Genomic DNA, 56,083 nt, shown 5'->3' on the forward strand with positions numbered 1-56,083 from the left:
AGCGGTCGAGCGACTCCGTGCCCGCCCAGTGGACCGCGCTCACCTCGGCGGAGGGCGTCGGTGTCTCGTCCGTCTGGGCCGCGAAGACGTGCATCCGCACGAGCCGACCGTCGGGCTCCCCGTGCGCCTGCGTGACCACCGTGAACAACGGAGTCACCCGCGCCGGATCGATCTCGACCGCGACCTCCTCGCGCGCTTCCCGGACGGCGGCCTCGGCCGGCGTCTCACCCGCGTCGATCTTCCCGCCCGGCATGTAGAGGACGTCGCGACCGCGGGCCGTCACCATCAGCACCCGCCGTCCGCGGATGATCGCGACCGCGGACACGAGGATGTCGGGGAGCGGGCTGTTCGAGCCCTCGGGTGCGCCGCTCACTGCTCGACCGGGTTCCCGGTGTCGAGGGCGGGCCGCACCCGATCGGCGAACCCGTCGACGGCGAGCTCCACGGCGTCCTTGAGCTCGTCCGTGCTGAGGATCACGAAGTGACCCGGCACCGGGAGGAGCACGTTCGTCGCTCCGGGCAGCACGCTGCTGGAGGGCACGTGCGGGTCGAAGGTGCTGTAGATCGAGACGATGTCGGCGTTGACGTCGTGCGGGGCGCCGAGCGCGACGATGGTCTCGTCTGTCGGGAGGAACGCGCGGAGGCTCGGGTCGACGACGTACTTCGCGAGCACCGATCCGGAGAACGGCGAGCAGATCGCGACGACCCCGAGCAGGCCCAGCCGCTCGCGTTCGGTGAGGAGCAGCTCCTTCCCGACGAGCCCTCCCTTACTGTGCGCGACGATGACGCACCCGGCGGCGGGCTTCGGCAACCGCCCGAGCGCACGGGCGAAGCGGGCCGCCGTGTCGCGGATGGGTTTGCGGTTGTACCCGAGGCCGCGGGCGATGCGGATGCGGTAGCCGTCGGCGTTCAGGCGGTCGGCGACGGGCTTCAGGAACGCCCACGTCTCGTACACGCCGGGGATGAGGACGACGACGGGGCGGCTCGCCTCGCCGCGGGCGTACTCCCTCGGGATGCGGCCGCTGAAGAAGGCCCGCGTGTGCCAGACGACGGAGTGGACCCAATCGACGGCGACGATCCCGGCGATGGTCAGCGCGCCGGGTCGCTCGGCCACCGGCGGGGTGTCGGCGAGCGTGACGTCCTCGGCTTCCGCCACCGACTCCTCGTCCATCCGCACCCCCTCGTCCATCTTGCCACCGCCCCGGTGCACGCTGCGCGATCCCAGTGAACACGCGGGATCGCCGGTTACCCTGTGTTGACAAGGCGACGGCACGCTGCAAGCATGAGTCCGTTCGTCGAACCCCTATGCGCGAGGTGCACCTTCATGACTGATCCGAACTCCGGCCAGCCGAACGACCCATACGGTCAGAGCCAGAACCCCCAGCAGCCGGCCTACGGCGAATCGCAGGTTCCGCCGGCTCCGCAGTACGGCGAACAGGCTCCGCAGTACGGCCAGCCCTCGCCCTACGGTGAGCAGCAGGGCCAGCAGGCTCCCCAGTACGGCGAGCAGCCGAAGTACGGTCAGCCGCAGGCGCCCTATGGCGAGCAGCAGAACCCCTACGGTCAGCCGCAGGCGCCCTACGGTCAGCAGCAGAACCCCTACGGCCAGCCCGCCGCTCCGTACGGACAGCCCCAGGCGCCGTACGGCTATGCGCAGCCGACCGGCCCGAAGACGAACGTCATGGCGATCATCTCGCTCATCGCCCCGTTCGTCGGGTTCGGCGTCGTCGGCCTCGTGCTCGGCATCATCGCGCTCGGTCAGATCAAGCGCACCGGCGAGCAGGGCCGTGGCCTCGCCCTCGCCGGCACCATCGTGAGTGGCGTGTCGGTGCTCGTCGGCGTCATCCTCATCATCTTCTACGTCCTGCTCATTGCGGGCGCGATCGGTACCGCGAGCAGCTACAACTACGACTACTGATCCGCAGCCCGCTCGACAGGCGGATCACGACGGGCATCGGCATCGCGCCGGTGCCCGTTCGTCGTTCCGGGCGCGCACCGCGACAAGCTCGGTGACCGGACGGCTTCGGCCCCTGAGTGGCCCCCCGCCGGTCCCTGAGCCTGTCGAAGGGCACACGAGGAACGTTCCTGGCCGGGTGTGGTGTGTTCGCGCGCACTTCGACAGGCTCGGTGGCCGGGTTCGGATCGGTGACCGGGGTTCCTCTCGGTGACCGGGGTCGGCCCGGTGATCGGGGTTCGGCTCGGAGACCGGAGCGGTCCGAGGCGAGAGCCCCGCCGCCGCCAGGGAGCCTAGGAGGCGGAAGCGGCCGCGTCGGTGTCGGCGACCGGTGCGACGACCGCGGGCGCCTGCGGGACGTCGATGCCGAAGAGTGTCTGCAGTGCCGTCGTGTACGCGGCCTGCTCGCCGTTGCGGGCGAGGTTCCGGGCCCGCACCGTCGGTTCGTGCAGCAGCACTCCGGCGAGGTGGCGCAGTGCGCGGGCGGTCGAGCCGTCGTCGTCGCCGCGAGCGGCCGCACGGGCGACTTCGGCCTCGACGAGTGCGTGCACGTGGCTGCGGAGTGCGACGACGGCGGGCTCGAGGCTACGCTCCTCGCCGACCGCGGCGAACTTCTGCGCGGCGCGGCTGACGATGGAGCGCGCGACCTCGGTGGCCTGGAGCTCCTCGAGCGGCGCGTGGATACGGATGGTCTCGAGGTCGAGCAGGACGACACCGGAAACGGTGGAGACGTCGGGGTCGACGTTGCGCGGCAGGCCGAGGTCGATGACGAGCTGAGCCGAGGCGTGGGGCACCGGGCATTCGGCGGCAGCTTCGGTGATGACGTCGTGGACGAGTGCGGAGACCCCGGTGGGCTCGGGTGCGGCTGGCGCGTCGGCCGGGGTGACCAGGGAGAGCGTCGGTGCGTCCGTGACAGCCTCGGCGCGTGCACGGTGGTCGGCGGCGACGGCCGTGCGACCCGCGCGGAGCAGCTCGGCGTCGACCACGTGGCCCTCGGCGGTGGTGCAGGTGACGATGATGTCGACCTCACCGGTGGTGCGGGCGAGGTCGTCGTGTCCGATCCAGCCGATCTCGTGCGAGCGCGCGAACTTCTCGGCGCGGCCGGACGGCGAGTACACGAGGACGTCGGTGACACCGCGGTCGCGGAGGGCGGCGAGGCTCGCGCCGGCGTACGCACCGGTGCCGACGAGCAGGACGCGCTGCGTGGCCCAGTCGTCGATGCGGCTCTCCGCGAGGTCGAGGGCGAGCCGCACGATGGAGCGGCCCGCTCGCCCGAGCGGCGTACGGTTCTTGATGCCGCGGGAGGTCTGGGACGCGCGCTGGAACAGGCGCTCGAGCTCGGAGCTGGTGGTGCCACCGGCGCGAGCAGCCTCGAGGGAGCGGCGCACCTGACCGGCGATCTCGCCCTCGCCGACGACGACGGACTCGAGTCCAGCCGACACGGCGAAGAGGTGCTCGGCTGCCGCGGTGCCGACGCTGAGGTCGAACACCTCGCGCAGCTGCTCGGCGGGGATGCCCGTGGTCTCGCTGACGGCCTCCGCAGCGGCCTCGAAGGCGACGGACGCGGCGGCGGTGACGGGCTCGTCGAGGTCGATGTAGGCCTCGAACCGGTTGCAGGTGGCCACGACGACGGCACCCGAGACGCACTCGTGGTGCTCGACCAGGCGCGCAGCAACGCCCTCGGCACCGACTGAGAGTCGTTCGAGGAGGTCGAAGGTGGCGTTCTTATGGCTCGCCGTCACACACATGAGCACCCGATGAGTCTACCCGAGCACGCACGTCGGCCTCTCCTGGAAGCCACCCAGGTCACCCTCACCCGGCCGCGCGCGAGACCCTCCTGCGCAGGGTGGAGATGGGAGGATGGAGGGGTGAGTCTCCCACCCGAACACCCGCTCGTCACCGGCGTGACCCAGTCGTCGCCGCTCATCACCGCGTACCGCGGCACCCGTCCCGAGCGGACGCCCGTCTGGTTCATGCGGCAGGCCGGCCGGTCGCTGCCCGAGTACCGCGAGTTGCGGATCGGGACGGCCATGCTCGACGCCTGCCTCGACCCGGCGATGGCGAGCGAGATCACCCTCCAGCCCATCCGACGGCACGGGACGGACGCGGCCATCTTCTTCAGCGACATCGTGGTGCCGCTGAAGCAGGCCGGGGTCGCGGTCGAGATCGTGCCGGGCCGCGGTCCGGTCATGGGGTCGGCGGTCCGGACGGCCGCCGAGGTCGACGCGCTCGTCGCACTCGACCCGACCGTCCTCGACGACACGCTGGCACCCATCCGCGAGGGCGTCGCGCTCACCGTGGCCGGGCTCGCGGGGATCGGCGACGGCCGCACGCCGCTCATCGGCTTCGCGGGTGCGCCGTTCACGCTCGCCGCCTATCTCGTCGAGGGCGGACCGTCGAAGGACCACCTCGCCGCCCGCACCCTCATGCACGCCGACCCGGAGTCGTGGGCGAAGCTCATGGCCTGGTGCGCGGACGTCACCGGTCGCTTCCTCCGCGCCCAGGTGCTCGCCGGGGCGTCGGCTGCGCAGCTCTTCGACTCGTGGGCGGGGGCACTCTCCCTCGAGGACTACGAGCGTCACGTCGCCCCGGCCTCCCGGGCCGCGCTCGCGCACGTCGCCGACCTCCCCGTCCCGAAGGTGCACTTCGGTGTCGGGACCGGCGAGTTGCTCGGTGCGATGCACCGGGTCGGCGCCGACGTGGTCGGGATCGACTACCGGCTGGCGCTCGACGAGGGCATCCGACGTCTCGGTGGCGGCGTCCCCGTGCAGGGCAACATCGACCCGGCACTGCTCGCCGCCCCATGGCCGGTCCTCGAGGCGCACGTCCTCGACATCCTCCAGCGGGGGACGGCGGCGCCGGCGCACGTCCTCAACCTCGGCCACGGGGTCCCGCCCGAGACCGACCCGGACGTCCTGACCCGCATCGTCGCCCTCGCCCACGATTGGCAGCCCGCATGAGTCTCGAGCCGAAGCGTCTCGTCGTCATCGGCGGTGGTGTGGCCGGACTCGTCGGCGCGGTCGACTGCGCCAAGGTCGGCATCTCGGTGACGGTCGTCGACGCGCAGGAGTCGTTCGGTGGCGCGCTCGCGGCCGCCGAGGTCGCAGGTCTCCGCGTCGACGTCGGCGCCGAGAGCTTCGCGACGCGCGGTGGCTCGGTCGCCGAGCTCATCGAGCAGCTGGGCCTGACCGGCCGCGTCGTGCGTCCCAACCGGGCCGGGGCCTGGTTGCACGTCGCCAAGCCCGGACAGCCGCAGCGGAGTGTCCCGCTCCCGAAGGCCGGGCTGCTGGGCATCCCGACGAACCCCCTCGCCGACGACGTCCGTCGGGTCATCGGCTGGAAGGGTGCCCTGCGCGCCTACCTCGACCGCATCCGCCCGCCGCTCACGATCGGCACCGAGCACAACCTCGGTGCGCTCGTCCGGAAGCGCATGGGCGCGGCCGTCCACGACCTGCTCGTCGCTCCGGTCACCTCGGGCGTCTACTCGGCCGCTCCGGACGACCTCGACGTCGACCGCGCGGCTCCCGGGCTGAACGCCGCGCTGACGCGCACCGGGGCGCTGTCCCTCGCCGTCGCCGCCCTCCGGGAGAACGCGCCGGCGGGAGCCGCGGTCGGCGGCCTCGACGGTGGCATGACCGTCCTCGTCGACGGCTTGACCGCGGAGCTCGAGCGGTGGGGGTCGACGCTCATCACCGGCGTCGCCGTCACGGCGATCTCCCGGAACCCCTTCGACATCGACGTGGACGGACCAGGTGTCGGCCTCGGAGACGCCGGCCTCCCGCGGATGAGCGAGCGTCCCGCGGCCGCGGGCGCGTCGAAGGCCCCCTGGTACGTCGCCCTCACCGACGGCCGGGCGCTCGAGGCCGATCTCGTCCTCATCGCGACGCCCGAGCAGCCGGCCCGCAACCTGCTGGCCGACGTCGGACCGGCACTCCGCGACCTCCCCGCCGCCGGCGACGACGCGGGCGACCCGGTCCTGCCGGCGCCGATCGAGCTCGTGACGATCGTGCTCGACGAACCGGCACTCGACGCCGCACCGCGCGGTTCCGGGTTGCTCGTCGCACCCGGCTCGACGCTCCACGCCAAGGCGCTCACCCACGCGACCGCGAAGTGGGCCTGGCTCGCCGACCGCGCGAGGGAGCACGGCGACCATCGACACGTCATCCGCCTGTCCTTCGGCCGTCAGGGCGAGGCCGACGCGACGAGCGCGTTGACCGACGGGGAGCTGCTCTCGACGGCGTTGCACGACGCGTCCGCGATGCTCGGCGTCCAGCTCGACCCGGGCAGCGTCCGCGGCTTCCACCGCATCTCCTGGACGGGGACGCAGCCGACCGCCGCCCGCGGCCAGCGTGAACGCTCGACGGCCATCCGGGAAGCGGTGGCCGAGGTGCCCGACCTCGCGGTCACGGGTGCCTGGTTGTCGGGCACCGGGCTCGCCTCGGTGGTCCCCGACGCCCACGAGGCGGCGGCACGACTCCGGCATCAGGCGCTGCAGCGGTAGACGCGTCCATATGCCCGACCCGGCATCTTTTCCTGTCAACCCCCGACCGGATGGTGGCGTGGGAGTGACACCCGACTACGCTGGTCCCGTTGGATGCAGCATCACAGCACCACTCGAACAGACGGAGGCGCCATGAAGGGCAAGGTCATGTTCGTCGTCGGTGGGCTCACGGGCTACGTGCTCGGTACCCGCGCCGGACGCGAACGCTACGAGCAGATCAAGACGCAGTGGGTCAAGCTGTGGAACGCGAAGCCGGTCCGCGCGCAGCGCGGCAAGGTCGAGGACTTCGCCAAGGCACGCATCAGCGAGGTCCCCGCGGCTCTGTGGAGCGGCGTCAGCGCCGTCGCGAAGGTCGTCAGCCAGCAGGGCTCGACGCCCGGCGAGAAGCTCGACAAAGCAATCTCGAAGACCGAGGACACCGTCCAGGACGTGTCCGAGACGGTTGAGGACGCACGCACGGCCTCCGGCACCTCGACGTCGTCGGCCTCGAAGCCCGCAGTGCGCAAGCCTGCCGCGCCCAAGACGACGGCTCCGAAGCCCAAGAGCGGCGAGTAGCACCGACGATGCCGTTCATGAGTGACCGCAACCGGTCGGAGCCGCGCTACGACAAGCGCGACGAGTCCCTCCTGACCCTCGTCGGCCAGCTGCCGGGGGTCGTCTCGAACCTGGTCAAGGCCGAGATCGCCAACCTCAAGACGCAGCTCGCCCACAAGGGCAAGTACGCGGGCATCGGAGCGGCGTTCGTCGCCGGTGCCGCGGTGTTCCTCTTCTTCGCGGTCGGCGTGCTCGTCGCCGTGCTGATCCTCGCGCTCGCCCTCGTCATGCCCTCGTGGTTGGCGGCGCTGTGCGTCTTCGTGCTCTTCGTCCTCGTCGCGGCGGTCCTCGTGCTGATCGCGCTGCGGTATTTCAAGAAGATCAACGAGGACCCGAGCCCGATGGACAACGTGAAGGAAGACATCAAGGCAGTGAAGGGACTCGGCGAGTATGACCGTTGACCAGTTCCCGGGGGCGACGCCCTCGCCCGAGCAGGCTCGCGCCGAGCTCGTCGCCACGCTGAACGCGATCGAGGACAAGCTCAACGTCCCGAAGCAGGTGCACCGCGCCAAGCGTCGTGCCATCGTCCGCATCGCGACCGTCAAGGTCGAACGCCCGGCGGTCTTCTACGCCGGTGTCGCGGGCCTCGCCGGTGCGGCCGGGCTGGCCGTGTGGGGTCTCGTCCGCGCCATCGCGCGCTGACGCGTCCCGCCGCCGGTCAGTCGCTCGGGGTGGCCAGGCGCGTCATCGGGACGTGCACGATGTCGTCCTCCACGTAGTCGGGGCCGCTGATCTCGAACCCGAACTGGCCGTACCAGTCGGCGAGGCGTTTCTGGGCGCCCATGCGGAGTTCCCGGTGCCCGTGGTCGGCGACGGCGCGGCGGATCAGTTCCGCGGCGAGACCTCGCCCGCGGGCGGTGAACGCGGTGGCGACCCGTCCGATCTCCGAGTGTTCGGCCTCGGTCAGGATCCGGATCGTCGCGAGCACCTCGTCGCCCTCCTGCGCCCAGGCGATGAGGGTGCCGTCCTCGATGTCGCGTCCGTCGAGATCGGCGAAGAGCGCCGTCTGCTCGACGACGAAGACGTCGACTCGGATCTTCAGCACGCGGTAGAGCGTGACCGGATCCATCTCGGCCGCTCTGGCGACGTGGTACTCGACGGGAGGCTGCTCGCTGGTCATCACCCGACTGTATCGGCGGTGAGGCTGGGCTCGGTGTCAATCGTGACCTGCCCCTTTTGCCCAATCGACCGAACTGGGTGAGGATAGGACTATGACTCACCCGGCCTCTGCCGAGGCATCGCACCACCCGACCGACTCAGCCACCCCGACTGGCCCCTCAGGATTCACCCTCTGGGCCGTCCTGCGCCGCGAGCCGGCGAGTGCGCTGCCGCTCGGCGAAGAGCATGTCTCCGAACTCGAAGCATCCATCGCGCTCGTCGAAGCCCAGGGCGTGACCTTGCGCGGCATCTACGACGTGTCCGGCCTCCGCGCCGACGCCGACCTCATGCTGTGGCTCCACGGTGACACCGCCGAGGGTCTGCAGGCCGGCCTCCGCGAGCTGCGCCGCACCGCCATCCTCGGCTCGCTGGCGCCCACCTGGAACGCCATGGGCGTCCACCGCGACGCCGAGTTCAACCGTCAGCACGTCCCCGGGTTCCTCCGCGGCATCGAGCCGAAGGGCTGGCTGTGCCTGTACCCCTTCGTGCGCAGCTACGAGTGGTACCTCCTGCCGGAGGAGGAGCGTCGCAAGATGCTCGCCGAGCACGGCCGTCAGGGTGCAGCGTTCACGGGTGTGCTCGCCAACACCGTCGCCTCCTTCGCCCTCGGCGACTACGAGTGGCTCCTGCCGCTCGAAGCCGACGACGTCGTCGAGCTCGTCGACCTCATGCGCGACCTGCGCAACACCGAAGCGCGCCGCCACGTGCGCGAAGAGGTGCCGTTCTTCACGGGCCGCCGCATCACGCCCGCCGAGGCATTGGAGGTGGTGCGCTGATGGCAGCCATGAACCTGGGGAGCACCGGAGCCGAGGCGCCCGAGCGCATCGTCCGCGGCGCGACCGACGCTGCAGCGTCCGGTCCCGAGCACGTCTCCGAACCGACGGACTACGACGCCATCCTCCTCGCCGGCTTCGGCGGGCCCGAGGGCCAGGACGACGTCATCCCGTTCCTCCGCAACGTCACGCGCGGGCGAGGGATCCCCGAGGAGCGTCTCGAAGAGGTCGCGCACCACTACCGCCACTTCGGTGGCGTCAGCCCCATCAACGACCAGAACCGTGCGCTCAAGGCGGCCCTCGAGCTCGAACTCGCCTCCCGCGGCATCGACCTCCCGGTCCTCTGGGGCAACCGCAACTGGGACCCGTACCTGCGCGACGCGGTGGCCGAGGCGCACGAGCGCGGCTTCACGAAGCTCATCGCGATCGCCACGAGCGCCTACTCCTCGTACTCGAGCTGCCGGCAGTACCGCGAGGACTTCGCGATCGCCGTCGACGAGACGAACCTCGAGGGCGAGATCCAGATCGACAAGGTGCGTCAGTTCTTCGACCACCCCGGCTTCGTGACTCCGTTCATCGACGGCGTCCGCGAGGCGATCGCCGAGTACCTGCGCGAGCAGCCCGAGCTCTCCGCCGAGACGGAGATCGAGGTGCTCTTCGCGACGCACTCGATCCCCACCGGCGACGCCGCGCGCTCCGGCCCCGACTTCCGCGGCTTCGGCGACCACGGTGCCTACGAGGCCCAGCACCTCGCGGTGGCCGAAGTCGTCATGGCGAACGCCATCGACCAGCTCCGTGAGGCCGGTGTCCTCGGCGGCGCGGTCGGCAGCGGCATCTCGGTGCCCTGGCAGCTCGTCTACCAGTCCCGGTCGGGTCCGCCCAGCATGCCGTGGCTCGAGCCCGACATCAACGACGCGATCGCCGAGCTGCCCGCCGCCGGCCGCAAGGCGATCGTCATCGTGCCGCTCGGCTTCGTGAGCGACCACATGGAGGTCATGTGGGACCTCGACAACGAGGCCATGGAGACGGCCGGCGAGCACGGCCTGGCCTCCGTCCGCGTCCCGACGCCGGGCACCGCAGCCGCCTACGTCAAGGGACTCGTCGACCTCGTCCTCGAGCGCCGCGACGGCACGCCCGTCGAGGAGCGACCCCACATGACCGACCTCGGCCCGTGGTACGACGTCTGCCGCCCCGGGTGCTGCGAGAACGCCCGGCTGGGCTTCAAACCGGCGTTCTCGGGGATCGCCCCATGACCCTTCGCATCGGAACCCGCGGCAGTGCCCTGGCGCTGGCGCAGACCGGTCATGTGGCCGACGCCCTCACGGCGGCCACCGGCGAGGACGTCGAGATCGTCACCGTCACGACGCAGGGCGACACGAGTCGCGAGTCGCTCTCGACCATCGGCGGGACGGGTGTGTTCGTCAACGCCCTCCGCGACGCCCTGCTCGACGGCGCCTGCGATCTCGTCGTGCACTCGTTGAAGGACCTGCCGACGGCTCCGGCCGAGGGCTTCACGATCGCCGCCATGCCGATGCGCGAGGACCCACGCGACGCCCTGTGCGCCTCGAACGACCGCTCGCTCGACGACCTGCCGCAGGGTGCCAGGATCGGCACCGGCTCACCGCGTCGGATCGCACAGCTGAAGCGCATCCGGCCCGACCTCGAGGTCGTCGACATCCGCGGCAACATCGACACCCGCCTGCGCCGCATCGACGACGACCTCGACGCCGTCGTCCTCGCGGCCGCCGGTCTCACACGGCTCGGACGGCTCGACGCCGTCACCGGCCTCTTCGACCTCGACACCTGGCCGACCGCGCCGGGGCAGGGGGCGCTCGCGATCGAGTGCCTCGACGACGACGAATCGTCCATCGCCGGTTCCATCGCGTTGCTCGACCACGCGCCGAGCCGCTGGCAGGCCACAGCGGAACGGGCCGTGCTCCGCCGACTCGAAGCCGGTTGCTCCGCGCCCGTCGGCGCCGCAGCGTGGCTCGACGACGAGGACCTCGTGCTGCAGGCCGCCGTCTACTCGCTCGACGGCACCGAGATGATCCACCGGGAGAGCCGTGCGGAGGGGTTCTCCGGCGACGGACATGGGAGGGAGCTGCTGCAGGCCGCCGACGCGCTCGGCGTCACGCTCGCGGACGAGCTCATCGAGGCCGGCGCAGCCGACCTCGCCCCGCTGGGAGGCGCTGCGTGAAGGACTGGACGAAGTCGAACACCGTTCCCACCGCCACCAAGCCGCTCGGCGGGTGGCGTGTCCTCGTACCGCGCGGCGGTCCGTGGGGCGACTCGGTCGCCGGGACGGTCCGCGGCAAGGGCGGGACGCCCGTCGTCGCCCCGATGATCAACTTCGCCAGCACCGACGACCCGGAGACGCTCGGGACCGCGCTCGCGGCGCTCGAGGCCGGCGAGTTCGACTGGCTGACCGTGACGAGCGCGACCACGGTCGACGTGCTGTCCTCGCAGCGGATCCGGATCCCCGAGACGACGAGGGTCGCCGCCGTCGGCGAGACGACCGCTGCCGCCCTCACCGCCGTCGGCTACAGCGTCGACCTCGTGCCGGCGAAGGACAACTCCGCCAAGGGGATGGTGCAGGAGCTCACAGCCCTCGAGCCGCACCCGAAGCGCATCCTCACCCTCCGCTCGGCCATCGCCAAGCCCCTCCTCACGGAGGGCCTGATCGCCGCCGGACACGACGTCCAGTCCGTTGTGGCCTACCGCACGGTGGGTGTGCCGGTGGCCGAGAAGATCGTCGCCGACGTCGCCAGCGGTCGAGTACGTGCCATCCTCGTCACCTCGGGCAGCGTGGCGGAGCAGGTCCGTTCACAGTTCCCCGAGATCCCTGAGAGCACCGTCATCGCCGCGATCGGGCCCCGCACGGCTCGTGACGCCCGAGGCTACGGGCTCCGGGTCGACGTCGTGGCGGAGCAGCAGACGGTCGACTCGCTGATCGAGGCGATCGTGTCCGTGGCGCTCAGCCAGAACGGCGACGAGGACGCCGGCGACGGAAACAGCTGACCGGCTTCACGCCCTGCGCGAACCGGGAGGGCGCGTCGGCAGCGGCGCGTAGGCTGGACGGGTGAGCATTCCCGAGACCCGTCCCCGTCGTCTCCGGCAGCAGCCGGCCATCCGTCGCCTCGTCAGCGAGACGCGACTCGACCCGGCGGAGCTGGTGCTCCCCATGTTCGTGCGGGAGGGCGTCTCCGAGCCGGTCGAGATCTCCTCGATGCCGGGTGTCCGGCAGCACACCGTCGACAGCGCCAAGCGTGCCGCGGCCGAGGCCGCCGCCGCCGGCATCGGTGGGGTCATGCTCTTCGGCGTCCCGGCCGAGCGTGATGCCGTGGGTTCCGGCGCGACCGACCCCGACGGCATCCTCAACGTCGCGACTCGCGCGCTCACCGCCGAGGTGGGCGACGCCCTGGTGGTGCAGACCGACCTCTGCCTCGACGAGTTCACCGATCACGGACACTGCGGTGTCCTCGACGACCGCGGGCGTGTCGACAACGACCGCACGCTCGACCGGTACCGCGACATGGCGCTGGCCCAGGCCGAGTCGGGCTCGGCGCTCCTCGGGCTCTCGGGCATGATGGACGGCCAGGTCGCCGCTGTGCGCGAGACGCTCGACGCCGCCGGGTTCGACGACACGATCATCCTCGCCTACTCGGCGAAGTTCGCATCCGCGCTCTACGGGCCGTTCCGCGAGGCCGTCGACTCGCAGCTGCAGGGCGACCGCCGCACCTACCAGCTCGACCCCGCCAACCGTCGTGAGGGCCTGCGCGAGGCACTCATCGACGAGGCAGAGGGCGCCGACATCGTCATGGTGAAGCCCGCGGGGAGCTTCCTCGACGTCCTGGCCGACGTGGCCGACACGGTGTCGATCCCGGTCTGGGCGTACCAGGTGTCCGGCGAGTACGCGATGATCGAGGCCGCCGCCCGGCAGGGCTGGATCGACCGCCGACGCGCGATCGAGGAGTCGGTGCTCTCCATCAAGCGTGCCGGAGCCGAGGCCGTCCTGAGCTACTGGGCCGTCGAACTCGCCGGTTGGTTGGATGAGGCGCGCGGCCTGCGTGCAGGAGGAACCCGATGAACGACGCAGCATTCGTCAGAGCCCAGCGGTCGATCCCCGGTGGGGTGAACTCGCCCGTCCGTGCCTTCCGCTCCGTCGGCGGCACGCCGCGGTTCATGGTGTCCGCGACCGGCCCCTACATCACCGACTCCGAGGGCGTGCAGTACGTCGACCTCGTGAGCGCGTGGGGCCCCGCGCTCCTCGGGCACGCGCACCCGCAGGTCGTCGAGGCCGTGCAGGCCGCTGCGGCCCGCGGCCTCTCCTTCGGTGCGTCCACCCCGGCCGAGACCGAGCTCGCGGAGCTCGTGAAGGAGCGCGTTCAGGCGTCCGGCGTCGCGCCGATCGAGAAGCTGCGCATGGTCTCCACCGGCACCGAGGCGACCATGACGGCGATCCGCCTCGCGCGCGGTGCCACCGGTCGCCGTCTCATCGTGAAGTTCGCGGGGCACTACCACGGCCACTCCGACGGCCTGCTCGCCGAAGCGGGATCGGGCGTCGCGACCCTCGCCTTGCCGGGGTCCGCCGGGGTCACCGCCGAGACGGCCGCCCAGACGATCGTCGTCCCGTACAACGACCGGGCGGCACTCCGCGAGGTCTTCGCCGAGCGCGGCCAGGACATCGCCGCGATCATCATGGAGGCGGCCTCCGCCAACATGGGCGTCGTCCCGCCTGCTCCCGGGTTCAACGCGAGCGTCGTCAAGCTCGCGCACGAATACGGTTCGCTGGTCATCATCGACGAGGTGCTCACCGGGTTCCGCGTCTCCTCCGCCGGCTGGTGGGGGCTCGACAACCGCGGACTCGCCGCCGTCGCACCCGGCACCGAGCCCGTCCCGGGTGCCGAGGCCTGGGAGGCCGGCAACCACGCCGTCGCGAACTCGACCGGTGCCATCAGCATCCCGGTCGGCGTGTACCAGCCCGACCTCTTCACCTTCGGCAAGGTCATCGGTGGTGGCATGCCCCTCGCCGCGCTGGGTGGGCGCGCCGAGCTCATGGACCTGCTCGCACCGACCGGCCCGGTCTACCAGGCCGGGACACTCTCAGGGAACCCGGTGGCCCTCGCCGCCGGCATCGAGACGCTGCGCCTCGCCGACCAGGACGTCTACCGTCGGGTCGACGCGGCGGCCGCGATCGTGTCCGAGGCGACCTCGAACGCGCTCACGGAGGCCGGGGTCGCGCACACCGTGCAACGCGCCGGGAACCTCTTCTCCTTCGCCTTCAGCGAGACGGCACCGACCGACTACACCGCGGTCCTGCGCCAGGACGCCTTCCGCTACCCGGCCTTCTTCCACCGCATGCTCGACGCGGGGGTGTCGCTCCCACCGAGCGTGTACGAGGCCTGGTTCGTCTCCGCGGCGCACGACGACGAGGCGATCGGCCGTATCGTCGACGCCCTGCCCGCGGCGGCCCGCGCGGCTGCGGCGGCCATTCGCTGAGTCGCACGGTCGCCCCGCCGCCGACGTCGGACGCTGCACAGGGCATGCGTTACCGCTTTGTGAACTTCCGGCAACGCGAACGTCGGTGGGGGTTGGCAGACTAGAGGCATGGCCTCCTTGCGTCTGCACCCCGACCGACTGGAGATCGAGCTGTCCGCGTACGACAAAGCGCTCTCGCTGCGTCGGAGCAACGTCGTCGTGCCACGGTCGAGCATCCGTTCCGCCACCATCACCGACGACCCGTGGATCTGGGTCCGGGGCATCCGGGCGCCCGGCACCGCGATCCCGTTGACCCTCGCCATCGGCCAGTGGAAGTTCCACGGTGGCAAGGACTTCCTCGTCATCAAGGGCACGAAGCCGTCGGTCGTCATCGACCTCGAGGACACCGAGTACTCGCGGCTCATCATCACCACCCGCCGGAGCGCAGAGCTCATCGCGGCCCTCGACCTGCACTGAAGCGAGCTGCCGGACACACGGCGGTGTCGCTCGGATGCTGATCGTGTGCGCGGACGTAGCGCCCGCGCATCTTGGCGCTGATCAGGGCCGTTCGCAACCATTTCCCTCGAACAGGGCACAAAACGGCATCTGGCCGGTATCCTGGGGCCGCTCGAACCTCCGTAGATCCGCCTGTTCGAAAGGACCACAGCCATGTCGACTCCTCCTCCCGGTGAATACCCCGGCCAGCCGCCGCAGGCTCCCCAGGCACCGCAGCCCCCGAAGGACCAGTACGGCTCGGCTCCCGCATACTCCGGTGGATCCGCTCCGTCCGGCGACGCGACGGCCGGGAAGACGCTCGGCATCGTCGGCCTGATCCTCGCGTTCCTCGCCCCGCCGATCGGACTCATCCTGAGCATCGTCGCCCTGGTGCAGTCCAAGAACGCGGGTGTCAAGAACACGCTGGCGAAGGTCGGCCTGATCCTGTCGATCGTCTTCATCGTGCTCGGGATCATCATCACGATCGCCGCCGTCGCGATCGGTGCTGCGGCGTTCAACGAGGCGTGCGCCTCCCTCGGCAGCGGTGTCCACACTGACGGCACGACCACCATCACCTGCCCGTAAGACCGTGACACCCGGGCGATTGGGGAGTTGTCCCCATCGCCTGTCGGGTACCTAACCCACTACTGTTGGCACGCGCCCACGGCGCATCTACCATCCTCGAGAGGAACCATCATGACCAACGCACCCCAGTACAACGCCCCGCAGCAGCCTGGCGGCGCCCTGCCCGCCGACTACCCGGGCAAGACGCTCGGCCTCGTCGGCCTCATCCTCGCGATCGTCGTGCCGCTCGTCGGCCTGATCATCAGCCTCGTCGCGCAGAAGCAGTCGAAGGACGCCGGCTACCCGAACCAGCTCGCCAAGATCGGTGTCATCATCGGCATCATCCTCGTCGTGCTCGGCATCATCGGCGGCATCTTCTACGCCGTCGCGCTCGGCTCGGTCATGTCGACCGCCGGCTACTGAGTCTCAGCAGTCCCGTCGGCAGCGGCCGGTCGCCTTCGGGCACCGGCCGCTGTCGCGTTCCCGCGTTCACAATTCAGGAGCACGCCGGTGTGTCGGCAGCGTGCGGTGTGACCAGTGGTGCGACATGCCGGGTCCGTCCTGAGTTGTGAACACCGGGAAGGCTCACGTGCGGCTGTTCGCAATTCAGGAGCGTGTCGGCGTGTCGGCCGTAAGCGACGCGACTTGGGGCGCGACATGCCAGGGCCGTCCTGAGTTGTGAACGCGGGATCAGGCGCGGACGTCGACGACGATCCGGCCGTGGACCGAGCCTGCGAGGACCCGTTCCGCCGCATCCGTCGCCTCGGCGAGGGAGACCGTCTCGGTCAGGGTGTCGAGCACGTCGAGGTCGAGCGCGGTGGTCACGCGCTCCCAGGCGGCCTGCCGCAGGGGGAGCGGCGCCTCGACGGAGTTCACACCCGCGAGCGTGACCCCGCGGAGGATGAACGGCATGACCGACGTCGGGAGGTCGGACCCGCCCGCGAGACCACAGGCGGCGACCGTCCCGCCGTACTCGACCTGCGACAGGACCGTCGCGAGCGTCTGACCGCCGACCGAGTCGACGGCTCCCGCCCAGCGCTGGCTGCCGAGTGGGCGGCCGGCCTCGGCGAACTCGGCGCGGTCGACGATCGACGTCGCTCCGAGCTGCCGCAGGGCATCACCCAGCTCGTCGACCCGCCCGGTCGAGGCGGCGACCTCGAAGCCGGCGGCGGCCAGCAGCGCGATCGCGATGCTCCCGACGCCACCACCCGCGCCCGTGACGAGCACGGGAAGACCGCCGACGCGGACGGCGCCGGAGGTCGCGCTGCCGTGCTCCAGTGCGAGCACGGCCAGGGCCGCGGTGTATCCGGCGGTGCCGATCGCGGCGGCCTGTGCGCTGGAGACGTGGTCGGGGACGCGGACGAGCGCGTCGGACCGCGCCTTCGCGCGCTCGGAGAGCCCGCCGTACCGGGTCTCGCTCAGGCCGTCGCCGAACAGGGCCACGCGGTCGCCGGCCGTCCAGGCGGGATCGCTCGATTCGGCAACGACACCGACGAGGTCGATGCCCGCGACCATCGGGAACGTGCGGACGACGCCCGGCTTCCCGGTGAGGACCAGGGCGTCCTTGTAGTTGATGCTCGAGTACTCGACGTCGACGGTGACGGCGGCGTCGGGCAACGCGGCGTCGGGGAGATCACGGAGGTCGACCGTCCGGGTGGGCTTGCCACCCTCATGCTCGACCTGCTCGACGAGGTATGCGCGGCCCATGGTGCTCCTGTCTCCGGTGCGGTGACCGGTCGGTGGCTGTCCGTCGAGCCTACGCCTCCCCGCCGAGGGGCTGCCGGCTCGAGCCATCGCGCACACCGTGCCTAGGTGACGTCGCGGCGCCAGGTCGTGGCGTAGCCGATGAGTGCGACGACGACCCCGATGCCGAGGAGGACGAGTCCGCCCTGCCACCAGGTCAGCGCGTCCTGCTGAGCGGACATCATCGAGTAGAAGCTCGGTCCGACGAGGGCGTCCGTCGCAGCACCCGGCAGGAACCGGCCGATGGAGGCGGTGACCTCCGAGAAGGAGGAGGCGAGGCGCAGCAGCGGCTCGACGAACTGCGTGAAGGCCAGCACGACGATGATCGCGCCCACCTGGCTCGGCAGGACCGCACCGAGGCCGACGCCGATCGCGCCCCACAGGGCCATCGCGAGCACCGCACGGCCGATGAGCGCCCAGGTGTCGGGATCCGTCAGCAGGGGATCGATGCCGCTGATCGCCAGGGCGCCGCCGCCGAGACCGACGGATGCCGCCAGCGCGATCACGCCGTACAGCGCGCCGACTCCGGTCAGCGCCAGGACCTTGCCGACGAGGACGTGGCCGCGGTTCGGGTTCGCGAGGAACGTGGGCGTCAGGCTCTGATGCCGGAACTCGCCGGTCGTGGCGAGCGCACCGAGCAGGACGGGGAAGACGTACCCGATGCTCGTCGCGAAGCCGTAGATGAGACCGGGTTGGGTGAGCATCTCGCTCGTCGCCTGCGCCCCGGCGCCGCTGGACTCGGCCGCGCCCGGGATGTTGGCGAAGAGGAGCGCCGCGCCGGCCGCGGCGAACCCGACGTACACGAACAGGATGAGTGCGAGCCCCCACCACACGCGGGTGGTGGACACCTTGAGGAACTCGGAGCGGATGGCTGCCAGAAGTGAGGTCATGCGTGGTCCTCCCCGCCGCTGACGAGCGCGAGGAACGAATCCTCGAGCCCCGATCGATGCCGCGACAACGCACTGAGCGGAATGCCGGCGGCGAGCGCGACCCGGCCGATGTCGATCGCCTCCACGTCATGCACGACGAGCCCTGAGCGGGCCTGGTCGTAGGTGTACCCCGCGGCGGTCAGCGCGGTGGCGAGCCGCTCGTGCTCCGGGGAGTTCACGACGACGCGGAGGGTGTCGGCGGCGTCGAGGCTTGCGAGCGTGCCGACGTGCGCGAGTCGCCCCTTCGCGATGATCACGACCTCGTCGACGGACTGCTGCACCTCGCTGAGCAGGTGCGAGCTGATGAGGACGGTCCGACCTTCGGCCGCGAGCGCGGTGAGGAAGCCGCGGATCCACTTGATCCCCTCGGGGTCGAGCCCGTTGATCGGTTCGTCGAGGACGAGCACGCCGGGGTCGCCGAGGAGGGCGGTCGCGAGGCCGAGCCGTTGTCGCATGCCGAGCGAGTACCCGGCGACGCGTCGATCCGCGACCTCGAGCAGCCCGACCTGCGCGAGCACGACGTCCACCCGGCTCGCCGGCAGCCGCGCTGCCGAGGCGTGCACGCGCAGGTGGTTGCGGGCGGTGCGGCCGGGGACGAAGCTCGCCGCCTCGAGAGCCGCTCCGACGGTCGCTGCTGGGACCGGCAGCTTGGCGTACGGAACCCCGCCGAACGTCGCGCTCCCGGACGTCGGTTGCACGAGACCGAGCAGCATGCGCAGGGTCGTCGTCTTCCCGGCGCCGTTCGGGCCGAGGAAACCGGTGACCTTGCCCGGTTCCACGTGGAACGTCAGGTCGTCGACCGCCTGCACCGCCCCGAAGGATTTCGAGAGTCCGTCGAACTCGATCGTCACGCCAGCGGTCATCCGGTGCCTCCCCAGGGGCGCGGCCGGATCCGCGCCTCGTCCTGCAACGCTATCGGGGCCGACACCGGTTGCGCATCGGCCGTTCGGGGGAGATCCAGAGAAGAGACCTGTGGCCCCGTCTCAGGAGATGCCGGGCGTGGCGGGCCGGCATCGGGGCGACGCGCCGCACCTCTCCTGAGACAGGGACGGTGGAGCCGAGGACGAGGCCGGCGGCTACAGCCCGAGCGAGTCGAGCGACGCGCGGACGGCGGCGGCCGAGTCGGCGAACTGCTGTTCCTCGCGCGGTGACATCGCGACCTCGACCACCGAGCGGACGCCCGAGCGGTCGACGATGCTCGGCACCGACAGGGCGACGCCGCTGACGCCGTGATACCCGTCGAGCACGGTGCTCACCGGCAGGATCGCGTGCTCGTCGCCGAGGATGGCCTCGACGATGCGTGCCCCGGAGAGGCCGATCGCGTAGTTGGTCGCGCCCTTGCCCTCGATGACGCGATAGGCGGCCGTCCGGACGTCGGTCGCGATCTCGTCCAGCTGCTGCTCCGTGAAGCGCGAGCCGTCGGGCAGCTCCCAGTCGAGGATCGGGACGGGGCCGATGGTCGCCTGCGACCACAGCGGCAGTTCGCTGTCGCCGTGCTCACCGACGATGACCGCGTGCACCGCCGAGGTCGCGACACCCGCACGCTCGGCGAGCAACCACCGCAGCCGGGAGGTGTCGAGGACGGTGCCGGAGGAGAAGACGCGTTCGCGCGGCAGTCCCGTGATCTGCTGGGCGGCGACGGTGAGGACGTCGCACGGGTTCGTGACGAGCATGTAGACGGCGTCCGGTGCATGCTCGACGAGTTTCGGGAGCAGCTGCTCGAGGATGCGGATGTTCGTGCCCGCGAGGTCGAGTCGGGTCTGGCCGGGTTCCTGCTTCGCGCCGGCCGTGATCACGACGACGTCCGCATCGGCGACGACCGAGATGTCGTCACCGCCCGTGATGCTGCTCGACCCGGTGAACTGCGTCCCGTGGGCGAGGTCGAGCACCTCGGCCGAGGCCCGCTTGCCGTCGATGTCGTACAGCGCCACCCGCCGGGCGCTGCCGCGGATGAGCGAGGCGTAGGCGAGGGACGAACCGACGCTCCCCGCCCCGATGATGGCCAGTTTCGACTTCGTGCGAGCACCCATGGCTCCATCTTGGCAGGGGCGGATGTGCGCGGTCAGGGCGCGGCACGACGGGTGTCGGGTTGTCTCGATGTCGAGGTATCCGCCCTTCGACAGACTCAGGGACCGAGTCGTCCCCTTCAACGCTTCGACAAGCTCAGTGACCGGACCGCCGCCACCATCGGTCACTGAACCACCCCCTCCGGTCACTGAGCTTGTCGAAGTGCCTCCGCCAACCACCGGTTCCGCGACTCGATGAGCCGTCGCAGGTGCCGGGTGAGCGCGACGTGCTCGGCCACGACGCCGAGCGGACCGAACGGCGCCGCGAACGTGACGTCGTCGAGCATGATGGTCCGTGCCGTCCCCATCGTGCGCTCCAGCGGTTCGAAGAGGTGGACGTGGCGGAACGTCCGGAACGGACCGGACACCTGCTCATCGGTGAACCGGTGGGGTTCCTCGAAGGCGGTGATCCGACTCGTCATCGTCCACGGCACGCCGAAGTGCCGCGCCCGCCAGGTGACCGACTCGCCCAGCCCGATCAGGCCGGAGGTCACGCCGCCGACCGCCCGTTCTCCGGTGTCCGCCATCGAGCCGAGGTGGGCGTCGATCGACCGCGAGAGGTCGAAGACCTGCTGCATCGTCCCGGCGAGCTCGGTGCGGAGGCGGAAGTGGGCGGTCATGACGGTGGCGGCTCAGGCGGGCTGGCCGGTGCGCGCGTCGGTGGAGGCGTCAGCCCCAGCGTGCACGGCGCATCGCGGGCCGCCATCGGGCCCGTCCGCGTGCGCCTCGCACACGACCAACTGCGTCTTGCAGGAGGGGTCGGCGCAGTTCTGCAGGTGCTTCGTCGACGCGTCGCAGACGACGCAGTGCCCGATGACGGCCGCGTGATCACTGAACTCGAGCGAGCCCCGCTTGTCGAAGACGTACAGGGAGCCCTCCCACAGGCCGTCGTCGCCGAACTGCTCGCCGTACCGGACGATACCGCCGTCGAGCTGGTACACCTCGCCGAACCCTCGCGATCGCATGAGTCCCGAGAGCACCTCACAGCGGATGCCGCCCGTGCAGTAGGTGACGACCGGCTTGTCCTTGAGGTGGTCGTACTTCCCGCTGTCGAGTTCGGCGACGAAGTCCCTGGTGGTCGCGACGTCGGGGACGACCGCGCCGGCGAACCGTCCGATCTCGGCCTCGAACGCGTTCCGGCCGTCGAAGAACACGACGTCATCACCGCGCTCCGCGACGAGCTCGTGCAGTTCCGTCGGCTGCAGGTGCACCCCGCCGCCGGTGACGCCGTGTTCGTCCACCACGAGCTCACCGGGCGCGCCGAAGGACACGATCTCCTCGCGCACCTTCACGCTGAGCTTCGGGAAGTCGCTGCTCCGGCGCCAGGGCGCGGGCCGGTGCCTGGCCGTACGCACGGGGTCGTCCTCGTCGAAGCCGGAGCCGTCGCTCCACTTCACGTCGAGATCGCGGAACGCGGGGTGCTCCTTCGTCTTCCGGACGTAGAGCTTGCAGGCGTCGAGCTCGCCGCCGACGGTGCCGTTGATGCCGTCCTTCGAGATGAGGATGCGGCCACGGAGACCGAGCGACTCGCAGAGGTCGCGCTGCCACAGCCGGATCGCCTCCGGGTCCGCCAGAGGAGCGAACGCGTAGTACAGGAGGATCTTCGGGTCGGCCACCGCTCAATCGTACGTGGCGCCGACCGCGGATCGTCGGGCCGGTCCAGCGGACACGGACGTTCCGGTCCCTCGCTTGTCGAAGGGCCACAACCGCCGCCGTCCGCGCAGGCGCCAGGCCTAGGGTGGACGCAGACCTCGAAGGAGATGGCTATGCGCACTGCAGTGATCGTCGACGCGATCCGGACACCGTCCGGCCGGGGCAAACCGGGCGGTGCGCTGAACGCCGTGCACCCGACGGACCTCCTCGCCGGCACGATCCGTGCGCTCGTGGAGCGGACCGGCATCGATCCCGCGGTGGTCGAGGACGTCTACGCAGGCTGCGTCACCCAGTCCGGCGAGCAGGGACAGAACATCGCGCGGAACGCGGCGCTCGCCGCAGGCCTCCCGCAGGAGACCCCCGGCACCACCATCGACCGGCAGTGCGGCTCCAGCCAGCAGGCCACCACCTTCGCCGCGCAGAGCGTCATGTCGGCGGGCAACGACGTCATCATCGCCTGCGGTGTCGAGTCGATGAGTCGAGCGCCGATGGGGTCCAACGTGCAGGGCGCAGACCCGTTCGGGTCCGCCCTCCGCGCTCGCTTCCCCGAGGGCCTCGTCGGCCAGGGCGTCTCCGCCGAACTCATCGCCGCCCGCTGGAACCTCAGCCGCGACGAACTCGACGCCTTCGCCGCCCGCTCCCACGAGCGCGCCGCAGCGACCTGGGCGTCCGGCGGCTTCGATGGCGAGGTCGTCGCCGTCACCCTCCCGGACGGCTCCGTCGTCACGACCGATGAGACGGTCCGAGCGGGAACGACCCCCGAGGCGCTCGCCGGACTCCCCGCCGTCTTCCGCGACGAGCGGCTCGCGGCGCGCTTCCCCGAGATCGCCTGGCGGATCACCCCGGGGAACGCCTCGCCACTCACCGACGGCGCGTCCGCAGCGCTCATCATGAGCGAGGTCCGGGCGCTCGAGCTGGGGCTCACGCCGCGTGCGCGTTTCGTCTCCTTCGCCGCGGTCGGGAGTGACCCGATCGAGATGCTCACCGGGATCCTCCCCGCCACCCGCCGCATCCTCGAGCGCAGCGGGCTCGACATCGACGACATCGACGCCTTCGAGGTCAACGAGGCGTTCGCCTCCGTCCCGCTCGCGTGGCAACGCGAGTTCGGGGTCGACGACGACCGGCTCAACCCGCGCGGCGGCGCGATCGCCCTCGGCCACCCGCTCGGCGCCTCCGGGACGAAGCTCCTCGCCACGCTCCTCGGCCAGCTCGAGGCGACCGGCGGCCGCTACGGTCTGCAGACGATGTGCGAGGGCGGCGGCATGGCCAACGCGACGATCATCGAGCGCCTCTGATGGGCGACCACCACGTGAAGGGAACCACCACATGGATGTGACCGGCAGTTCGGCGATCGTCACCGGCGGTGCCTCGGGACTCGGATTCGCGACCGCGACGCGACTGGCGGGCGCCGGTGCGCGCGTCGTGCTCGTCGACCTCCCCGGGTCACCCGGGGCGGAGCGGGCCGAGGAGCTCGGCGGGTTCGCGACCTTCGTGCCCGCCGACGTCACCGACGGCGAGCAGGTGCAGGCGGCGGTCGAAGCGGCGGTGTCGCGTGGCCCCCTGCGGGTCGTCGTGAACTGCGCCGGCATCGCGCCACCGGCGAAGGTGCTCGGCCGCGACGGCCCGGCGGACCTCGGGGCCTTCGAACGCGTCCTGCGCGTCAACGTCCTCGGCACCTTCAATGTCATCCGGCTCACCGCCGACGCGATGCAGCACAATGATCCGGACGGCGACCCAGTCGACGGCGCCGGGGACCGCGGCGTCATCGTCAACACCGCGTCCGTCGCCGCCTTCGACGGACAGATCGGCCAGCCCGCCTACGCCGCGTCCAAGGGTGCGGTGCATTCGATGACGCTGCCGATCGCCCGCGAGCTGGCGCGCTTCGGGATCCGGGTCGTGACGATCGCGCCCGGCATCATGGAGACGCCCATGCTCGCCGGGCTGCCCGAGGCGGCGCAGGAATCGCTCGGGCACCAGGTGCCCTACCCGGCCCGCCTCGGCCGTCCCGACGAGTACGCCGCGCTCGCGCTGCACATCGTCGAGAACGGCTACCTCAACGGTGAGACGATCCGCCTCGACGGCGCGATCCGGATGGCGCCGAAATGACCGGCGCTCCGATGCCGACGAACCCATCCACCGACCAGGGAGTCACTCCGTGACCAGCGACGACACCATCCTCTTCGAGGTGAGCGACGGCCTCGCGCACCTCACGCTCAACCGGCCCGCGAGCCTCAACGCGATCGACGACCGAGCGGCCAGACGGTGGCGCGACCTCGCCCTCGAGATCGCGGAGCGCGACGACGTCCGGGCGGTCCTGTTCGACGCCAACGGACCGGCGTTCTGTGCGGGCGGTGACGTCCTCGCGATGTCGCGGATGGGTGACGGCAGCCCAGGGTCGACTGGCGCCTTCGTCACCGAGCTCGCCGACATCATCCACGAGGGCCACCGGACTCTGCAGTCGGTCGCGAAGCCGATCGTCGCCGCCGTCCAAGGGGCTGTCGCGGGCGGCGGACTGGGGTTCATGCTCGTCGCCGACGTGATCGTCGCGTCCGACCGGGCGAAGTTCGTCAGCAAGTACGCCGACATCGGCCTCACGCCCGACTGCGGCGTGAGCACCCTGTTGCCCGAGGCGGTCGGGATGCGTCGGGCGCTCGAGCTCACCCTCGGCCCGCGGATGCTGAGCGCCGACGAGGCACTCGACTGGGGGCTCGTGACCGAAGTGGTCCCCGCCGAGCAGCTCGACGCCCGCGCCCGCGAGGTGGCCGCGTTCTGGTTGGCGGGAGCCACGGCCGCGTTCGGTCAGGCGAGGCGGCTGCTGCGCGAGAGCGTCGGCCGCGGCTACCAGGACGCCCTCGACGACGAAGCCCGCACGATCGGCGTGGCGATCGAGACGCCCGAGTCGGTCGCGCGCGTCGCAGCGTTCGCCGCCGCGTCGGCGAAGCGCGCCGCCGCGTCGACCACCACCACCCCGAAGGAGCCCACCGCATGACCACCCTCGCCGGCAAGACCATCCTCATGTCGGGCGGCAGCCGCGGCATCGGCCTCGCGATCGCCCTGCGTGCCGCCCGCGACGGCGCGAACGTCGCGATCCTCGCCAAGACCGACACCCCCGACCCGCGCCTCGAGGGGACGATCCACACCGCGGCGGACGCGATCCGCGAGGCCGGTGGGCGGGCGCTCCCGATCCTCGGCGACGTCCGGAACGACGACGACATCACCCGGGCCGTGTTCGAGACGGCCGGTGAGTTCGGCGGCATCGACATCGTCGTCAACAACGCGAGCGTCATCAGCCTCGCGCGCACCCTCGACCTCGACGCGAAGCGGTACGACCTCATGCAGGACGTGAACGTGCGCGGGACCTTCATGCTGTCGCGGGCGGCCATCCCGATGCTCAAGGACGCCGAGAACCCGCACATCCTCTCGCTGTCACCGCCGCTCAACCTCGACCCGAAGTGGCTCGGCGCCCACACCGGCTACACGCTCGCGAAGTACGGGATGTCGATGGTGACGCTCGGTCTCGCGGCCGAATTCGGGCGCGACGGCATCGCCGCGAACACGCTCTGGCCGAAGACGACGATCAAGACGGCGGCCGTCGGCAACATCCTCGGCGGTGAAGCGCTCCTGGCGAAGAGCCGCACCCCGGAGATCTACGCCGACGCGGCCTACGAGGTCCTGACGGCGCCGTCGCGTGAGCTCACGGGTCGGTCGCTCATCGTGGAGGACGTCCTCGCCGAGGCCGGGGTCACCGACCTCGCCAAGTACTCGCCGGGCGTCGACGAGTCGGAGCTCTATCCCGACATCTTCCTGTAGCGGCGGCTGGACCTGTCCGCTGACGGCAGAACGTGTGCTCCCCGGGCCTGGCCGACCCGCGCCTACAGTGAGAGCACGCGGTCACCGAGCCCGCGCCCGCAGCCGGAAGGAGTCGCCATGTTGTACCGCGAAGCCCTCGGCGCGGCCCTGCGCACGCGTCGGCTCGAACAGGGGCGCACCCTGCAGGACGTCGCGACCGCCGCAGCCGTCTCGACGCCGTACCTGTCGGAGATCGAACGCGGCCGGAAGGACGCCTCCTCCGAGGTGGTCGTGACCATCGCCGATGCCCTCCGCACCCGCCTCGACGCGCTCATGTTCGACATCGCCGAGCGCTTCGAGACCGCGGCGGCTCCGATCGTCGTCGAGCTGTCGCCAGCCGAGGACGCGCTCGCCGACGCGACGATCACCCCGTTGCGCCCGACGGCCGATCCGCAGCTGCTCGCCGCCTGACCCCGACCGTCGGCGACCGTCCGGACACGGTGCTTCGGCCCGCCAGGTGACGGCCAGCCGCTCGCTCGGCCCGCCGCTCGCTCCGTCAGCCGCGGGCGAGTGCCTCGAAGGTCCCGTGGAGGATCGGCTCTGCCGTCTCCCACGTCGTGGCCTCGTCCCAATCGCCGAGGTCGGTGACCTCGGCGTGGCGACCGGCCTGGTGCTTCGGCTCGGGATCGCCCGGGAGCCGCAGGCGCTGGGTGAACCCTCCGGTCGTCCGGTCGAAGTCGAGCACGTGGAAGGCGACGTTCCGGTTCCAGTCCTCGGAGGGCCACGAGATGAAGTTCACGCGCACCCGCTCAGCGGACAGCGGCCCCTCGGCCACGTAACTGCCGGGGTGGTCCTCGCCCGGCGACAGGATGCGGTACGCACCGTTCGAGCAGTAGAGCAGCAGGGCCGGCACGAACGGCTTCTCCGCGAACAGTTCGGTGTAGTGGAGCGCCTCGGCTCGGACCACGTCGCCGAACAGGTGCGGGGTCTGCGGTGCCCCAGGGGTGTGCATCGGCACGGTCGTCTCCTTCGGTTCGTCAGGGGTCGGTACGCGTGTCACTCTGGCCGCGGCCGCCGTATGCGCGGTGTACGCGGGCTGGGTGGATGCGGAGAACGAGGCTGGTATTCCACGGCGCCAGGAGGACGGCGCGACAACAGGACCGTTCCGCGTGAAATGTCCTGTTCCCGGGCGGTTCTCCTGCTGCGGCGCGACGGACCCGCGGGCGTAGGCTGGAGGATGCGACGCCCCGCAGCACACTCGGACGGGCCGCACCCGAAAGGAACACCCGTGATCCAGCACCACCTGCGCGTCCACCGCAGCGACGAGAACCTCGCCCGCGAAGGACAGCTCGCCTGGCAGCTCGCCCGCGTCGCGACCGATCCGGTGGAGGTGACCCCCGAGGTCGTCGACATGATCATCAACCGGGTGATCGACAACGCCGCCGTCGCAGCCGCCTCGCTCACGCGCCGGCCCGTCTCCTCGGCTCGCGCCCAGGCGCTCAGTCACCCCGTCAGCACGGGCGGCGACGGTGCCACGGTGTTCGGGCCCGACCTCGCCCGCCGCGTCTCACCGGAATGGGCGGCCTGGGCCAACGGCGTCGCCGTACGGGAGCTCGACTTCCACGACACCTTCCTCGCCGCCGAGTACTCGCACCCGGGCGACAACATCCCGCCCATCGTCGCGGTGGCGCAGCACGTCGGCTGCACGGGCGCCGACCTGGTCCGCGGGATCGCGACCGGCTACGAGATCCAGATCGACCTCGCGAAGGCGATCAGCCTGCACCGACACAAGATCGACCACGTCGCACACCTCGGCCCGAGCGCCGCGGCCGGCATCGGCACGATGCTCGGCCTCGATCAGGCCACCATCCACCAGGCGATCGGCCAGGCGCTCCACACCACGACGGCCACCCGCCAGTCGCGCAAGGGCGAGATCTCCACGTGGAAGGCGCACGCTCCCGCGTTCGCCGGCAAGATGGCGGTCGAGGCCGTCGACCGGGCGATGCGCGGCGAGACCAGCCCGTCGCCGATCTACGAGGGAGAGGACGGCGTGGTCGCCTGGCTGCTCGACGGCCCCGACGCCTCCTACGACGTCCCGTTGCCCGGCGCCGGTGAACCGAAGCTCGCGATCCTCGACTCCTTCACGAAGGAGCACTCGGCCGAGTACCAGGCGCAGGCATGGATCGACCTCGCCCGCAAGCTGCACCATGAGCACCCGGAAGTCCTCCTGCCCGGAGTCGTGGACCGCATCGTCCTCCACACCTCGCACCACACGCACTACGTCATCGGCTCCGGCGCGAACGACCCGCAGAAGTACGACCCGACGGCGTCTCGCGAGACGCTCGACCACTCCATCCCCTACATCGTCGCGGTGGCGCTGCAGGACGGCGCGTGGCACCACGTCGACTCCTACCGTCCCGAACGCGCCACCCGCGCCGACACCGTCGAGCTGTGGCACCGGATCTCGACGGCGGAGGACGCGGAGTGGACGCGCCGCTACCACTCGCTGGACCCGGCCGAACAGGCGTTCGGCGGGCGCATCGAGATCACGCTCACGGACGGATCGACCATCGTCGACGAGATCGCCGTCGCCGACGCCCACCCGCTCGGCGCCCGGCCGTTCGCGCGCGCCGACTACGTCCACAAGTTCCGCACGCTCGCCGCCGACGTCCTCGACCCGGAGGAGATCGAGCGTTTCCTCGCGCTCGCCGAACGCCTCCCGGAGCTCGACGCCGACGAGGTCAAGCAGCTGAGCATCCAGGCCGCCTCCGGGGTCCTCGCCTCGGCACCCCACCCGACCGGCCTGTTCTGATGCCGGCCGACCTCCAGAAGGGACTGCGCTGATGCTGTACAGCGAGACCACGCCGGCGGAGAAGCGCCGGCTGTTCCGGGAGCGGCTCGCCACTAGTGAGCTGCTGCGCTTCCCGGGCGCGTTCAACCCGCTCTCGGCGAGGCTCATCGAGCAGAAGGGCTTCGACGGCGTCTACATCTCCGGCGCGGTGCTCTCCGCCGATCTCGGGCTGCCCGACATCGGACTGACGACCCTCACCGAGGTCGCCGGTCGCGCCAAGCAGATCGCCCGGATGACCGAGCTGCCCGCGATCGTCGACGCCGACACCGGCTTCGGCGAGCCGATGAACGTCGCGCGCACCGTCCAGGAGATCGAGGACGCCGGGCTCGCCGGGCTCCACATCGAAGACCAGGTCAACCCGAAGCGCTGCGGCCACCTCGACGGCAAGCAGGTCGTCGACACCTCCACCGCGCTCGGCCGGATCCGTGCCGCCGTCGACGCCCGGCGCGATGCGAACCTGCTCATCATGGCGCGCACCGACATCGCCGCCGTCGACGGGCTCGACGCCGCGATCGAACGGGCCAAGCAGCTCGTCGACGCCGGAGCCGACGCGATCTTCCCCGAGGCGATGCGGTCGCTCGAGGAGTTCGCCGCCGTCCGCGACGCGGTCGACGTGCCGATCCTCGCCAACATGACGGAGTTCGGCAAGAGCGAGCTGTTCACGAGTCAGCAGCTCGCCGATGTGGGCGTGAACATCGTCATCTGGCCGGTGTCGCTCCTCCGCATCGCGATGGGCGCCGCGGGTCGCGCGCTCGACACGCTGAACGACGAGGGCTCGCTCACGAGCAAGCTCGGTGAGATGCAGCACCGCGCCGATCTCTACGAACTGATCGACTACGAGGGCTACAACCGCTTCGACACCTCGGTCTTCAACTTCACCATCGACCGGTAGGCGTCCCTCACCGGTGAACACCACCTGGGTCTCCGCTCCCCGAGCTTGTCGAGGGGCGAGCCGGGTGCCAGGCTCGACCAAGACACTTCGACAGGCTCAGTGACCGGAGCCGCCGCAAAGGAGCAACGCATGACCGAAGCGACCAGCGACATCAAGAAGGGTCTCGCCGGCGTCGTCGTCGACGTGACGGGCGTCTCGAAGGTGAACCCGGAGACGAACTCCCTGCTCTACCGCGGGTATCCGGTCCAGGAGCTCGCCGAGCACTGCAGCTTCGAGCAGGTCGCGTACCTGCTCTGGAACGGCGAACTGCCCACGGACGCCGAACTCACCGAGTTCACGGCGTTGGAGCGGGGCCAGCGTGCGCTCGACGACAACGTCAAGGCGGCCATCGACCTCCTGCCGACGACGAGCCACCCGATGGACGCCCTCCGGACGGCCGTCAGCGTGATCGGCGCGAACGACCCGACCGCCGAGACGAACACCCCTGAGGCCAACGCGGTGAAGGCCGCGAGCCTGTACGCGAAGCTGCCCGCGATCGTCGCCTACGACCAGCGCCGCCGCCACGGCCTCGAGCTCATCCCACCGCGCGACGACCTCGGATACAGCGCCAACTTCCTCTTCATGACCTTCGGCGAGGAGGCCGATCCGGTCGTCGTCGACGCCTTCGACGTCTCGATGATCCTCTACGCGGAGCACTCCTTCAACGCGTCGACGTTCACCGCCCGGGTCATCACCTCGACCCTCAGCGACCTGTACTCGGCGGTCACCGGCGCGATCGGCGCACTCAAGGGCGCCCTGCACGGTGGCGCGAACGAGGCCGTCATGCACGTCTTCGACGAGATCGGGACCGCTGACCGGGCAAGTGCGTGGCTCGACGCGGCGCTCGCCGAGAAGCGCAAGATCATGGGCTTCGGACACCGGGTCTACAAGAACGGCGACTCGCGCGTGCCGACGATGCTCAAGGCGCTCGAGCGGCTCGCCGAGCACTACGGCAAGCCCGAGATCCTCGAGTTGTACACGACGCTCGAAGCGGACATGGTCGCGCGGAAGAACATCAAGCCGAACCTCGACTACCCCTCGGGCCCGGCGTACAACCTGATCGGGTTCGACACGGCCACGTTCACGCCGCTGTTCGTCGCCGCTCGCATCGTCGGGTGGACGGCACACATCGCCGAGCAGCTGGCGTCGAACGCGCTCATCCGCCCGCTGTCCGAATACGTCGGGCCCGACGAGCGGCACGTGCCGACCGACTGAGCGGCGAGTTCTCCACAGATTCGGCGGCGCCACCCACGGCGATATTCCAGATGAGTAGTCTCGGTCCTCGTGACTGCTCTGATCCGCTCTCCGCGCTCCCTGCTCCTGCGATCCACACTGTCGGCCCTGGCCGCCGCGACCATCCTGCTCACCGCGGTGGGGCTCCCGGTTCCGGCGTCCGCCGCTCCGCACGTCCGGTCCATCGCCGACCCACAGGAGCACGACGACGGACCCGGTGACGCGGTCGGGACCACGGACGTCCCCGGTGCGTCGGACGCCGTGGGCCCCGCGGTCGGCGCGTCGCGAGTGATCGGGAAGCTCGTCCTGCAGAACCGGTCCAACGGGTCTTCGGCCTACGTCGGGCTCTCCGCGCCGGAGTCGGGTCGCAACGTGCAACGGCTGTACTCGTCCTCGGCGGGCGGAGCGGCGTCGCTCGCGGGAACGTATTCCCTCCCTGCCGTCGGTGCGGCCGGGCCGATCACCGGCACGGGAACCTCCTCGACGCTCTGCCTGACGCCCGCGGGCGACGGCTACCGGGCGCTCGTCGCAGCCCGGACCTGCACCGGTTCCCCGTCGCAGGACTTCGAGTGGCGGTACGTCTCGAACAAGTGGGTCTCCGGCTACGCCCTGTACCCGGTGTCGAGTCCGTACTCCTTGGGCGGGACCGACACCGACGCCTTCGTCGAACTCACGATGGACGCGCTCACCGACGTCGTCGTGGAGTCCCAGCTGGCCCCGATCGAGCCGTTCGAATTGCGTACCCCGACGATCGGGGAGACGGTGGACACGCCGACTCCCACGTTCAGCGGTATCGGGCAGCCCGGATCAGCCGTCTCGATCCGCACGGACGCACAGGTCCTGCTCGCGAGCACGAGCGTCCCCCTGAACTCCACGTCCTGGTCGGTTCCGTCGATCCAGCTCCAGCCCGGCCGCTACACGGGAACTGCGACGCAGCGCGGAACCGGGCCGGATGTCCAGGTGCGCTTCGACTTCACTGTCCCGGCACCGCTCGCACCGGGCGCCTCGATCCCCACGCCGACGCTCTTCCCCGGTCGGTCCGTGGAGGTGGAGGCGACGTTCAACGCCGATGCCGGTGGACAGCGCATCGACGTCTACCACCCGGCGGACACACGGATCACCGCGGTCGACGATCCGGCCTTCACGCTCGACGCGTTGGGCATGGGGGGCGTCCTGCCGGTCGGCACGAGCACGTTGAAGTTCACGCTGCGGGCGAACGACGACGCCCCCGTCGGCGAGGCCACCGGCGGCAGAGTGACCTACGGCCCCTCACGCATCACGATCGCCGACTTCACGGCGAACATCCTCAGGGCTCCGGACGAACCGATCGCCCCCTTGGTGGTCGAGTCACCGAGGCGCGGTGAGACGATCAGTGAGTCGACCCCCGTCTTCCGCGGGACCGGCGAGCCGGGATCGCGCATCGAGATCCGCGGTGCCTGGGGCGATGTCCTCGGCGCGGTGGAGCGGGTCGAAGCGAGCGGTGCGTGGACGATCACCTGGAACAAGAGCCTGCGCCCGAGTCAGTATGCCGGTGGCACCGTGAAGCAGTTCGTGAACGGTGTCCCGACGCACACCTTCGTCTACGACTTCACGCTCGTGCTGCCGAAGCTCGTCGTGACGTCGCCGAAGGTCGGCGACACCATCACGGGCACCCGTCCGGTGTTCACCGGTACGGCGAACCCGGGGGCGCGGGTGCGGATCACCGGCGCCTGGGGTACCGACCTCGGCTCCGCGATCGCCGATGCACGGACCGGCGAGTGGACCATCACGTGGCCGCAGGACTATCAGCCGGCGCGATATTTCGGAGGCACGGTGACGGAGACGGTCGGCGGGAAGGTCATCGGCACGACCGGGTACGACTTCACCCTCGCTCGCTGACCGCATCGCCCTGCCCTGCCGTCGACTTGATCTGAATACCGAAGGAACCCCATGCCCAAGCAGCTCACGCTCATCGCCGTCGCGGGTCTCGCCGTCCTCGGCCTCGTCGGATGCACCGACACGGACCCGACGTCGACCACGGGCGGGTCGTCGTCGGTCACGACCGACGCCGCCACCGGACCCGAGTACACGATCCCCGACGTCACCGGTGAGTGCGTCGACGGCACGGCGACCATCGTCGACGACAGCTCGAACGTGACCATCGACGGCGACTGCGAGAACGTCGTCGTGGAGGCCTCCAACAGCATCGTGACCGTGACGGGTGCGGTCGTGAACCTCTCGTTCAACAGCTCCATCACGCTCGTGATCGCCCCGTCAGTCGAGAACGTGACCTTCGTCGAGGGCGCCAACGGTAACAAGGTCCAGACCCCGGCAACGCCCGTCGTCACCGACGGCGGCGAGGGCAACACCGTCGCTGCCGAGTAGTTCGCGGGCACTGCTGCTTGTGTCAGGAATCGCCTGTCGGGCCGTCTCGGGGTGACCTCGTTGTCGGGGTCGGACAACGACGTCGCACGTGGTGGGGCTGTCGGGATACGGTCGCATCCGTGCACCTCATCTTCCGCACCATCGCCATGTTCCTGCAGTCCCGCCGTCGAGCCCGCCGCGGCGAGCGCCTCGACACCTGGGACGTCGGTCGGATCCGGTTGCGCGTGCTGCCGACCGATCTCGACGTCCTCGGCCACATGAACAACGGTGTGTACCTGTCGATCTTCGACCTGGGCCGGTTCGACCTCCTGATCCGGAACGGACTCTGGGACCGCTTCAAGCAGCTGGGCTGGTATCCGGTGGTGTCGAGCGAGAGCATCACCTTCCGGAAGTCGCTGCAGCCCTGGCAGCGATTCAGCGTCGAGACCCGCGTGACGGGCTACGACGACAAGGGCGTGTTCATCGAGCACCGGGTGGTCGTCGACGGGGAGATCTACACGCAGGCCCTCGTCCGAGGTCGGTTCCTCAAGCGCTCGGGTGGCGTGGTGGCTCTGGCAGAGCTCGTCGAGCTCACCGGCCCGGCTCCAGCCGACCTCCCCGCGTGGCAGGCGCAGTGGGCTCGCGACGTGGCGCTCCCGCCGACGAAGGCACCGGCGCCCAGCGACTGGTGACCGGAACCGGTCGGTCGACATACTGGATTAAGCGACTGGAATACTTGTAGGCTGACCGCGTTCGTTCGCGAACGTTCACCGGTACGTACCGTCGGCTCGTCTGCGTCGGCCTGGGCGTGCCCTTGCGAAAGGTCGCCTCACGCCTATGAAGCTCCCCACCCCCGTCTCCATCCTGAGCCTGGTCGGCATCACGGCGGGACTGCTCAGCGGCCCAGCCGCCTCCGCCTCCGAGACGTCGTCCGACGTCGCGTCCGGCGCGTCCTCGATCCAGGGTCGGTTCGTCGGCCAGACGTTCCCCTCCGGCTCGGGATCCTTCTTCGCGGTCGGTGCCGCGGCAGACCTGCTGAACCCGGTCCGCGCGACGACGCACGCCACGCTCGGCGAGGCCTTGGCCGCTTCCGAGCGCTGGACCTTCCCGGCGGCCGACGCCTCCGGACCGATCACGACCGCGGCCGGGGGTGTCACGCGATGCCTCCAGCCCGACCCGTCGCAGGCCTACAAGTACGTCTATCCGGCCGTCTGCGACGGCTCCACGGCACAGCAGTGGACGTGGGAGTCCTTCGAGAACGGCCGCGTCGGCGGGTTCGGGCTCGTCTCGAGCGGCGGTGCCGGCGGGTTCCTCCGTCAGTTCGACGGCCGTCTCGCCGTCGGCGGGTACGGTGTCACGGCGGATGCGGACCGGATATCGCCCGAGGGCGTCGACCCGGTCCCGGTGCTGGAACCGGTGAGCCTCGACACGCCGGCACCCGGTTCGGTCGTCCGCGACCCTCGCCCGACCTTCAGCGGGCACGGTTCGCCCGATGCGGTCATCGAGGTGCTCGATGCCGAGCGCAGACTCCTCGCCTCGACGACCGTCGACCCGCACGGATCCTGGTCGGCCGAACCGATCCGCGACCTCGCCCCCGGGACGACGTCCGGTATCGTCCGCCAACTGTCCGACGACTCGACGGTGAACTGGTCGGTCACGTATCGTGCCGTCGCCGCAGTGACGGTGCAGACGCCCCCGCTCGACGCCACGCTCGACGACCCGCGACCGGTGTTCTCCGGGCTCGGAGAGCCGCAGGCCCGGGTGACCGTCGTCGACGACCTCTCGGGTGCGGTCCTCGCCGACGTCGAGGTCGACGGGACCGGTGCGTGGACGCAGCAGTCACTCCGCACCCTCGAACGACGCGCCTACACCGCGACCGCCACTCAGGTGTTCGACGGACGACCCAGCACGGCGCCTCTCCGTTTCACGGTCGACGAACCGGCGCCCGAGCCGGGGCCGATCGAGGACGTCAGCCTCCGGTCGCCCGCCATCGGCGAGGTCGTCGAGACGCCGAGACCGGTGTTCACCGGTCGTGGTGAGCCCGGCGCGACCATCAGGGTCATCGGGGCCTGGAACACCGAGATCGGATCCGCGCAGGTGCGCGACGACCACACCTGGACCGCCGAGCTGAACAAGACGCTGAATCCGGGACGCTACCAGGGCGGGTCAGTGCGTCAGGAGATCGACGGCGTCGAGCAGTCGAGGGCGCCCTACGACTTCACCGTGCGGAGCGGGTCGACGGTCGCGCCGTTGCTCGTGGAGACCCCGACGATCGGGGGCTTGGTCTCCTCATCCGTTCCCGTCTTCAGCGGCAAGGCCCAGCCCGGCGCGAGGCTCGAGATCTGGAGCGGGTGGGGTGATCTCGTCGGGAAGACCGATGCCGTCGCGGCGAGCGGGAACTGGTCGATCACCTGGAACAAGTCGCTCCTGCCTGCTCGGTACGCGGGTGGATCGGTCCGTCAGATCGTCGGCGGTGTCGAGACGCATCGCTCCGGGTACGACTTCACGATCGCGTCGGCGCTGACGGTGACCTCTCCGAAGATCGGCGACACCCTCACCGGCACGCGGCCGGTCTTCACCGGCACGGCGACGCCCAACGCGGAGATCGAGATCATCGGTCTCTGGGGCACGCGCCTCGGGACGGCGACGGCGGACGGTTCGGGAGAGTGGATCGTCACCTGGAATCGTGACTACCTTCCCGGCCGGTACCAGGGCGGGCGCGTGGAGCAGCGCGTGGGCGGGACCTTCGTCGATCAATCGGGCTATGACTTCCGCCTCGTGCGGTAGCCGCTCGGGCAGGTCGGCAGCGGGCGAGGGGCCGTCGGTCTCCTGGCCCGCTGCCGACGGCGTCGGATGTCGGTGGTCACCACGTAGGGTGACCACCATGGTCGCCTCCGCATCGTTCGTCGCTCCTCCGCCGTCACCGGTGCAGGATGTCAGACGACCGTCCGCGCCGACGCCACGCGCCGCCGAACTCCTGCGGACGGTCTACCGTCCGAGCGGCCCACTCGACGTCCACAGCACCCTGCGCCTCATCGCCCGCGGAGGCGACGGACCCTGTTACCGCCGCACGCCTGGCGGGGTCTGGCTGACGGCGCGGACACCGCACGGTGGCGCAACGCTGTACGTCTCGACCGTCCGCGACGGTGAGGTCGAGGCCGCCGCCTGGGGCCCGGGCGCCGAGTGGATGGTCGCCGGTGTGCCGGAGCTCCTCGGGTGCGACGACGACTGGTCTGAACTCGACGTGAGCCGGAGTCCGCTGCTCACCGAGGTGTCCCGGCGGAACCCGGGGCTCCGTTTGAGTCGCAATCGCCTCGTGTTCGAGATGCTCGTGCCGTCGATCCTCGAGCAGAAGGTCACCGCGCTCGAAGCGTGGCGTGCGTGGCGCCTGCTCGTGCGCCGTCACGGCGATGCCGCCCCCGGTCCGGCACCGGAGGGCATGGTCGTCGCGCCGTCCGCCGAGACCTGGCGGATGATCCCGAGCTGGGAGTGGCACACCGCGGGAGTGGGGCCGCAGCGCTCGGAGACGGTCGTGCGGTCGTCGCGACTGGCGTCCGCGATCGAGCGGACGATTGACGAACACCCCGATGCCGCATCGCGACGCCTGCAGAGTCTGCCCGGCATCGGCGTCTGGACAGCCGCCGAGGTGACGCTCCGGGCGCACGGTGACCCCGACGCCGTGAGTGTCGGCGACTACCACCTCGCGGCCTCGGTGGGGCAGGCGCTCACCGGCTCACCTGTGGACGACGACGGCATGCTCGAGCTGCTCGCTCCGTGGGCTGGTCATCGGCAGCGGGTGCTACGGCTCATCGGTCGGAGTGGCATCCACAAGCCGCGTCGCGGCCCGAAGATCACCATCCAGGACCACCGCAACCACTGAGTGCGGCAGCACCCGCTGAGGCGTGCGGGTCAGGCGTCGAGGAGGGCCATCGCGGCGTTGTGCCCACCGAGCCCGCTGACCGCGCCACCGCGTCGGGCCCCGGCACCGCAGAGCAGGACCCGTGGGTGCGCCGTGGCGACACCCCACCGCTCGGCCGCCGTCGTCCGAGGGGCGTCGTCCTCGAGGAACGGCCACGACAGCGGGCCGTGGAAGATGTTCCCGCCCGGCATAGCCAGAGAGCGCTCGAGGTCGAGCGTCGTCCGTGTCTCGATGCAGGGCCGCCCCTCGGCGTCGAGCAGCAGCAAGTCCTCGATGGGCTCCGCGATCACCGAGTCCAGCGATCGCAGCACCGCGGCCTGCAGTGCGTCTCGGAAGGCGTCGTGACCGCCGGCGACCGCGTCCGCAAGGACTGCGAGCCGATGCGGCACATGAAGTCCGAACACGGTGAGCGTCTGCGCCCCCGATGCCTGCAGCTCCGGCGAGAGGATGCTCGGGTCGCTCAGGGTGTGGCAGTAGATCTCGCACGGCAGCGGGTCGGGGATCCGGCCGGCCGCCGCCTCGAGGTAGGCGTGCTCCAGCTGCGCCCAGCCCTCGTTGATGTGGAAGGTGCCGCCGAACGCCGCAGCCGGGTCGACGGTCGGGTCGAGGAGCTTGGGGAGCCTCCGCAGCAACAGGTTCACCTTCACCTGGGCGCCCTCGGGATGCGGGACGCCGTCCTCCGGTGCTGGCGCCGTGCCGAGGATCGCGTCGGTGTCACTCCACTGCACCGGCATCCCCCGCGCTGCCGACCACGCGGCGTACGCGGCCGCGACCGCCTGTTGCTCCGCCGCCGGATCGAGGAGGCGCTCCAGCACCGCCGGAGCCGCACCCGACAGGATCCACTCGCCGCGGACGACGACCCCGGGGCGAGGTCGGAACCGGTCCAGCGTCGACATCGGTTCGGTCACCTCGAGCTCCGCCTCCGCGGCGAGGTCCACGTAGGCGACGAGCCCGTGCTCCGGTTGGACGGACGTCACCTCGGCGAGCGTCCGGATGTCGGCGCCGGCCTCCTCGGCGGCTCGGCGCAGTGCGTCCGTCACCGCGCCCATGCCGCCGACCGGGACGTCCCAGTCGCCCGTCCCGCCGCCGATCAGGTGGTAGAGGAAGCAGATGTTCTGCTGCAGGGTCGGATCGTCCGCTTGGGCGAAGGTGCCGATGAGGGCATCCGTGAAGACGACGCCGCGGACGAGATCGGAACGCGCGGCGTCCTCGATGGCACGGCCGATCGGTGCGTCGAACACCGCCGACCAGATCGATGCGACCTCGGCCGCAGGCACGCCGAGGTCAGCGGCCGCGGCGATCACGGCGTCTCGTGCCTCCGAACGACTCCGGAGCGGCTCGAGCACCGTCGGCCAGAGCGCCGAGGCCAGGTGACCGATCCGACGGTGCAGTTCGGCGATGCCCGCGGCGTCCTCCCGATGCCCGATCGACGCGAATGACGCGACCGTGGCGTCGTCGTCGTGGTTGTCGATCAGGAGCCCGGTGCCCGGGTTTGCGGGGTCGGGCGTGTACGACGAGAAGCGGCGACGGACGAGCCGCACGTCGAGCCCGAGGTCGTCGATGATCTGCTGGGGCAGCAGGCTGACGAGGTACGAGTACCGGGACAGTCGGGCGTCGACGCCGGGGAACGGACGTTCCGAGACGGCTGCTCCACCCGTATGGTCGAGGCGTTCGAGGAGGAGGACGCGCTTGCCCGCGCGTCCGAGGTAGGCGGCGGCGGTGAGGCCGTTGTGCCCGCCGCCGACGATGACGGCGTCGTACTGCTCGACGGAATGCATGACCACACCCTATTCGCAGGCGCACTTCGACAGGCTCAGCGACCGGGGGAGACTGCTCAGCGACGGGGTGCGCCGGTCCCTGAGCTTGTCGAAGGGCGGTGACCGGGCGGGGCGCCCAGCCGCCAGGCGTGTACTCGCGAGCCTCAGCTGGGATCGGCGGATCGGAGCATAGGCTGAGCAGCATGGCGAACGTTGCGAACGAGGGTCCCACCGAACCGGTCGGACTCGCGGATCGTGCGGTCGCCCTCGCGTCGAAATGGGTCGACGAAGGGGCGGAAGCTCCGACGGATCCCGCCGCCGAGCGGCTCGCCGGCGTGCTGCGCGATCCCAACGGTCTCGAATTCACCGTCGGGTTCGTCGACGGCGTCATGCGCCCGGAGGACCCGCTCGTCGCCGGGAACGCCCTCGCCGCCCTCGCTGGCCGGACGCCGCGGTTCCTGCCCTGGTACGAGCAGGCCGCCGTCCGCACGGGTGGTCTGGTCGGTCCGGTCCTGCCCTGGGTCGTCGTCCCTGCCGCACGCCGCGTCCTTCGGGGCATGGTCGGGCACCTCATCGTCGACAGCCGTCCTCGTGAGCTCGGCAACGCGATCGCGAAGCTGCGCGCCGACGGCTCACGGCTCAACCTGAACCTCCTCGGGGAGGCCGTCCTCGGTGAGGGCGAGGCTGCCAAACGGCTCGCCGGCACCCGCGAGCTCCTGCAGCGCCCCGACGTCGACTACGTGTCCATCAAGGTCTCGTCGATCGCCAGCCAACTCTCCATGTGGTCGTTCGAGCAGGTCGTCGACCGCATCGTCCGTCGCCTCGTGCCGCTGTACGAGGAGGGGCTCGCGACCGGCACCTTCATCAACCTCGACATGGAGGAGTACCGCGACCTCGACCTCACCATCGCGGTCTTCACCCGACTCCTCGACCAGCCGCAGCTGTTGCAGTACCACGCCGGTATCGTCATCCAGGCCTACCTGCCCGACGCGCTCGAGGCGATGATGCAGCTCACCGCCTGGTCGAAGCAGCGCATGGCAGCCGGTGGCGCGCCGATCAAGGTACGACTCGTGAAGGGCGCGAACCTCGCGATGGAGCGGGTCGACGCGGCGATCCACGGCTGGCCGCTCGCGACGACGGCGTCGAAGCGCGAGACCGACACCAACTACAAGCGCGTGCTCGACTGGGCGCTCACACCGGCGCACACGGACGTCGTACGGGTCGGGGTCGCCGGGCACAACCTCTTCGACATCGCCTACGCGTGGCTCCTCGCGGGCGACCGCGGTGTGCGTGAGCGTGTGGACTTCGAGATGCTGCTGGGGATGGCGACCGGTCAGGTCGAGGCCATCAAGCGGGACGTCGGGACGGTGCTGCTGTACACGCCCGTCGTGAACCCGAAGGAGTTCGACGTCGCGATCTCCTACCTCGTCCGCCGTCTGGAGGAGAACGCCAGCGAGGAGAACTTCATGTCGGCGCTGTTCGAGCTCGCCGAGAAGCCGACCCTGTTCGCGCGCGAGCGACGTCGGTTCCTCGCCTCGGTCGACGCCCTCGGCGAGACCGCCGGGCAGGTGCCGACCCCCAACCGGACGCAGGACCGCGCCGCGGAAGCCCCGGAGACGTCGCTGCACGACAACGACGGCGACGACCGCTTCCGCGATCCCGCGCAGGCGCCGGACGCCGGACTCACGCAGCAGGTCCTCGGGCTGGAACGCGGATCGAGTGGCGGCGAAGACCGCTTCCACGCCGACCCGTCCTCCGCGTACGTCGAGACGGCGGTCTTCTCACGTTCGGAGCGTGGTGGTGTCGTCGACGGTGCGCCCGGCTTCGAGAACACCGCCGACACCGATCCTTCGCTCGCGGCGAACCGGGCGTGGGGTGCGTCGATCCTGGCGCGCGTCCCGCAGTCGACCCTCGGTGGTGTAGCCGTCGCGGCCGCGGCCATCGACGACCCTCGCGTCCTCGAACGCACGATCACGATGGTCCGCGCCGCCGGTGAGCGATGGGGGGCGCGCCCCGTCACCGAACGGGCCGCCGTCCTGCACGCTGCAGCTCGGGTCCTCGCCGCCCGTCGGGCGGACCTCATCGAGGTCATGGCGAGCGAGACCGGCAAGACGATCGCCGAGGCCGATCCCGAGGTGAGCGAGGCCGTCGACTTCGCGCACTACTACGCGGCCAACGCGCCCCTGCTCGAGAGCGTGCACGGCGCGAGCTTCGTCCCCTCCGCGCTCACGGTCGTGACACCGCCCTGGAACTTCCCCGTCGCGATCCCGGCCGGAGGCGTCCTCGCGGCGCTCGCCGCCGGCAGCGGTGTGATCATCAAGCCCGCTCCACAGGCGAAGCGGTGCGCAGCCGTGGTCGTCGAGGCGCTCTGGGACGCCGGGGTGCCGCGCGACCTTCTCGTGCTCGCCGATGTGGCGGAGGGCGACCTCGGTCGTCGGCTCGTCTCCCACCCCGCCGTCGACCGGGTGATCCTGACCGGCTCCTTCGAGACGGCGCAGCTGTTCCGCGGGTGGCGCGCCGACCTGCCGCTGCTCGCGGAGACGAGCGGCAAGAACGCGATCATCGTCACGCCGAGCGCCGATCTCGACCTCGCCGTCGCCGACATCGTGACGAGCGCCTTCGGGCACGCCGGGCAGAAGTGCTCCGCCGCGTCGCTCGTGATCCTCGTCGGCTCGGTGGCACGATCCGACCGCTTCCTGCGGCAGCTCGAGGACGCCGTCCGCTCGCTCCGGGTCGGCTGGCCGTCCGATGCGCGGACGCAGATGGGGCCGATCGTCGAGCCGGCGGGGGAGAAGCTCCTCGCCGGGCTGACCGAGCTGCGCCTCGGCGAGAAGTGGCTCGTCGAGCCGAAGCTGCTCGACGACTCCTCGGTCAACTTCGGCCAGCCGAGCGAGCGCCTCTGGTCGCCGGGGGTCCGTACCGGTGTCCAGCCGGGCTCGCCCTTCCACCTCACCGAGTACTTCGGACCGGTCCTCGGTGTCATGCAGGCCGCGAACCTCACCGAGGCGATCGCCCTGCAGAACGCGACGCCCTATGGATTGACGGCCGGCCTGCACACCCTCGACCCGGTCGATCTCGGAGAATGGCTCGACACCGTCGAAGCAGGAAACCTCTACGTCAACCGAGGCATCACCGGCGCGATCGTCCAGCGCCAGCCCTTCGGCGGGTGGAAGCGCTCGTCGGTCGGGACCGGCACGAAGGCCGGCGGCCCCAACTACCTGTTCGGGCTCGGCGAGTGGCGACCGGATCCGGGCTCGGCGAGCCGCAGCCTGCACCTCCGTGGGCTCGACACCCGCATCGTGAAGCTCATCGAGGCGGCCCAGCCGTCGCTCACCTACGAAGCCTTCGACGTGCTGCGGCGCTCGGCGCTCAGTGACGCGATCGCGTGGGGGAACGAGTTCGGCGAGGTCAAGGACGTCTCGCAGCTCGGCGTGGAACGGAATCTCCTGCGATACCGGCCGGCCCCGGTCGCGGTGCGGGTGGCGTCCGGGGCCGATCTGGGCGATGCGCTGCGGGTGCTCATCGCCGCGGTGCGGTCGCGGTCACGGTTCACCGTCAGTCTCGGTGGGCGGTTGCCGCGCGAGGTCCGTGACTGGCTGTCGGAGCTGAGCATCCCCGTCTCGCTCGAGACCGACGAGCAGTGGCTGACCCGGATGGCGGCCCGCGGGTCGATCGACACGGGCGAGCTGGGCCAGGAGCCGCCGGTCGCGACCCGGGTACGGATCGTCGGTCCGCGTCCCGAGACGGTCGCGGAAGCGGAACCCGGAACGGAGGCCTCCGAGCCTGAGCCGCTCACGAAGCGACTCGCAGAGGCGCTCGGCGGCGACCCCGAGATCGCGATCTGGGGAGGGCCGGTCACGCAGGCCGGACGGGTGGAGCTGCTGCCGTTCCTGCGCGAACAGGCGATCTCGATCACGGCGCACCGCTTCGGCAACCCCGACCCCTGGTCCCAGGGCGTCATCTGAGCCTGGCCACGGTCTCGGAGTCCTCTCCCCGGTCTCGGAGTCCTTTCCCCGGTCCCTGAGCTTGTCGAAGGGCGAGGCGACGTCAGGCGCGGAGCGCGGCCTCCACGAGGGCGACGGCGTCCTCCGGCGAGACGCCGAGGTCCCGGATGCGGTCCGCGTACGCCGCCGCTGCCAGCTGCGCCTGCCGGTCGATCGCGTCGCCGTGTGCAGACACGAATGTCCCCGCACGCCCCCTGGTCTCGATGACCCCGTCGGTCTCGAGGAGCCGGTACGCCTTCGCGACGGTGTTCGGCGCGATCCCCAGCTCGTCCGCCAGCCCGCGCACCGTCGGGAGTTTCGCCCCGGTCGCCAGTCGTCCGTCACGGACGGCCTCGACCACCTGCATCCGCAGCTGCTCGAACACGCTGGTCCCGGCCTGAATCGTCCACTCCATCCGCCCATCTTGCCCGCGAACTGTCACGAATGGCGACTTCGGACGCGCCGCACTGTGCGTTGGTGACAGTTCGCGGGCCGGGGGAGGGGTCAGTCGATGTGGCGGTGGATGAGGCGGGTGAGGACGATCGCGCTGCGGGTGTGGTCGACGTTGGGGGCGATCCGCACCTTCTCCAGGGCGTCCTCGAGGGCGGGGATGTTGCGGGCCCGCATGTGCACGATGGCGTCGGCACTGCCGGTGACGGTGCCGGCGTCGACGACCTCCGGGACGCCCGAGAGGATCCGCAGCAGCTCGTTGGGGGACACGGTGCCGCGGCAGAAGAGTTCGACGTAGGCTTCTGTCTGCATGCCGTCGACCGTGGGGTCGACCTGGATCGTGAACGACTGGATGACTCCGTCGGCGACGAGGCGGTCGACGCGTCGCTTCACCGCTGAGGCCGACAAGCCCACGACCGTGCCGATGTCGCCGTAGCCGGCGCGTGAGTTCTGTCGGAGCAGGTCGATGATGCCGCGGTCGAGGTTGTCCATGAGACTCAGTGTAAGCGCAATCATTGCGTGAAAAACTGCCACTTCGCAGCATTCCTGCGCCAAACTCCGTGAAAACGCTGCGAATCGCATGCGATGATGAATGTGGCGTGCCCCCGGGCCCCTGGACCTCGTCCGCCGACCCTCGCTCGTTTGGAGGCCGACGTGTCGTCGACGCTCAATCACCCCACCCCCGCCACGCAGGACGCCGCGACCGGCACCCGCGTCGCGAACCGTCGCCGGTACCTCATGTGCCGGCCGGACCGCTTCACCGTCAGCTACCGGATCAACCCCTGGATGAACCCGGACGACCCGACCGACACCTCGCTCGCGGTGTCGCAGTGGGAGCAGCTGCACCAGGCCTACCTCGATCTCGGCCACCGGATCGACCTCATCGATCCGATCGACGGCCTCCCCGACATGGTGTTCGCGGCGAACGGCGGCTTCACGCTCGACGGCATCGCCTACGGGGCGAAGTTCACCTACGAGGAGCGCATCCCCGAGGGGGCGGCCTACATGGACTGGTTCGAGGCGAACGGCTTCCGCGTCGAGCGGCCGGAGTTCGTGAACGAGGGTGAGGGCGACATCATGCTCGTCGGCGACACCATCCTCGCCGGGACCGGGTTCCGCACCGATCCCCGCAGCCACGACGAGGTGCGTCGGATCTTCGACCGCGAGGTCGTGACCCTCAACCTCGTGAACCCGAGTTTCTACCACCTCGACACCGCGATCGCCGTGCTCGACCCGGTGGCTCCCGCCGACGGCTCACCCGCGAACATCGCCTACCTGCCGACCGCGTTCGACGAGGCGAGCAACCGCATCCTCGAGCAGCGCTACCCCGACGCGATCCACGTGAGCACCGAGGATGCTGCGGTCCTCGGCCTCAACTCGATCTCGAACGGTCGCGAGGTCGTCATCGCCGCCAGGGCCGTCGGGTTCGAGCGTCAACTGCGCGAGCGCGGGTACACGCCGATCGGTGTCGACCTGTCCGAGCTGCTCCTCGGTGGCGGTGGCGTGAAGTGTTGCACGCTCGAGCTGCGTGGGTAACCCTTCGACGAGCTCAGGGACCGGACCGGAGCGGCCCGGTCTCAGGCACCCTGGTCGGTGTCGAGGGGTTGCGGGTGCCAGTGGGGCGGCGTATACCTGCACTGACCGCTTGAACCTGAGGAAGGGCACCCATGGACGCCGGAGAACGACGTGACCACGAACGCGCGAACGCAGGGCGCTCCGGCACCCTGAGCGATGCGACGGGGTTCTGGGTCGTGATCGCCTTCGCCCTGTTCGGCGGCGGGATGTGGGCGTTCGGCGAGGCGTTCCGTACGGACGTCCTGCAGGCCGTCTGGTTCATGGGCGGCATCCTCATGATCGCGCTCGCCATCTTCATCCCGGCGCACTTCGCCAGCAACAACTGACCCCCAGCCGGACGTTCGCCGACCGTTCCCTGAGCGTCCGGCCGTCCGGTCGGAGGCCGCCGATACGGTCCTGTTCAGCGCGCTACGCTGGCTGAGCAGACACGAGGACGGCACATGGATTCCACGGTGGTCATCATTCCCACCTACAACGAACGCGAGAACCTGGAGAGGATCGTCGCGCGCGTCCGCGTCGCTGCACCATCCGTCGAGGTGCTCGTGGTCGACGACAACTCACCCGACGGCACCGGAGCGATCGCCGACCGGCTCGCCGCCGAGGACGATGCGGTACACGTGCTGCACCGCACCGGGAAGGAAGGGCTCGGCGCCGCCTACAAGGCCGGCTTCGCCTGGGCACTCGGGCGCGGATTCGGCAACGTGGTCGAGATGGACGCCGACGGATCCCACGCCCCCGAGCAGTTGCCGGCGCTCCTCGCGGCCACCGCGGAGGCGGACGTCGTCCTCGGGTCGCGCTGGGTCCCGGGCGGCACCGTCGTCAACTGGCCCAAGCATCGTGAGGCCATCTCGCGGGTCGGCAGTGCCTACGCCCGGTTCGCGCTCCGGCTCCCCGCCCGCGACGTGACCGGCGGCTACCGCGTGTTCAGTGCTGACGCACTGCGTCGGCTGCAGCTCGACGAGGTCCACAGCCACGGCTACGGCTTCCAGGTCGACATGCTCTGGCATGCGAATCGCGCCGGTCTGCGGATCGTCGAGGTGCCGATCACCTTCACCGAGCGGACGCTCGGGGCCTCCAAGATGACGAGCGGGATCGTCGTCGAAGCCATGCTCCGCGTCACCTGGTGGGGTGTCTGCGAACTGACGGACCGCATCACCGGGCGTCGTCCTGCAGCATCGCGGGCGGCCGCCGGCTCCTGAGCCGCAGTGGCGCCCGTCTCGGCGGGCGCCCCGTCAGCTGCGGCGCGGACCCGAGGAGATGACCGGTGCCGAGCCGATGAGGTCCTCGTCGTCGACCGCGTCGACGAGGAACGCGGCGACGTCGCAGCGAGGGATCCGGAGCGAGCTCGGCCAGCTTCCCGGCGGTGACGACACGACCGGGCGTCGGGCGTCGCTGGCGGAGAGCACGGTCGGATACACGATGGTCCAGTCGAGCTCCGAGCGACGGAGGAACGCGTCCGCCTGCTCGTGATCGGCGTAGACGGTGCCGAGTCGGAGGAAGTGCGTCGCCCAGCGGAGGCCGGCGGGGACGCTCTGGACCGACTCGCCGGCACCGAGCGCGGAGAGGAGGACGACTCGACGCAGGCCGCGCGAGCGCATCACGTCCGTCACGACCCGCACGGCGTTCGAGATGAGATCGGGAGGGCTCACCTGGCGGGCCCACGGCCAGTCGGACGAGCCGATGTTGCTGAGCGCGATGATCACGGCCTGCGCGCCACGCATGGCCTCCTCGACGTCCTCAGTCCGCAGGGGAGACCCCTGGACGATCGTCAGGCGGTCGCCGGGGACGACGGCAGCGGGGTCGCGGACGAGGGCGGTGACCGAGTGGCCGCGGCGGAGAGCCTCGCCGATGATGAGCCGCCCGGTGCGGCCGCTCCCACCGATCACGAGGAGCTGTGCCACCGTCGCCTCCAGATCGTCGAACACCGGCCCGACGGTGCAGGTGCTGCGACCGTCGGGACGGTTCCATGGTTCCCGAAGGAGCGACGGAGGGCATCGGGGACAACCCGTGGAGTGCGGCGGTGACCGGGTCCGGCCGGACGATCAGGCCTTCGCGGCCGCCGGCTTCCGGGCCGGAGCCTTCCGAGCCGCCGGTGCCGCGGGCTTCGCCGCTGCCGGACGACCGGCGCTCAGTGACGACTGTTCCGGCATCGGCTGCAGCGTCGTGAACCGCGACAGCTGGGTCACGTGGTGCGGCTGCAGCTCCTCCAGCGACGCGACACCGAGGAGCTTCATCGTGCGCACGATCTCGCCCGAGAGGATCTGGATCGCGCGGTCGACGCCCTCGCGCCCACCGGCCATGAGTCCGTACAGGTAGGCACGGCCGATGAAGGTGAAGCGCGCACCGAGGGCTACGGACGCCACGATGTCGGCGCCGTTCATAATGCCGGTGTCGAGGTGCACCTCGGCGTCCTTGCCCACCTCGCGGACGACGCTCGGCAGGAGGTGGAACGGGATCGGTGCGCGGTCGAGCTGACGGCCGCCGTGGTTGGAGAGCTGGACGGCGTCCGCACCGAGGTCGACGGCGAGCTTCGCATCGGCGACCGACTGGACGCCCTTGACGATGAGCTTGCCCTTCCACTGCTCGCGGATGTACTTGACCTCGTCAGGACCGACGGTCGGGTCGAACATCGTGTCGATGAGCGCCGCGACGGTTCCCGACCAGCGGTCGAGGCTCGCGAAGGCCAACGGCTCCGTGGTGAGGAAGTTGATCCACCATGCCGGGCGGGGGAGCGCGTCGACGATGGTCTTCGGGGTGAGCGACGGCGGGATCGTCATGCCGTTGCGGACGTCGCGCAGGCGGGCGCCGCCGACGGGGGTGTCGACCGTCACGACGAGGGTGTCGTAGCCGGCCGCTGCCGCGCGGTCGACGAGCGCCATCGACCGTTCGCGCTCGCTCCACATGTAGAGCTGGAACCAATTGCGGCCACCGGGTGCCGCCGCCGTGACGTCCTCGATCGAGGTCGTGCCCATGGTCGACAGGGTGAAGGGGATGCCGGCGGCCGCTGCGGCGGAGGCTCCCGCGCGCTCGCCCTCGGTCTGCATCATGCGGGTGAAGCCGGTGGGAGCGATGCCGAAGGGGAACGCGACGCGCTCGCCGAGGACGTCCCAGCCGGTGTCGACGTTCGCGACGTTCTCGAGGACGGCCGGGTGGAACTCGATGTCCTGGAACGCCTGCCGTGCCCGCGCCAGCGAGATCTCGCCCTCGGCGGCGCCGTCGGTGTAGTCGAAGGGCGCCGTCGGCGTGACCTTCTTCGCGATCGCCCGCAGATCGCTGATGGTGGTGGCGGCCGCCAGGCGTCGCTTCCGGGCGTTGAACTCCGGCTTCTTGAACTGCATGAGCGGCAGGAGGTCGTGGGGCTTGGGGATGCGGCGTTCAACCATGGTCTGTCTCTTCTTTCCGCGAACTGTCGCTTGAGGTGGGTGTCGAGGGGTGCGGACTGTCGTCTTGTGACAGTTCGCGAGCCTGGTAGTAGTTGGTGATGTGGGAGCGGACGGACTGGCGGGCCAGCTCGGCGTCGGCCTGACGGATCGCCTCCACGATGCCCCGGTGCTCGGCGCGCAGGCGGTCGGCGGTGGCCGACCACGAAGCCAGTTGGGGGACGCCGGCCAGGACGTAGCGCTCGATGGAGTCGCGGAGGCCCGACATCGTGGCGACGAGGACCTGGTTGCCCTCCGCCTCGGCGAGCGACAGGTGGAACTGCGCGTCGAGGGCGAGGAACTCGGCCTCTGTGAGGGTGGGCTGGTCCATCGCGTCGAGCAGGGACTCGGGGTGCGCGAGGTCTGGCACAGCGGCCTCGGCACGCGATGCGAGACTGTGGACGACCGCGGTCTCGATCACGAGCCTGGTGTCGACCACGTCCTGGACGGCGAAGCCCTGCGCGGCGACCTGGAGCCGCATGAGGGTGGCCATGCCACCGGACGGCGTGGCGACGATGATCGCGCCGGCGGTCGGGCCGGATCCCGTATGGGTGCGGATGAGCCCCAGGACCTCGAGGACGCGGATCGCCTCGCGGACACTGGATCGACCGACGCCGAGGTCGATCGCGAGCTGTCGTTCGCCGGGCAGGCGGTCGCCGGGGGTGAGGACGCCGCTGAGGAGGTCGGACTCGATGCGGGCGAGCACGACTTCCCAAGCCCGGGGCTCCGCCGCTGTGGCCGCGGGCGGTGCCGCCGGTGCCACTGCCGACGCGGCTGTCGCTGGTGCGTTCATCGATCCTCCTTCGACGCTGCGGTGTGGTCAGACCACAAACCTTACCTCTTGAACCGATTCAACGCGAGCTGTCGCCGCAGATTTTTCCGAGAAGGGACTCCGACGAACGTCGGCGCCCGCCTCAGGTGCGGAGGACGATGTTCTCCGGCTCCTCGTCGGCCAACAGGTGTTCGATCTGTCGCCGGAGGAGGCGCGCCATCCGCGGCAGCATGGCGCTCGTCGCGCCCCCGATGTGCGGGGAGACGAGCACGTTCGGCAGGGACCAGAGCGGATGGTCGGCGGGCAGCGGTTCGGGGTCCGTCACATCGAGCGCCAAGCGGATGCGCCCACTCGTCGCATGCTCCACCAGTGCGTCGGTGTCGGCGACGGGACCGCGGGCGACGTTCACGACGAGGGCGTCGTCGGGCAGTGCCGCCAGGAAGGCGTCTCCGATCAAGCCGCGGGTGCCGTCGGTGAGCGGCACGACGACGATGACGATCTCAGCGTGCGGCAGGAGTCCGGGCAGCTCGTCGATGCCGTGGATCGGCCCCCGCTCGTCCTCCCGCGCGCTCGACGCCACCCGGGTGACCTCGACCTCGAACGGGAGCAGCCGCTCCTCGATGGCCGCACCGACCCCGCCGTACCCGATCAGGAGCACGCGGCGGTCGGCGAGGCTCGGGCGCTGGCTCTGCAGCCACTCGCCCGTCCGCTCGGCGCGCACGAAGTCCGGGATACCCCGCTGCGAGGCGAGGATGAGCCCCACCGTGAGCTCAGCTGTTGAGGTCTCGTGAACGGTCGCCGCGTTGGCGAGGGTGATGCCCGTCGGGAGGAGGTCCGCGAGGCCGTCGTAGCCGATCGACTGCACCTGGACGAGCTTCGGCGTCACCGCGGCGACGTTCGCGAGCGGCTTGTTCGAGCCGAGGTACACGGGCACGACGAGGTCGATGTGCTCGACCGGAGGTTCGGCGCGCAGATCCCATTCGACGAACTCGACGCCCTCGGGGAGGGGGCCCTGCGACAGCACCTCCTCGCGCAGGTCGGCGGGCAGGCTGACGATGAGTGGAGAAGCGGTCATGCTGCGACGCTACCGGCTGACGGACGTGGAGCCGGCAGGCTTGCGCGGCTCGTAGCGGGTCGGCTCGAAGGAACGGGCGACGAGGGCGCGCAGGGTCTCGAGGTCGCCGTCGATGATCCCCACGGCCCTGGCCTGCACGAGGACGTTCCCCAGCGCCGTCGCCTCGACCGGGCCGGCGATGACCGGGATCCCCGCGCGGTCGGCCGTCAGCTGGCACAGGAGCGTGTTCTGGGATCCGCCGCCGACGACGTGGATCGCGCGCACCTCGACCCCGGACAGCTCGGAGGCCGTGTGGACCGCATCCGCGAACGCCTGCGCCAGGCTCTCGATGATGCACCGGACGAACTCGGCACGGGACTGCGGTACTGCCCGCCCGTGCTCGGTGAGGAACTCGGCGATGCGCGACGGCAGGTCGCCGGGGGCGAGGAACCGGGGGTCGTTCGCATCGAACACCGAGACGGGTGCGTCGACCGCGGCGGCCTGGGCGATGAGCCCGGGCAGGTCGATCGTCTCGCCACCGCGCTCCCAGGTGCGCACCGACTCGCTCAGGAGCCAGAGTCCCATCACGTTGTGCAGGAAGCGGGTGCGTCCGTCGACGCCGCCCTCGTTCGTGAAGTTCGCCGCTCGACTCGCCTCGGTGAGGACCGGTCGTTCGAGCTCGACCCCGACGAGTCCCCAGGTGCCGCACGAGATGTAGGCGGCATCCGGGGTCGTCATCGGGACGGCGACGACCGCTGAGGCCGTGTCGTGTGAGCCGATGGCGGTGACGGGCGTGGACGAGGGCAGACCGACCTCGGCGGCGACTGCTTCGAGGAGCGTCCCGATGCGATCGCCCGGCTGGACGATGGGCGGGAGGACGGCCGCCGGGATGCCGAGTCGGGCGAGGAGTCCGGCGTCCCACCTGGTCGGTTCGCCGGCGCGGACGAGGCCGGTGGTCGACGCGTTGGTGGCCTCGGCGACGCGGGCACCGGTCAGCCAGTGCGCGATGAGGTCGGGCACCAGGAGCGCGGTGTCGGCGACGTCGAGCATGCCGGCGTCGCGCTCGGTCGCGAGCTGGTAGACGGTGTTGAACGGCAGGAACTGGAGACCGTTCGCGCGGTAGAGGTCGGCGAAGGGGACCGTTCCGTGGACCGCCTCGACACCCGCCGCCGTCCGTTCGTCGCGGTAGTGGAACGGTGCGCCGAGGAGGCGCCCCTGCCGGAGGAGGCCGTAGTCGACCGCCCACGAGTCGATGCCGATGCTCGCGAGGTGTGGCTCCTGCTTCGCCGCGCCCGACAGCCCTGCGATGATCGAGCGGTACAACTCGAGGATGTTCCAGTGCAGGCCGTCGGGTGTGCGGACGGGCGTGTTCGGGAACCGCGCTACCGGTACGAGGCGCAGCTCGCCGGGGCCGACGTGACCGAGCATGACCCGCCCGCTCGTGGCCCCGAGGTCGACCGCTGCGACGGTGCCGCTCCGGCCTGCCGCGCTCATCGCAGGAAGGCTGCAGCCACGCCCGCGTCGACGGGGATGTGCAGTCCGGTCGTGTGGCTGAAGTCGCTCGTGCAGATCGCGAAGACCGCGTTCGCGACGTTCTCGGGGACGACCTCGCGCTTGAGGATGGTGCGCTGCGCGTAGAACTTGCCGAGGTCCTGCTCGTCGATGCCGTACGTCTTCGCACGGTTCGCACCCCAGCCTGAGGCGAAGATGCCGGAGCCGCGGACGACGCCGTCGGGGTTGATGCCGTTCACCTTCACACCGTACTCGCCGAGCTCAGCGGCGAGGAGGCGGACCTGGTGTGCCTGGTCGGCCTTCGTCGCGGAGTAGGCGATGTTGTTCGGGCCCGCGAACACGGAGTTCTTCGACGAGATGTAGACGATGTCGCCGCCGAGCTTCTGGTCGATGAGCACGCGTGCGGCGGCCTTCGAGACGAGGAACGAGCCCTTCGCCATGACGTTGTGCTGGAGGTCCCAGTCGGCCTCGGTGGTCTCGAGGAGCGACTTCGACAGCGAGAGGCCGGCGTTGTTGACGACGAGGTCGAGCCCGCCGAAGGCGAGGACCGTCTCGTCGATCGCGGCTCGGACGGCGGCTTCGTTCGAGACGTCGGCGGCGATGCCGATCGCGACGTCCGTGTCACCGAGCTCGGCCGCCGCCGCCTGCGCCTTCTCCAGCGAGAGGTCGGCGATCGCGACGACCGCGCCCTCCGCGACGAGACGCGTGGCGATGGCCTTGCCGATGCCGGATGCGGCACCGGTGACGAGCGCGATGCGGGTCGCGAGTGGCTTCGGCGCAGGCTGACGCTGCAGCTTCGCCTCCTCGAGTGCCCAGTACTCGATCGCGAACTTCTCGGCCTCGTCGATCGGCGCGTAGGTCGAGAGCCCCTCGGCCCCGCGCATGACGTTGACGGCGTTGACGTAGAACTCGCCGGCGACGCGGGCGGTCTGCTTGTCCTTGCCGAAGCTGAACATGCCGACGCCCGGGACGAGGACGATGAGCGGGTCGGCGCCGCGGATGGCCGGGCTGTCGGCCGTGGCGTGGCGGTCGTAGTAGGCCTGGTAGTCCTCGCGGTACGCCTCGTGCAGCGTGCCGAGGCGCTCGATGACCTCCTCGACGCTCGCCGTGGCGGGCAGGTCGACCGTGAGCGGCTTCACCTTGGTGCGGAGGAAGTGATCGGGGCAGCTCGTGCCGAGCGCGGTGAGGCGCGGGTGCTCCGACGACGCCAGGAAGTCGAGGACCTCGGGGCTGTCGGTGAAGTGGCCGACGACGGGGCGGTCGGCGGAGGCGAGCCCGCGGATGGTCGGGGCGAGCGCTGCCGCCTTCGCGCGACGCTCGGCTTCGGGGAGGGCGGCGTAGCCGTCGAGCGCCGGACCGAAGGGCTCGGGGCGGGAGTTCGCGTCGATGTAGGCGGCCGCGGTGTCGATGATCCAGAGGGAGTTCGCCTCGGCCTCCTCGGAGGTGTCGCCCCAGGCGGTGATGCCGTGCCCACCGAGGATGGTGCCGATCGCCTGAGGGTTGTCGGCCTTGATGGCGGCGATGTCGAGGCCGAGCTGGAACCCGGGGCGACGCCACGGGACCCACACGACCTTGTCGCCGAAGATCTTCGTGGTGAGTTCGGGGCCGTCGGCGGCGGTCGCGATGGCGATGCCGGAGTCGGGGTGCAGGTGGTCGACGTGGGCCGCGTCGACGAGGCCGTGCATGGCGGTGTCGATCGACGGGGCCGCGCCACCCTTGCCGTGCAGGGTGTAGTCGAAGGCGGCGACCATCTCGTCCTCGCGGTCGAGGCCGGGGTAGACGTCCTGCAGGGCACGCATGCGGTCGAGGCGGAGGACCGCGAGACCCTCGGGCTTGAGCGTGCCGAGGTCGCCGCCGGAGCCCTTGACCCAGAGGAGCTCGACCGGCTCGCCCGTGACGGGGTCGATCTCGGTGCCCTTGGCCGAGGTGTTGCCGCCGGCGTAGTTGGTGTTCTTCGGGTCGCTCCCGAGGCGGTTGCTGCGGGCGATGAGCTCTGCAGCGGTCGGGTTCACGGACATTCGCACTCCTTCGTCGGGGCACGTCCGTGCCCGGTGTTCAATCGTGTTAAGTATGACAAGAAGTCACAGACTGCACAAGGCGCGATCGGAGTGAACCGTTCACAACTCAGGAGCACTCAGGCGTGTGGCGCCCTGCGCGCGCCATGACGCGGGCGACGCGCCGCGGTCGTCCTGAGTTGTGAACGGTGGGGCGGGTGGTGGTCAGAGGAGTTCGACGGCGTTGCGGTAGGCGTCGAGCGCGGGGTCGGCGGGGTCGAGTTCCGTGACGAGGAGGTCGACGTCCGTGAGGGCGAAGCCGACCGCCATCGCGCGCTGCCCCAGCTTCGAGGCCGCGGCGACGAGGATCGTCTCGTCGGAGGCGCGGGCGAACGCCTGCTTGACCTGCGCTTCTTCGAGGGTGACCTCCGAGCTGCCGACGGTCGGGTCGACGGCGGCGGCCGACAGGAAGAAGCGCCGGTAGAGGACCGATGACGCCACTTGGCAGGCGATGGGGCCGATGAAGCTGTCGGTGCGCGACTCGGCTTGGCCGCCGACGAGGATCGCGGTGACCTCGCGGTTCGCGCCGGCGAGGAGGAAGTTCGGGTAGGAGTTGGTCGCCACCGTGAGGGTCGACTCGCCGAGCAGCCGACTGATGCCACCGGCCGTGCTGGAGGCGTCGATCGCGATCGCGCCGTCCGTCGGGATGAGTGACCGGAGCTTCTCGACGATGGCGCCCTTCTGGCGGACGCCCGTCGCGGACCGTTCGGTGAAGGTCCGCGGTCGCAGGGTCGGGATGGCGCCGCCCCGGACGCGCCGCACCAGGCCGAGCTGCTCCAGGTCGGCGAGGTCGCGTCGCACGGTCATCGAGGACACGTCGAGCTCCGCAGCCGCGTCGTCGAGGCGGATGCTGCCGTCGCGTTCGAGGATCGCCGTCAGCCGGGTCCGTCGTTCCTCAGCGCCGAGCGTGCCGGTCGTGGCCATGCCGCACCCCCTGTCCATCGGTGTCGGACGTGTCTGTTCGTGTCCGTCTCAACAGGATGTCACAGCGGGGAGGTCGTCGGACGGTTCCCAACTCAGGACCACCCCGGCGCGTCGCCGACGTGACGCGGCGTGGCGTGCGCGGCGCGCCGCGAGCGTCCTGAGTTGTGGACCGCCGTGCATCACGAGCGTACGGGTGATTCAGGAGGCGGCGTCGATGAGCGTCTCGGCGGCGCGACGAGCGTGCAGGGCGGCCTCGGGCGAGCCGGTGATGGCGGCGGTGGTCTGGGCGCCCTCGGCGAGGATCGCGAGCTGGGGAGCGAGTGATGCTGGCGCGCCGGCGTCGGCGACGAGGTCGGCGACGTAGTCCTGGAAGGAGGCCTTGTGTTCGCGGGTGATGGTGGCGACCGCCGGCGAGACGCCCCCGAGCTCCCCGAAGGCGTTGATGAACCCGCAGCCGCGGAACGAGTCGTCACTGAACCAGCCAGCGAGGTAGTCGTAGACGGCCAGGAGTCGGTCGCGGGGTGTCTCGGCGTCGTCCACGAGCGTGCTCACGCCGGTGGTCCAGAGCTCGTGCCGGCGCTCCATGACCGCGAGGACGATGTCCTCCTTGCTCGGGAACTCTGAGTACAGGCGCTTCAACGACACGCCGGCCGCCGAGCGCAGTTCGTCCATACCGACGGACTGGATGCCCTTCGCGTAGTACAGGCGGTCGGCGGCGTCGACGATGATGTCGCGCACGGATGCCGGTGTCGCGGGTGCGGCCGCCGGGCTCGGCGACGCGATCGTCATCGTCTGTTCGCTGGTCATTCCATCAGTGTACTTGCATTGAGAACGATCGTTCCCTATGCTGATGGACACCGAAGAGAACGATCGTTCTCAATTCGGGGCGTGGAACCGGGCGACGAGTCCGGACGCCGAAGACGAAAGGAATCGAACCATGTCGTTCATCACCGTCGGAACCGAGAACAGCACCGCCGTGGAGCTCTACGTCGAGGATCACGGCAGCGGCCAGCCCGTCGTCCTCATCCACGGCTACCCCCTCGACGGCTCGTCGTGGGAGAAGCAGACCGCGGCGCTCCTCGACGCCGGCTACCGCGTCATCACCTACGACCGCCGCGGCTTCGGCAAGTCCTCCAAGCCCACCGAGGGCTACGACTACGACACCTTCGCCGCCGACCTCAAGGCCGTCGTCGACGGGCTCGACCTCCACGACGCGGTCCTCGTCGGCTTCTCGATGGGCACCGGCGAGGTCGGCCGCTACCTCGGCACCTACGGATCGGAGCGCGTCGCGAAGGCCGTCTTCCTCGGATCGCTCGAGCCCTACCTGCTCCAGACCGACGACAACCCGACGGGTGTCCCGCAGGACGTGTTCGACGGGCTCCTCGCCGCCGTCACCGACGACCGCTACGCGTTCTTCACGAGCTTCTTCGAGAACTTCTTCAACACGGACGAGAACCTCGGCTCGCGCCTGAGCGAGGAGGCGCTGCGGGCCAACACGCAGCTCGCCTACGACGCATCGCCGTACGCCTCGGTAGCGGCTCAGCCGACCTGGCTGACCGACTTCCGGGCCGACGTCGCGAAGATCGACGTGCCGTCGCTCATCGTGCACG

At 70.6% G+C, this 56,083-nt stretch carries 55 protein-coding genes (2 of these 55 running past the window's edge); 33 read left to right on the forward strand and 22 right to left on the reverse strand.

Annotated elements, in window-relative coordinates; genetic code table 11:
• Positions 1-373: the 5' portion of an NUDIX hydrolase gene (locus tag QRN19_RS16765; RefSeq protein ID WP_285028317.1), read on the reverse strand. It extends 59 nt beyond the left edge of the window; only the first 373 of its 432 coding nucleotides appear in the window; the start codon lies at positions 371-373; the stop codon falls past the left edge of the window.
• On the reverse strand, positions 370-1,170 hold the full coding sequence (locus QRN19_RS16770; RefSeq protein WP_285028318.1) for an esterase/lipase family protein: 801 nt from the start codon (positions 1,168-1,170) through the stop codon (positions 370-372). Before QRN19_RS16770 ends, QRN19_RS16765 begins: the two co-directional genes overlap by 4 nt.
• Positions 1,171-1,323: 153 nt before the next feature.
• On the opposite strand from QRN19_RS16770, the gene QRN19_RS16775 reads away from it, so the two are divergent.
• Entirely contained in the window at positions 1,324-1,917 is a 594-nt protein-coding gene (locus tag QRN19_RS16775; RefSeq protein ID WP_285028319.1) for a DUF4190 domain-containing protein, read from the forward strand.
• Between the two features lie 329 nt (positions 1,918-2,246).
• Here QRN19_RS16775 and QRN19_RS16780 read toward each other — a convergent pair whose 3' ends face one another.
• Entirely contained in the window at positions 2,247-3,707 is a 1,461-nt protein-coding gene (locus QRN19_RS16780; RefSeq protein WP_502928313.1) for a glutamyl-tRNA reductase, read from the reverse strand.
• 114 nt (positions 3,708-3,821) lie between these two features.
• On the opposite strand from QRN19_RS16780, the gene hemE reads away from it, so the two are divergent.
• The 5 genes from hemE to QRN19_RS16805 all read left to right on the forward strand — a co-directional run bounded on the left by hemE (position 3,822) and on the right by QRN19_RS16805 (position 7,690).
• Positions 3,822-4,913, forward strand: coding sequence for a uroporphyrinogen decarboxylase (gene hemE, locus QRN19_RS16785; protein WP_285028321.1), 1,092 nt, complete (start codon positions 3,822-3,824; stop codon positions 4,911-4,913).
• Positions 4,910-6,454 carry a protoporphyrinogen/coproporphyrinogen oxidase gene (locus tag QRN19_RS16790; RefSeq protein ID WP_285028322.1) on the forward strand — a complete coding sequence of 515 codons (1,545 nt, stop codon included), beginning with the start codon at positions 4,910-4,912 and terminating at the stop codon, positions 6,452-6,454. The genes hemE and QRN19_RS16790 overlap by 4 nt, the downstream gene beginning before the upstream one ends.
• Before the next feature lie 132 nt (positions 6,455-6,586).
• Complete coding sequence (locus QRN19_RS16795; RefSeq protein ID WP_285028323.1) at positions 6,587-7,009, forward strand: hypothetical protein; 423 nt, start codon at positions 6,587-6,589, stop codon at positions 7,007-7,009.
• 17 nt (positions 7,010-7,026) lie between these two features.
• On the forward strand, positions 7,027-7,449 hold the full coding sequence (locus QRN19_RS16800; protein WP_064294953.1) for a phage holin family protein: 423 nt from the start codon (positions 7,027-7,029) through the stop codon (positions 7,447-7,449).
• Complete coding sequence (locus QRN19_RS16805) at positions 7,439-7,690, forward strand: DUF3618 domain-containing protein (RefSeq protein ID WP_285028324.1); 252 nt, start codon at positions 7,439-7,441, stop codon at positions 7,688-7,690. Before QRN19_RS16800 ends, QRN19_RS16805 begins: the two co-directional genes overlap by 11 nt.
• A gap of 16 nt (positions 7,691-7,706) precedes the next feature.
• On the opposite strand, the gene QRN19_RS16810 is transcribed toward QRN19_RS16805, so the two are convergent.
• Complete coding sequence (locus QRN19_RS16810; RefSeq protein WP_285028325.1) at positions 7,707-8,168, reverse strand: GNAT family N-acetyltransferase; 462 nt, start codon at positions 8,166-8,168, stop codon at positions 7,707-7,709.
• Positions 8,169-8,259: 91 nt separating this feature from the next.
• Between QRN19_RS16810 and hemQ the strand changes: the two genes are divergently transcribed.
• From hemQ to QRN19_RS16855, 9 genes are all read left to right on the forward strand, one after another.
• Positions 8,260-8,982, forward strand: coding sequence for a hydrogen peroxide-dependent heme synthase (gene hemQ / locus QRN19_RS16815; protein WP_064294913.1), 723 nt, complete (start codon positions 8,260-8,262; stop codon positions 8,980-8,982).
• Positions 8,982-10,232 (forward strand): ferrochelatase, encoded by a 1,251-nt coding sequence (locus QRN19_RS16820; protein ID WP_285028326.1) that lies wholly within the window; start codon positions 8,982-8,984, stop codon positions 10,230-10,232. Before hemQ ends, QRN19_RS16820 begins: the two co-directional genes overlap by 1 nt.
• Positions 10,229-11,176, forward strand: a complete 948-nt coding sequence (hemC, locus tag QRN19_RS16825; RefSeq protein WP_285028327.1) for a hydroxymethylbilane synthase — start codon at positions 10,229-10,231, stop codon at positions 11,174-11,176. Before QRN19_RS16820 ends, hemC begins: the two co-directional genes overlap by 4 nt.
• On the forward strand, positions 11,173-11,997 hold the full coding sequence (locus QRN19_RS16830) for a uroporphyrinogen-III synthase (protein ID WP_285028328.1): 825 nt from the start codon (positions 11,173-11,175) through the stop codon (positions 11,995-11,997). Before hemC ends, QRN19_RS16830 begins: the two co-directional genes overlap by 4 nt.
• Before the next feature lie 61 nt (positions 11,998-12,058).
• Positions 12,059-13,066 carry a porphobilinogen synthase gene (gene hemB, locus QRN19_RS16835; RefSeq protein WP_285028329.1) on the forward strand — a complete coding sequence of 336 codons (1,008 nt, stop codon included), beginning with the start codon at positions 12,059-12,061 and terminating at the stop codon, positions 13,064-13,066.
• A complete protein-coding gene (gene hemL, locus QRN19_RS16840; protein WP_285028330.1) occupies positions 13,063-14,478 on the forward strand; it encodes a glutamate-1-semialdehyde 2,1-aminomutase in 1,416 nt (471 codons plus the stop codon). The genes hemB and hemL overlap by 4 nt, the downstream gene beginning before the upstream one ends.
• Positions 14,479-14,586: 108 nt before the next feature.
• Positions 14,587-14,934, forward strand: coding sequence for a hypothetical protein (locus tag QRN19_RS16845; RefSeq protein ID WP_056010669.1), 348 nt, complete (start codon positions 14,587-14,589; stop codon positions 14,932-14,934).
• Between the two features lie 192 nt (positions 14,935-15,126).
• Entirely contained in the window at positions 15,127-15,537 is a 411-nt protein-coding gene (locus QRN19_RS16850; protein ID WP_285028331.1) for a DUF4190 domain-containing protein, read from the forward strand.
• 111 nt (positions 15,538-15,648) lie between these two features.
• Entirely contained in the window at positions 15,649-15,939 is a 291-nt protein-coding gene (locus QRN19_RS16855) for a hypothetical protein (RefSeq protein WP_064294905.1), read from the forward strand.
• 267 nt (positions 15,940-16,206) lie between these two features.
• On the opposite strand, the gene QRN19_RS16860 is transcribed toward QRN19_RS16855, so the two are convergent.
• The 6 genes from QRN19_RS16860 to trhO form a co-directional block, all read right to left on the reverse strand.
• A complete protein-coding gene (locus tag QRN19_RS16860; RefSeq protein ID WP_285028332.1) occupies positions 16,207-17,223 on the reverse strand; it encodes an MDR family oxidoreductase in 1,017 nt (338 codons plus the stop codon).
• Between the two features lie 101 nt (positions 17,224-17,324).
• Positions 17,325-18,149, reverse strand: coding sequence for an ABC transporter permease subunit (locus QRN19_RS16865; RefSeq protein ID WP_285028333.1), 825 nt, complete (start codon positions 18,147-18,149; stop codon positions 17,325-17,327).
• Positions 18,146-19,051: an ATP-binding cassette domain-containing protein gene (locus tag QRN19_RS16870; protein ID WP_285028334.1), complete on the reverse strand. Its 906-nt coding sequence runs from the start codon at positions 19,049-19,051 to the stop codon at positions 18,146-18,148. Before QRN19_RS16870 ends, QRN19_RS16865 begins: the two co-directional genes overlap by 4 nt.
• Positions 19,052-19,264: 213 nt before the next feature.
• Entirely contained in the window at positions 19,265-20,218 is a 954-nt protein-coding gene (locus QRN19_RS16875) for an L-lactate dehydrogenase (RefSeq protein WP_285028335.1), read from the reverse strand.
• Between the two features lie 182 nt (positions 20,219-20,400).
• Positions 20,401-20,874: an SRPBCC family protein gene (locus QRN19_RS16880; RefSeq protein ID WP_285028336.1), complete on the reverse strand. Its 474-nt coding sequence runs from the start codon at positions 20,872-20,874 to the stop codon at positions 20,401-20,403.
• A 12-nt stretch (positions 20,875-20,886) separates the two neighbouring features.
• Entirely contained in the window at positions 20,887-21,870 is a 984-nt protein-coding gene (trhO, locus tag QRN19_RS16885) for an oxygen-dependent tRNA uridine(34) hydroxylase TrhO (RefSeq protein WP_285028337.1), read from the reverse strand.
• Between the two features lie 150 nt (positions 21,871-22,020).
• Between trhO and QRN19_RS16890 the strand changes: the two genes are divergently transcribed.
• From QRN19_RS16890 to QRN19_RS16910, 5 genes are all read left to right on the forward strand, one after another.
• Positions 22,021-23,202 (forward strand): thiolase family protein, encoded by a 1,182-nt coding sequence (locus QRN19_RS16890; protein ID WP_285028338.1) that lies wholly within the window; start codon positions 22,021-22,023, stop codon positions 23,200-23,202.
• Between the two features lie 31 nt (positions 23,203-23,233).
• Positions 23,234-24,013 (forward strand): 3-hydroxyacyl-CoA dehydrogenase, encoded by a 780-nt coding sequence (locus tag QRN19_RS16895; protein WP_285028339.1) that lies wholly within the window; start codon positions 23,234-23,236, stop codon positions 24,011-24,013.
• A gap of 49 nt (positions 24,014-24,062) precedes the next feature.
• A complete protein-coding gene (locus QRN19_RS16900; RefSeq protein WP_285028340.1) occupies positions 24,063-24,896 on the forward strand; it encodes an enoyl-CoA hydratase/isomerase family protein in 834 nt (277 codons plus the stop codon).
• Entirely contained in the window at positions 24,893-25,717 is an 825-nt protein-coding gene (locus tag QRN19_RS16905; RefSeq protein ID WP_285028341.1) for an SDR family oxidoreductase, read from the forward strand. Before QRN19_RS16900 ends, QRN19_RS16905 begins: the two co-directional genes overlap by 4 nt.
• 117 nt (positions 25,718-25,834) lie before the next feature.
• Positions 25,835-26,167, forward strand: a complete 333-nt coding sequence (locus tag QRN19_RS16910) for a helix-turn-helix domain-containing protein (RefSeq protein ID WP_285028342.1) — start codon at positions 25,835-25,837, stop codon at positions 26,165-26,167.
• Between the two features lie 85 nt (positions 26,168-26,252).
• Here the strand turns inward: QRN19_RS16910 and QRN19_RS16915 are convergent, their stop codons facing one another.
• Complete coding sequence (locus tag QRN19_RS16915; RefSeq protein ID WP_285028343.1) at positions 26,253-26,714, reverse strand: hypothetical protein; 462 nt, start codon at positions 26,712-26,714, stop codon at positions 26,253-26,255.
• A gap of 219 nt (positions 26,715-26,933) precedes the next feature.
• On the opposite strand from QRN19_RS16915, the gene QRN19_RS16920 reads away from it, so the two are divergent.
• The 8 genes from QRN19_RS16920 to QRN19_RS16955 all read left to right on the forward strand — a co-directional run bounded on the left by QRN19_RS16920 (position 26,934) and on the right by QRN19_RS16955 (position 36,934).
• Positions 26,934-28,508, forward strand: a complete 1,575-nt coding sequence (locus tag QRN19_RS16920) for an MmgE/PrpD family protein (protein ID WP_285028344.1) — start codon at positions 26,934-26,936, stop codon at positions 28,506-28,508.
• Between the two features lie 31 nt (positions 28,509-28,539).
• The gene (gene prpB / locus QRN19_RS16925; protein WP_285028345.1) at positions 28,540-29,439 is read left to right on the forward strand and encodes a methylisocitrate lyase; all 900 of its coding nucleotides are present in this window, start codon (positions 28,540-28,542) and stop codon (positions 29,437-29,439) included.
• Positions 29,440-29,568: 129 nt separating this feature from the next.
• Positions 29,569-30,693, forward strand: coding sequence for a bifunctional 2-methylcitrate synthase/citrate synthase (locus tag QRN19_RS16930; protein WP_285028346.1), 1,125 nt, complete (start codon positions 29,569-29,571; stop codon positions 30,691-30,693).
• A 69-nt stretch (positions 30,694-30,762) separates the two neighbouring features.
• Entirely contained in the window at positions 30,763-32,589 is a 1,827-nt protein-coding gene (locus tag QRN19_RS16935) for a hypothetical protein (protein ID WP_285028347.1), read from the forward strand.
• Between the two features lie 51 nt (positions 32,590-32,640).
• Complete coding sequence (locus tag QRN19_RS16940) at positions 32,641-33,075, forward strand: hypothetical protein (RefSeq protein ID WP_285028348.1); 435 nt, start codon at positions 32,641-32,643, stop codon at positions 33,073-33,075.
• Between the two features lie 119 nt (positions 33,076-33,194).
• Entirely contained in the window at positions 33,195-33,746 is a 552-nt protein-coding gene (locus QRN19_RS16945; protein ID WP_285028349.1) for an acyl-CoA thioesterase, read from the forward strand.
• Between the two features lie 145 nt (positions 33,747-33,891).
• Positions 33,892-35,841, forward strand: a complete 1,950-nt coding sequence (locus QRN19_RS16950; RefSeq protein ID WP_285028350.1) for an Ig-like domain-containing protein — start codon at positions 33,892-33,894, stop codon at positions 35,839-35,841.
• Positions 35,842-35,938: 97 nt separating this feature from the next.
• On the forward strand, positions 35,939-36,934 hold the full coding sequence (locus tag QRN19_RS16955; protein ID WP_285028351.1) for a DNA-3-methyladenine glycosylase family protein: 996 nt from the start codon (positions 35,939-35,941) through the stop codon (positions 36,932-36,934).
• Between the two features lie 29 nt (positions 36,935-36,963).
• Here the strand turns inward: QRN19_RS16955 and QRN19_RS16960 are convergent, their stop codons facing one another.
• Positions 36,964-38,751, reverse strand: a complete 1,788-nt coding sequence (locus QRN19_RS16960) for a phytoene desaturase family protein (RefSeq protein WP_285028352.1) — start codon at positions 38,749-38,751, stop codon at positions 36,964-36,966.
• 182 nt (positions 38,752-38,933) lie between these two features.
• On the opposite strand from QRN19_RS16960, the gene QRN19_RS16965 reads away from it, so the two are divergent.
• Positions 38,934-42,695, forward strand: a complete 3,762-nt coding sequence (locus tag QRN19_RS16965) for a proline dehydrogenase family protein (RefSeq protein ID WP_285028353.1) — start codon at positions 38,934-38,936, stop codon at positions 42,693-42,695.
• An 82-nt stretch (positions 42,696-42,777) separates the two neighbouring features.
• Here QRN19_RS16965 and QRN19_RS16970 read toward each other — a convergent pair whose 3' ends face one another.
• Positions 42,778-43,128 carry a GntR family transcriptional regulator gene (locus QRN19_RS16970; RefSeq protein WP_285028354.1) on the reverse strand — a complete coding sequence of 117 codons (351 nt, stop codon included), beginning with the start codon at positions 43,126-43,128 and terminating at the stop codon, positions 42,778-42,780.
• Positions 43,129-43,217: 89 nt separating this feature from the next.
• Complete coding sequence (locus QRN19_RS16975) at positions 43,218-43,655, reverse strand: Lrp/AsnC family transcriptional regulator (protein WP_079706386.1); 438 nt, start codon at positions 43,653-43,655, stop codon at positions 43,218-43,220.
• Positions 43,656-43,817: 162 nt separating this feature from the next.
• Between QRN19_RS16975 and ddaH the strand changes: the two genes are divergently transcribed.
• The 3 genes from ddaH (at position 43,818) to QRN19_RS16990 (ending at position 45,937) form a co-directional block, all read left to right on the forward strand.
• Positions 43,818-44,699, forward strand: coding sequence for a dimethylargininase (ddaH, locus tag QRN19_RS16980; RefSeq protein WP_350224044.1), 882 nt, complete (start codon positions 43,818-43,820; stop codon positions 44,697-44,699).
• Positions 44,700-44,830: 131 nt separating this feature from the next.
• Entirely contained in the window at positions 44,831-45,064 is a 234-nt protein-coding gene (locus QRN19_RS16985) for a hypothetical protein (RefSeq protein WP_285028355.1), read from the forward strand.
• A 114-nt stretch (positions 45,065-45,178) separates the two neighbouring features.
• Positions 45,179-45,937, forward strand: a complete 759-nt coding sequence (locus tag QRN19_RS16990) for a polyprenol monophosphomannose synthase (protein ID WP_285028357.1) — start codon at positions 45,179-45,181, stop codon at positions 45,935-45,937.
• Positions 45,938-45,970: 33 nt separating this feature from the next.
• Here QRN19_RS16990 and QRN19_RS16995 read toward each other — a convergent pair whose 3' ends face one another.
• The 8 genes from QRN19_RS16995 to QRN19_RS17030 all read right to left on the reverse strand — a co-directional run bounded on the left by QRN19_RS16995 (position 45,971) and on the right by QRN19_RS17030 (position 55,262).
• Positions 45,971-46,663, reverse strand: coding sequence for an NAD(P)-dependent oxidoreductase (locus QRN19_RS16995; protein ID WP_285028358.1), 693 nt, complete (start codon positions 46,661-46,663; stop codon positions 45,971-45,973).
• 117 nt (positions 46,664-46,780) lie between these two features.
• Positions 46,781-48,121: an alpha-hydroxy acid oxidase gene (locus tag QRN19_RS17000; protein ID WP_285028359.1), complete on the reverse strand. Its 1,341-nt coding sequence runs from the start codon at positions 48,119-48,121 to the stop codon at positions 46,781-46,783.
• Positions 48,114-48,950 (reverse strand): FadR/GntR family transcriptional regulator, encoded by an 837-nt coding sequence (locus QRN19_RS17005; RefSeq protein WP_285028360.1) that lies wholly within the window; start codon positions 48,948-48,950, stop codon positions 48,114-48,116. The genes QRN19_RS17000 and QRN19_RS17005 overlap by 8 nt, the downstream gene beginning before the upstream one ends.
• Positions 48,951-49,071: 121 nt before the next feature.
• Positions 49,072-50,004, reverse strand: a complete 933-nt coding sequence (locus QRN19_RS17010) for a 2-hydroxyacid dehydrogenase (RefSeq protein ID WP_285028361.1) — start codon at positions 50,002-50,004, stop codon at positions 49,072-49,074.
• A gap of 9 nt (positions 50,005-50,013) precedes the next feature.
• Positions 50,014-51,477 carry a rhamnulokinase gene (locus QRN19_RS17015; RefSeq protein WP_285028362.1) on the reverse strand — a complete coding sequence of 488 codons (1,464 nt, stop codon included), beginning with the start codon at positions 51,475-51,477 and terminating at the stop codon, positions 50,014-50,016.
• Positions 51,474-53,513 carry a bifunctional aldolase/short-chain dehydrogenase gene (locus tag QRN19_RS17020; RefSeq protein WP_285028363.1) on the reverse strand — a complete coding sequence of 680 codons (2,040 nt, stop codon included), beginning with the start codon at positions 53,511-53,513 and terminating at the stop codon, positions 51,474-51,476. Before QRN19_RS17020 ends, QRN19_RS17015 begins: the two co-directional genes overlap by 4 nt.
• Before the next feature lie 201 nt (positions 53,514-53,714).
• Positions 53,715-54,473, reverse strand: a complete 759-nt coding sequence (locus QRN19_RS17025; RefSeq protein WP_285028364.1) for a DeoR/GlpR family DNA-binding transcription regulator — start codon at positions 54,471-54,473, stop codon at positions 53,715-53,717.
• Positions 54,474-54,671: 198 nt separating this feature from the next.
• Positions 54,672-55,262, reverse strand: coding sequence for a TetR/AcrR family transcriptional regulator (locus tag QRN19_RS17030; protein WP_285028414.1), 591 nt, complete (start codon positions 55,260-55,262; stop codon positions 54,672-54,674).
• A 148-nt stretch (positions 55,263-55,410) separates the two neighbouring features.
• Between QRN19_RS17030 and QRN19_RS17035 the strand changes: the two genes are divergently transcribed.
• Positions 55,411-56,083: the 5' portion of an alpha/beta fold hydrolase gene (locus QRN19_RS17035; protein ID WP_285028366.1), read on the forward strand. Its footprint extends 161 nt past the window's final position; 673 of the gene's 834 nt are visible here — the first part of the coding sequence; it begins with the start codon at positions 55,411-55,413; its stop codon lies off the right edge, out of view.

The organism is Plantibacter sp. ME-Dv--P-122b (assembly GCF_030209375.1).
GTDB lineage: Bacteria > Actinomycetota > Actinomycetes > Actinomycetales > Microbacteriaceae > Plantibacter.

Bases quoted from the DNA above. Each gene is read 5' to 3' on its own strand.
- QRN19_RS16770 (WP_285028318.1), bottom strand. From the start codon at position 1,170: ATGGACGAGGAGTCGGTGGCGGAAGCCGAGGACGTCACGCTCGCCGAC.
- QRN19_RS16775 (WP_285028319.1), top strand. From the start codon at position 1,324: ATGACTGATCCGAACTCCGGCCAGCCGAACGACCCATACGGTCAGAGC.
- QRN19_RS16790 (WP_285028322.1), top strand. From the start codon at position 4,910: ATGAGTCTCGAGCCGAAGCGTCTCGTCGTCATCGGCGGTGGTGTGGCC.
- QRN19_RS16795 (WP_285028323.1), top strand. From the start codon at position 6,587: ATGAAGGGCAAGGTCATGTTCGTCGTCGGTGGGCTCACGGGCTACGTG.
- QRN19_RS16800 (WP_064294953.1), top strand. From the start codon at position 7,027: ATGAGTGACCGCAACCGGTCGGAGCCGCGCTACGACAAGCGCGACGAG.
- QRN19_RS16805 (WP_285028324.1), top strand. From the start codon at position 7,439: ATGACCGTTGACCAGTTCCCGGGGGCGACGCCCTCGCCCGAGCAGGCT.
- QRN19_RS16810 (WP_285028325.1), bottom strand. From the start codon at position 8,168: ATGACCAGCGAGCAGCCTCCCGTCGAGTACCACGTCGCCAGAGCGGCC.
- hemQ (WP_064294913.1), top strand. From the start codon at position 8,260: ATGACTCACCCGGCCTCTGCCGAGGCATCGCACCACCCGACCGACTCA.
- QRN19_RS16820 (WP_285028326.1), top strand. From the start codon at position 8,982: ATGGCAGCCATGAACCTGGGGAGCACCGGAGCCGAGGCGCCCGAGCGC.
- hemC (WP_285028327.1), top strand. From the start codon at position 10,229: ATGACCCTTCGCATCGGAACCCGCGGCAGTGCCCTGGCGCTGGCGCAG.
- hemL (WP_285028330.1), top strand. From the start codon at position 13,063: ATGAACGACGCAGCATTCGTCAGAGCCCAGCGGTCGATCCCCGGTGGG.
- QRN19_RS16845 (WP_056010669.1), top strand. From the start codon at position 14,587: ATGGCCTCCTTGCGTCTGCACCCCGACCGACTGGAGATCGAGCTGTCC.
- QRN19_RS16850 (WP_285028331.1), top strand. From the start codon at position 15,127: ATGTCGACTCCTCCTCCCGGTGAATACCCCGGCCAGCCGCCGCAGGCT.
- QRN19_RS16855 (WP_064294905.1), top strand. From the start codon at position 15,649: ATGACCAACGCACCCCAGTACAACGCCCCGCAGCAGCCTGGCGGCGCC.
- QRN19_RS16860 (WP_285028332.1), bottom strand. From the start codon at position 17,223: ATGGGCCGCGCATACCTCGTCGAGCAGGTCGAGCATGAGGGTGGCAAG.
- QRN19_RS16865 (WP_285028333.1), bottom strand. From the start codon at position 18,149: ATGACCTCACTTCTGGCAGCCATCCGCTCCGAGTTCCTCAAGGTGTCC.
- QRN19_RS16870 (WP_285028334.1), bottom strand. From the start codon at position 19,051: ATGACCGCTGGCGTGACGATCGAGTTCGACGGACTCTCGAAATCCTTC.
- QRN19_RS16875 (WP_285028335.1), bottom strand. From the start codon at position 20,218: ATGGGTGCTCGCACGAAGTCGAAACTGGCCATCATCGGGGCGGGGAGC.
- QRN19_RS16880 (WP_285028336.1), bottom strand. From the start codon at position 20,874: ATGACCGCCCACTTCCGCCTCCGCACCGAGCTCGCCGGGACGATGCAG.
- QRN19_RS16890 (WP_285028338.1), top strand. From the start codon at position 22,021: ATGCGCACTGCAGTGATCGTCGACGCGATCCGGACACCGTCCGGCCGG.
- QRN19_RS16895 (WP_285028339.1), top strand. From the start codon at position 23,234: ATGGATGTGACCGGCAGTTCGGCGATCGTCACCGGCGGTGCCTCGGGA.
- QRN19_RS16905 (WP_285028341.1), top strand. From the start codon at position 24,893: ATGACCACCCTCGCCGGCAAGACCATCCTCATGTCGGGCGGCAGCCGC.
- QRN19_RS16910 (WP_285028342.1), top strand. From the start codon at position 25,835: ATGTTGTACCGCGAAGCCCTCGGCGCGGCCCTGCGCACGCGTCGGCTC.
- QRN19_RS16920 (WP_285028344.1), top strand. From the start codon at position 26,934: ATGCGACGCCCCGCAGCACACTCGGACGGGCCGCACCCGAAAGGAACA.
- prpB (WP_285028345.1), top strand. From the start codon at position 28,540: ATGCTGTACAGCGAGACCACGCCGGCGGAGAAGCGCCGGCTGTTCCGG.
- QRN19_RS16930 (WP_285028346.1), top strand. From the start codon at position 29,569: ATGACCGAAGCGACCAGCGACATCAAGAAGGGTCTCGCCGGCGTCGTC.
- QRN19_RS16940 (WP_285028348.1), top strand. From the start codon at position 32,641: ATGCCCAAGCAGCTCACGCTCATCGCCGTCGCGGGTCTCGCCGTCCTC.
- QRN19_RS16950 (WP_285028350.1), top strand. From the start codon at position 33,892: ATGAAGCTCCCCACCCCCGTCTCCATCCTGAGCCTGGTCGGCATCACG.
- QRN19_RS16955 (WP_285028351.1), top strand. From the start codon at position 35,939: ATGGTCGCCTCCGCATCGTTCGTCGCTCCTCCGCCGTCACCGGTGCAG.
- QRN19_RS16960 (WP_285028352.1), bottom strand. From the start codon at position 38,751: ATGCATTCCGTCGAGCAGTACGACGCCGTCATCGTCGGCGGCGGGCAC.
- QRN19_RS16965 (WP_285028353.1), top strand. From the start codon at position 38,934: ATGGCGAACGTTGCGAACGAGGGTCCCACCGAACCGGTCGGACTCGCG.
- QRN19_RS16970 (WP_285028354.1), bottom strand. From the start codon at position 43,128: ATGGAGTGGACGATTCAGGCCGGGACCAGCGTGTTCGAGCAGCTGCGG.
- QRN19_RS16975 (WP_079706386.1), bottom strand. From the start codon at position 43,655: ATGGACAACCTCGACCGCGGCATCATCGACCTGCTCCGACAGAACTCA.
- QRN19_RS16985 (WP_285028355.1), top strand. From the start codon at position 44,831: ATGGACGCCGGAGAACGACGTGACCACGAACGCGCGAACGCAGGGCGC.
- QRN19_RS16990 (WP_285028357.1), top strand. From the start codon at position 45,179: ATGGATTCCACGGTGGTCATCATTCCCACCTACAACGAACGCGAGAAC.
- QRN19_RS17000 (WP_285028359.1), bottom strand. From the start codon at position 48,121: ATGGTTGAACGCCGCATCCCCAAGCCCCACGACCTCCTGCCGCTCATG.
- QRN19_RS17005 (WP_285028360.1), bottom strand. From the start codon at position 48,950: ATGAACGCACCAGCGACAGCCGCGTCGGCAGTGGCACCGGCGGCACCG.
- QRN19_RS17010 (WP_285028361.1), bottom strand. From the start codon at position 50,004: ATGACCGCTTCTCCACTCATCGTCAGCCTGCCCGCCGACCTGCGCGAG.
- QRN19_RS17015 (WP_285028362.1), bottom strand. From the start codon at position 51,477: ATGAGCGCGGCAGGCCGGAGCGGCACCGTCGCAGCGGTCGACCTCGGG.
- QRN19_RS17020 (WP_285028363.1), bottom strand. From the start codon at position 53,513: ATGTCCGTGAACCCGACCGCTGCAGAGCTCATCGCCCGCAGCAACCGC.
- QRN19_RS17025 (WP_285028364.1), bottom strand. From the start codon at position 54,473: ATGGCCACGACCGGCACGCTCGGCGCTGAGGAACGACGGACCCGGCTG.
- QRN19_RS17030 (WP_285028414.1), bottom strand. From the start codon at position 55,262: ATGACGATCGCGTCGCCGAGCCCGGCGGCCGCACCCGCGACACCGGCA.